This window comes from Cytobacillus sp. QJM3NY_8, from assembly GCF_056173585.1.
Map to the genome: position 1 here is coordinate 3608285 of NZ_CM149681.1, position 57148 is coordinate 3665432.

Sequence of the window (57148 nt, forward strand, 5' to 3'; positions counted from 1 at the left end):
CCTAATGAGCACCCCTTCTCCCGAAGTTACGGGGTCATTTTGCCGAGTTCCTTAACGAGAGTTCTCTCGCTCACCTTAGGATTCTCTCCTCGCCTACCTGTGTCGGTTTGCGGTACGGGCACCTTTTCCCTCGCTAGAGGCTTTTCTTGGCAGTGTGGAATCAGGAACTTCGGTACTAAATTTCCCTCGCCGTCACAGCTCAGCCTGTATGGTAACGGGATTTGCCTCGTTACCGGCCTAACTGCTTGGACGCGCTAATCCAGCAGCGCGCTTACCCTATCCTCCTGCGTCCCCCCATTGCTCAAACGGTAAAGAGGTGGTACAGGAATATCAACCTGTTGTCCATCGCCTACGCTTTTCAGCCTCGGCTTAGGTCCCGACTAACCCTGAGCGGACGAGCCTTCCTCAGGAAACCTTAGGCATTCGGTGGATGGGATTCTCACCCATCTTTCGCTACTCATACCGGCATTCTCACTTCTAAGCGCTCCACGGGTCCTTGCGATCCCGCTTCAACGCCCTTAGAACGCTCTCCTACCACTGACATCGTAAGATGTCAATCCACAGCTTCGGTGATACGTTTAGCCCCGGTACATTTTCGGCGCGGAGTCACTCGACCAGTGAGCTATTACGCACTCTTTAAATGGTGGCTGCTTCTAAGCCAACATCCTGGTTGTCTAAGCAACTCCACATCCTTTTCCACTTAACGTATACTTTGGGACCTTAGCTGGTGGTCTGGGCTGTTTCCCTCTTGACTACGGATCTTATCACTCGCAGTCTGACTCCCATGGATAAGTCTTTGGCATTCGGAGTTTGTCTGAATTCGGTAACCCGATGGGGGCCCCTAGTCCAAACAGTGCTCTACCTCCAAGACTCTTACTACATGAGGCTAGCCCTAAAGCTATTTCGGAGAGAACCAGCTATCTCCAAGTTCGATTGGAATTTCTCCGCTACCCACACCTCATCCCCGCACTTTTCAACGTGCGTGGGTTCGGGCCTCCATCCAGTGTTACCTGGACTTCACCCTGGACATGGGTAGATCACCTGGTTTCGGGTCTACGACCACATACTCATTCGCCCTATTCAGACTCGCTTTCGCTGCGGCTCCGTCTCATCAACTTAACCTCGCATGTAATCGTAACTCGCCGGTTCATTCTACAAAAGGCACGCTATCACCCATTAACGGGCTCTAACTACTTGTAGGCACACGGTTTCAGGATCTCTTTCACTCCCCTTCCGGGGTGCTTTTCACCTTTCCCTCACGGTACTGGTTCACTATCGGTCACTAGGGAGTATTTAGCCTTGGGAGATGGTCCTCCCTGCTTCCGACGGGATTTCTCGTGTCCCGCCGTACTCAGGATCCACTCTGGAGGGAACGAAGTTTCAACTACAGGGCTTTTACCTTCTCTGGCCGGCCTTTCCAGACCTGTTCATTTACCTCGTTCCTTTGTAACTCCGTGTAGAGTGTCCTACAACCCCAAGAGGCAAGCCTCTTGGTTTGGGCTAATCCCGTTTCGCTCGCCGCTACTCAGGGAATCGCGTTTGCTTTCTCTTCCTCCGGGTACTTAGATGTTTCAGTTCCCCGGGTCTGCCTTCTATACCCTATGTATTCAGGTAAAGATCCTATCCCATTACGGATAGGGGGTTTCCCCATTCGGAAATCTCCGGATCAAAGCTTACTTACAGCTCCCCGAAGCATATCGGTGTTAGTACCGTCCTTCATCGGCTCCTAGTGCCAAGGCATTCACCGTGCGCCCTTTCTAACTTAACCTACTTCGGCCGCTGATCGACTGCGGATCTCTGCGTCAGCTCTCTCGCTCCGCTCCTCACGTACTGAAGTACGCTCCGGTGCTCACTCGGTCGCTTCCTTGATCTCCTTGCCGCTCATCGTCCTCATGGTTTGTGCTCTTACTTCGTTTTAAAACAAAAATAAGAGAAAAAAACTAAGATGGCGATTACTCGGTTATTGCTTCTTCATTAACATTATCTAGTTTTCAAAGAACGAATCTTTCATTGAGAGATTGAACTCTCAAAACTGAACGAACAAAACACGTCACGTTTCATGTAAATATCCTTAGAAAGGAGGTGATCCAGCCGCACCTTCCGATACGGCTACCTTGTTACGACTTCACCCCAATCATCTGTCCCACCTTAGGCGGCTGGCTCCAAAAGGTTACCCCACCGACTTCGGGTGTTACAAACTCTCGTGGTGTGACGGGCGGTGTGTACAAGGCCCGGGAACGTATTCACCGCGGCATGCTGATCCGCGATTACTAGCGATTCCGGCTTCATGCAGGCGAGTTGCAGCCTGCAATCCGAACTGAGAATGGTTTTATGGGATTCGCTTAACCTCGCGGTCTCGCAGCCCTTTGTACCATCCATTGTAGCACGTGTGTAGCCCAGGTCATAAGGGGCATGATGATTTGACGTCATCCCCACCTTCCTCCGGTTTGTCACCGGCAGTCACCTTAGAGTGCCCAACTGAATGCTGGCAACTAAGATCAAGGGTTGCGCTCGTTGCGGGACTTAACCCAACATCTCACGACACGAGCTGACGACAACCATGCACCACCTGTCATCCTGTCCCCCGAAGGGGAACGCCCTATCTCTATGGTTGTCAGGAGATGTCAAGACCTGGTAAGGTTCTTCGCGTTGCTTCGAATTAAACCACATGCTCCACCGCTTGTGCGGGCCCCCGTCAATTCCTTTGAGTTTCAGCCTTGCGGCCGTACTCCCCAGGCGGAGTGCTTAATGCGTTTGCTGCAGCACTAAAGGGCGGAAACCCTCTAACACTTAGCACTCATCGTTTACGGCGTGGACTACCAGGGTATCTAATCCTGTTTGCTCCCCACGCTTTCGCGCCTCAGCGTCAGTTACAGACCAAAGAGTCGCCTTCGCCACTGGTGTTCCTCCACATCTCTACGCATTTCACCGCTACACGTGGAATTCCACTCTTCTCTTCTGCACTCAAGTTCCCCAGTTTCCAATGACCCTCCCCGGTTGAGCCGGGGGCTTTCACATCAGACTTAAGGAACCGCCTGCGCGCGCTTTACGCCCAATAATTCCGGACAACGCTTGCCACCTACGTATTACCGCGGCTGCTGGCACGTAGTTAGCCGTGGCTTTCTGGTTAGGTACCGTCAAGGTACCGGCAGTTACTCCGGTACTTGTTCTTCCCTAACAACAGAGTTTTACGATCCGAAAACCTTCATCACTCACGCGGCGTTGCTCCGTCAGACTTTCGTCCATTGCGGAAGATTCCCTACTGCTGCCTCCCGTAGGAGTCTGGGCCGTGTCTCAGTCCCAGTGTGGCCGATCACCCTCTCAGGTCGGCTACGCATCGTTGCCTTGGTGAGCCGTTACCTCACCAACTAGCTAATGCGCCGCGGGCCCATCTGTAAGTGATAGCCGAAACCATCTTTCAGCTTTCCCTCATGTGAGGGAAAGAATTATCCGGTATTAGCCCCGGTTTCCCGGAGTTATCCCAGTCTTACAGGCAGGTTGCCCACGTGTTACTCACCCGTCCGCCGCTGACTTCAGGGAGCAAGCTCCCATCTGTCCGCTCGACTTGCATGTATTAGGCACGCCGCCAGCGTTCGTCCTGAGCCAGGATCAAACTCTCCATATAAGAGTTGATTAAGCTCATAAGTTGTCTTTTCAAAAAAGACTAAAGAATTAACGTTGACGTTTTTGTTCGTTCAGTTTTCAAAGATCAATCTTTCAAGTTGCCATCTCTTAAAGCAACTTTTATATCATATCACTTACAACCTTCATCGTCAACAACATTTTAAAAAAATTTTCAATCAGTTATTTTGTGAAAGCTGTTCTTAAATAATAGCACCGCCAGTGCTTCAGGTCAACGCTTTATTCGTGGTATTTTATTCCAGTTTTTTCTTTGGATCATCAGATAACAATTCTTAAAGTATGGATTTCAGATTGACGGAAACATATAGTTATTTAATTTCCTGATTAGCATCAGCAATAGCATAAGTATCATACTGAAGTAAATAGGATTCCAAAAAGTGCTTATTTCTAGAATGCCCATTTTCACCATAAAGCACTGAAAAGCTAAATCGGCAAAAAATATCAAGGCCAACCATTTAAATCGAAAATATTTTATTATGATAATGGTCAGCAGCAGTGCATAGATAATCCAAACCAGAACACTGAAAGCTATATGGTCCTGATAAGGTGATACAAACCACCCAATGTTATACTGATGGGTTCCCAGGATAGACGTCAAACCAAAAGATATACCCTGAAAAATTGTGGTGATGGCCATATAAACGGTTATAAACTGTATAAAAAAAGTGGGATCTTCAACTCTATTCCTCCACCATTTTATAATAAAAACTGAAGCAAACAAGATAATCGTGGTAAACCAAGATTTCCACCAATTGTGCTGATAGATGCCCAGCCAGAGAAACAGCTCTTCTATTCCGTATATCGCGGCGATTATGAAAGCAATCCATCTGAAGCGAATTCTAAAAGCAGCTATTGCCATTAGTACACTAGGAATAAAAAAAGCCTGAGATATACTGGAGCCAAAAACATCATCATACCACTGGATAGAAAATAATTTCGGGTAATAGGAGTATGCGTCACCTAAAATTAATACAATGTATTCCATTAAAAAAGAAAGTCCCATAACAAAGAAATAAACCGCCAGATTATGCCGAAATTCAGTTCTAATATAAGTTATATAAATAAGACCTATGCTGATAAGCACTAATCCAAGAAACCAAAGCAAATTTGACATTCTTCCACATCCAGTTTAGCGCGTTTCCATTATTTTGTTCATCATGGAAAAACATATACTCAACATTGAACGAAGGATTTATTATAAAGTTAAAGATGAAGAAAAAGGGGAAAGTATGGATTTTGAAATTAGTTATTTGTCATTTTTTGTTGTACAGGTCGAGGGAAAGGGGAAAATGCCGATAGTACTCTAAACACTTTCAGACTCCCGATTCAGAGAAATAGAGAATAGTGCAATAAAGGATTTTTAGGATGGTGAGCTTGCAAAGAGCTCTGCCGGAAATTGTTAAAATTGCAAACGACTCGGTGGTACAAGAACATATAGAAGAGCATTCCAGTCTGATAGCGAAGAAGAGAACAATCGGAAAGCAGCATGGAAATTTGGGCAGCCAGTCCAAAAAGGGAGATTCAACAGACCAGGTAATTGAAGCTTCCGTATAAATTATCGAACATTCTCCATAGATTGAGCTTAAGTTAAAGGATGGACAACGTATCCGTGATCGGGCTCCTTCAGATTTCAGGGAAACGATTCCTATAGCCAAAGTAAATGGACGTTATGTACTGCTTATTGAATCTGGAAGTATTAAGTTTAAAAAAGCTTTCCACTATTGAATTTCTAAGATCTGATGAGCTTGCAATCGTAATAGAAAAAATCAGCAAAAAAATAAAGGGCGATGTCATCGCCCTTACAATTATTTAGAAAAGATGCTGTTATTGTTAACGACTTGCAATTCTTTAGTCGTTTCTGCCATTTCACTTTTGCAAATCGGACAAATAGGTACCTGGCTGCTTTTGAAATTGTCCCTTACCCAGCAGTTGCAAGACTCAGATGTACACTCCCAGATTTTCACTTCTTCAACCTTGATTTCTTCCAAATTTTTTCTGCCAAATCCCATTGCCATAATCAGGCACCTCCCAAAGAGTAAGACCCTTACCCAAAATAAAAATCACTTGCTATATAAAGTGACGAACCACTGGCTCTATATAACAAGTGTTTATGGGCAATATTATATTCTTTTAACTAAAATTAGTATAACATATTTAAAGGGCGCTGTCAAAAAGTTCTAAACTTACACAGCAGCCTTAGAAACACGGCAAAAAATTGATAAATACTATTAAACCAATCTGGGAAAAGTGTATAATGACATGTACAGCAGCGAAAGAAAGGGTGAAGACCATGGATATTACAAGTTATACTGTTGAGTACATACAGGATCCTACCGGCATTTTAACGGGTGACCGCTATGAATACTTTTTAGATATCGATGTAGATGAAGACGATGAATTATATTCAGAGAATGGCATTAAGTTAAGGGTCCTTTATTATAAAAATGGAGAAGATGAGAGGATTCTTAATTATCATTTTGTCGAAAGTCATTCAGGAAACATATTGGATTTCGCTTTGGATGAAGTGGAAGAAAAGAAAGTTTCTGCTTTCTGCAGAGAGAACCTTTCTCAAGCACAAGAGTAAGAGCAGGAGAACCTGCTCTTTTATTTTATCACTGAATTTTTTTACCCTCTTCAATAATGTGATACATTAAATGTGCCAAATGCTGTATCGGTGTATAAGCTTCTTCTTCCCTATCCACATTATTTCCTTCATTAAAATCAAGGTCATTCAGATAAAGAGCGGTGAATTGATAGAAATCTTTTAATTCAAAAGCAAAGCATGCACTGGGTTCTTCCGACTCCCCTTCATATTGAAGAACCAGGTAAGACTCCTTACCTTCCTTATCAATAGCATCAAAAAATATAAAATAGCCAATATTAGAGTTCAATTCAAATAAATGCCTTGTGCCGCCTTCTGTGTATACTTCAAAGTCATTTTCATTTAATTTTTGAACAGCCATCGGCTGTATATTATCTTCCTTATGGAACATCACTGTGAAATTCTTCATTGATTCTCCCCCTTTTTCCATACAATCCTAACATATTGCTATATTTATTTACATAATTTCAATCCAAAGCTAATAGATTGAAATTTAGGACTATTCGCATGAACCGTTTTCTTATAATATTGGTTTATTATTTCTTTTATCTAGGAGGCCGCCTGAGTGCTGACAAAAAAACAATTAAACGATATTCATTCTCTACAGCAAATTTGCGAAGAAACGGGCAATATCAAATTAAAATTAAATTGGGATACCTTGAAGTCAAGGGCCGACGAGGAAAATGACTATTTCCATTATGATAATAGCGGGAATTTATTAGGTTACCTTGCTCTATATAATTTCGGAGGTCCGGTTGAATTATGCGGAATGGTTCATCCTAATCATAGACGAAAAGGCATCTTTTCCAGCTTGTTCAATGAGGCAGTAAAACAATTGGCCCAAGCACGCAAATTACTTATTAATGCTCCAGCCTCTTCCCAATCAGCAGAAGGTTATATTAAATCATTACCCTGCACCTATTCATTCTCCGAGTATCAAATGAAGCGCCATAAAAGCAAAAAAATCGGAACAGCAAATTCTGAAGTAACTATGCGGCAAGCAGTGAGCAGTGACCTTGCATTCATTAATCATCTGGATACTGCATGCTTTGATATCCCCAAAGACGAAGCAGAGGTTTTTAATAAAAAAATCTTTGCCTGCAAAAATGAGAGGACTTTTATCATTGAATACAAAAGCCAAAAAGCCGGCAAAATCAGAATTCAAACAGAAAAAGATGCTGCGTGGATTTACGGCTTTGCTGTCGATCCTTCTTTTCAGGGGAAAGGAATCGGCAGGGGCGCTCTTACAAATGTTGTTAATCTGCAGCACAGCAAGGGAGTTAGCTGGGTGCATCTAGAAGTAGCTGCAGAAAATGACCATGCACTTTCATTGTACAAATCATGCGGCTTTGAACCATACGGCACTCAAGATTATTACGAATATGATCTGAACACACTCAAGGTTTGAAACACGTTTTATTCCTTTGAATCAAAATAAACATGATTGAATGTCATCTCATCTGAAATTTCCAGGGTGCCGAACGAATAGTTCGGCTGCCTGCGCTTATCTGTCGGAGACCCGGGATTAAACAGTATTATTCCATTATGGAGTTCTTTATCGGTATATGTGAATGCCCAAATATAATAGCATCAACATTTTCCTTATCAAATGCTTCTATACTTCTTTTTTCAGTTGTTTTTCCCTTTCCATGTCCATGGACAACCCCAATTTTAAAACCTTCTATTTTAAGCAGTACTCTTTTCTTAAGAATGGAGCAAATTTCATCACTGTCGGTATTTCCATATACCCCCTCAACAGGTGCATATTGTTTTAATTCATAATACAGTTCGACGCTCTGCCAATCACCTGCATGAATAATTAATTCACAGCTGAGAAGTTCATTCAGAAGTATATCAGGGAGCTGTTTTGACTTCTTTGGCATGTGGGTATCAGACAGAATAAGGATTTTAATCACTATCATTCCTTCCTTCTTACTTTTATACCCTATTTTACCCCAAAAATAAAAGAGCCCCTTAATAGGGACCCTCTTATCAATTAATTATAACTTTGTTACATTTACAGCTTGAGGTCCACGCTGGCCCTGCTCTATGTCAAAGTTAACTTCCTGGCCTTCATCAAGGGTTTTGAAACCTTCTGTCTGGATTGCAGAGTAATGAACAAATACATCTTCTCCGCCTTCAACTTCGATAAAACCAAAACCTTTTTCTGAGTTAAACCATTTTACTTTGCCTGTTGCCATGTAAATTTCCTCCTAATATCTATAACTCACAGAGTGATTTTTTACCCTGCATTTACTAATATGGGTAAATTCCTCTAATTTTATAATAAAATGTTCAAAAAGTACCGAAAAAAATCAATATATCCATTTTCTCTTGGATTTTAAATCGTATTATCCCTTATTGCTGCTGCGGTTTTTAGTGCGTCTGTCCCGGCCGCCTTTAAAATCTCTTCTATCACGGCTGCCGCCTCTGGACCTGTCGTTGAATCTTCTTCCGCCGCGATCGCCTTTAGGTTTTCTGACACGGATAGGTTCCACCGCAGTTAATTTAACCGGTGTTACATCAGGACCTTTAGTCAGCAATTTGATGGCTGCAGCAAGCAAAGTAACAGAATCTGTATCTTCAAGAAGGCTTTCCGCCACTCTCTTGAAGTCTGCATGTTCTTCTTTTTCAATAACTTCCATAAGTTTATTAATAGTCGCCTGCTGATTGCCTGCAACAACATCCTTAAAGGAAGGAACAGGCTTTTTCGCCATTTTGCTTTTTGTAACACTTTCAATTATTTTTAGGTGGTCAATTTCTCTTGGAGAAACGAACGTAATTGCCAGCCCTTTATTTCCGGCACGCCCAGTACGTCCAATCCGGTGAACGTAGCTTTCAGGATCCTGCGGGATATCGAAGTTATAAACATGGGAAACACCTGAAATATCCAGACCTCGTGCAGCAACGTCAGTGGCTACCATTATGTCGATTGTCTGCTCTTTAAAACGGCGGATAACCTGATCTCTTTTCGCCTGGGGAATATCACCATGAATTCCTTCAGCCGAATAGCCTCTCTTGATAAGACCTTCCACCACTTCATCTACACGCTTTTTAGTCCTTCCAAACACAATAGCCAGTTCAGGTGACTGAATATCCAACAGATTGCAAAGCACATCAAATTTTTGTTTTTCATGCACTTCCATATAGTACTGCTCAATATTTTTAACAGTCATTTCTTTCGCTTTGACTTTAACCATTTCTGGTTCCTGCATGAATTTTTCAGCAAGAGACTGAATTCTTTTTGGCATTGTTGCTGAGAAAAGAAGGGTTTGGCGCTCACCTTTAATTTCACTTAAAATTCTTTCAATGTCCTCGATGAAGCCCATATTAAGCATTTCATCCGCTTCATCCAGAACTACCATCTTGATGTTGCTTAAACGGATTGTTTTTCTTTCAATGTGATCAATTAACCTTCCCGGTGTAGCAGCAATAATATGCGGGTGCTTTTTAAGCGCACGAATTTGGCGGGTGATATCCTGACCACCGTAAACAGGAAGTGTCCGGACTCCTTTTACCTGTCCTATACGGTTTAATTCTTCTGCCACCTGTACAGCAAGCTCCCGTGTTGGCGCAAGGACTAGACCTTGAATACCTTCGTTTAAATCAATCTGCTCTAACAGCGGCACACCAAAAGCAGTGGTTTTTCCAGTTCCAGTCTGCGCCTGGCCAATCATGTCCTTCCCCTTCATTCCGATTGGAATTGCCTGTGCCTGAATTGGTGTTGGTTCCTCGAAGCCCATATTGGAAAGGGCTTTTACTATTTCATTACTTAAGCCAAAATCTGAAAAAGTTGTCAAAATATAATTTCCTCCTTGAATTGCAAATCTTATTAGGTACTGAAAGATTGTTTTTTGTATAAAGACATGGACACTTTACTAGGCTTTCCAGTTTGTATCTCTTTTTTACATTTCCGTTTGCACTATTTTTAAACTTTTTGTAAGTGAAGTATTTTAATTGGGTGAAATGAAAAATACATATTCCTAAAAGCAGTTATTACAGAAGATCTGTTTTGAGGAATGCTGAAGGCTACAAAGTGGATAAGCAAACATAAAAAGGTGATGCATGATTAGACATGCATCACCTCATTTTAAGCAAAATTATGCTTTTGTTACGTTAGCAGCTTGAGGTCCACGGTTACCTTCAACGATTTCGAAAGTTACGTCTTGACCTTCTTCTAAAGTTTTGAAACCTTCAGTTTGGATAGCGGAGAAGTGTACGAATACATCTTGACCTTCTGAAGATTCGATGAATCCGAAACCTTTTTCTGCATTAAACCATTTAACTTTACCTGTGTTCATTTGTGTTGCCTCCCAATAAATTGTTTTTCACTATAATGTACCATATAAACTTAAACATAAAAAAGTCGCAGCTTGCAGAAATGAGGATGAACGATCGCCTACATTTCTTTGCAGCTACGACTACTTATCCAAAAAGTATATAACGAACTTTACAGCGTTAACCTAATAATAAACGACACCCAGTTATAAGTCAATCCTTTTAAAGATCAATTTTTATTTAGGGATAAATGAACTATTTATGCTTCCCTTGTATTTCAGCGATTTTTTCTGCAGCATGAACAGTATGTTTCAAAAGCATGGAAATCGTAACAGGTCCAACTCCTCCAGGTACGGGGGTAATGGCAAACGCCTTTTCAGCACAGCTTTCATACTCTGCATCCCCAATATTTCCTTCATTATATCCGGCATCAAGGACAATAGCTCCTTCTTTAATCCATTCACCCTTGATAAAGTTAGGTTTCCCTACAGCTGCTACTACAATATCAGCTTGCTTTACAATTTGGGGCAGATTTTTGGTATATGAATGGCACGTAGTGACTGTTGCGTTTCGATTGAGTAAAAGGGCAGAGACCGGCTTGCCAAGGATTGGGCTTCTGCCTACGACTACAGCATGCATACCTTCAGCACTCAATTTATAGAAATCCATAATTTCCAAAATAGCTGCAGGTGTACAGGATGGATATTCACCAAAACCGAATGCGGTCTGTCCATATCCAAGGCTTGTAACACCGTCTACGTCTTTTTCAATAGCAATAGCTTCGAAAGCTTTTCGTTCATCTATATGTCCTGGTACGGGATGCTGTAGAAGGATTCCATGTACAGAAGGATCATTGTTTAATTCTGCAATCTTCTCTAATAGTTCTTGTGTTGTTGTATCCTTTGACATATGAATACGTTTTGATAATATGCCAAGTTTTTCACAAGCATTCCCCTTCATCCGTACATACGTTTCAGAGGAAGGGTCATCTCCCACCAAAATTGTGGCTAAGCAAGGGACGGTATCCTTCCCCTTCAATTCTTCAATTCGATCCTTTAATTGGTCTTTCACATGTTTTGCCACAACAATTCCATCAAGAATAATCTTTTTTTCCATGCATATTCCTCCTATAGGAAAAGCACCTATTCGGCTGACGGGCTTTTCCATTTTGTTATGAAAAAAAGAGACAAGGGTATCCCTTATCTCTGCCCAGACGACCGGCTATACATAGACGCAGCTCCCCAGCGGTTCATTCCGCATTGTCGTCAGTCACTGCGATTTTGAAAAGCTATTCTAATGAATACATCATACCACAAAAACACAAATAATTAAACTGAAACTTATTCAAACGTTCGTGTTTTTTTGCGAGATATATAAAAAAGGACAGCAAATACTGTCCTTATAAATGATATATTTGAGTTAATTAGTTATTACCTAAAACAATGAAAGCCCTGCCTCTCTTCCATCCTTGCGGCTCCTAGACCGCGCCAGTGGGAATCAGGTTGGTCGGAATTCTTTCCGACTTAGATGCTCTCTGAGATTTTAATATTAAATGGTAAGAAACTTACTGAAGTAAAAATACGGAGAAGTGTCTGGTTTATAGAAGATGATTAAGAAGAAAATTCAGCATTAAGCTGTCCACACAAATTATTCTTAATTACAAACACATGCTTACTCTTTCAAAATCCTAAAGAGCATGAAACATAATAAAAAGCCGCAGTTTCACAAAAAAAGAAGGTTCGGCTGCCGAACAATCCAAGTGAATTAACGACTTCAACAATATACCTCAAATACTTCAATCACTATGTTATCTTATTTACGGTAAAGTGTCAAGAAAATAACTTGTCACCCGCTTATTAGCCTTCTCCTTTATACTCTGTTACATCAAAATAATCGGTTGTGTCTTTATAGCCATTAAATCCAATATCCAGATCATGAAAATATCGGTGCAATTTAATTAAAACTTCCTTATCCTTAGTGCCCGACTGCACAGTTTCTGCCAGCCGTGTTATTGTGCCCAGGTCAGTCTGCAAATCCTCATTCTCAGCTGATATTTTTTTAAGCGAATTTACGATTAATTCAGCCTGATCTCTTTGTTTTGGCCAGCTGACTTTACGATCTCTTCCCCATCCAAGTGTTTCATTATAAAAAGTATGATTGGAGGCAATGAAGTCCCCTAAATCATCGTACATTAATCCCTGTTCAGATGTCTCCGCATTTGCCGAGGTTTTTTGAACCTTGGATTCATCCTTATTTAAAAAGACAAGTACACTATATGCTATGGCAATAGCTATGACCATTCCCAGAATTGAAAGAAACCTGTTTAATTTCTTGTTTTTTAGCAATTTGAAAGCCTCCATTTGATTTTGATAATGTATGCTGAAACTAAATGGAATTATTGCCATTCTTCCTTGTCTGAAGAAACCTTCCCTGACTGCAAATGTTTTCCATGTTAATACATTCTATGCCAACTTTCCTTTCCCCTTCAACACCAAATAAAAAAGCTTTTAACACTGAGTGTCAAAAGCTATTTCTGATTTTTCTGGGCAAGGAAAACCTCGATAAAATCAATAACAAAACGTTCCAGATCAAACTCCATCGCTATATTATCAAGTGTTTCGGGCGGATCAACTTCGGGCACCGGCCTAAAGTCAGCTATGCTTTTACCCTTTGCCTTTCCAAACTGTTCTATTCTCACTCTTCGTTTTACATATTTGGCAAGATCAGGATTTGTGAGAACACTTAATACAAGAACATCATGAAGAGGTGCACCCTTAATTCCCGGGACAAGCTTTTGATAAGCCTCATAATAATAATCATAAGCAGGTTTGATTAGATCTTTAAAAGGCGATTGAGTATTATCTGCAATAAAATCAATCGTTTCAGGCCTGATAATCGCTTTATTTGTTACATTTAGGGGAAATATATAGATGTTTTTTGCTTTTTCAAGCACTGAATCCGCTGCAATGGGGTCAGCGTAAAAATTCGCCTCAGCCTCTGGTGTTACATTTCCCGGAACTAAAAACGCACCGCCCATTAAATAGAATGCATTTACATCTTTATATGCATCCTTTCCATACAGAATGAGCGGCAATGCCAAATCTGTCTGCCTTCCAACTCCAACGATCACAAGGTCATTTTTGTATTCATTTACAATTTCTATAATTTTGTTTATGTCATATACCTTTATTTTGCTGATGAAATTCTCCTGAGGCTGAATGGGCCCGAGGCCTTCCTCCCCGTGTATTTCAGGATAAAAGACAGCGGTCTCACCGGATAATGGCCCGCTCGCCCCTGCTATAATGGGAATGTCCTCTCTGCCTGCAAGTTTCAGTAAATATGCAGTATTATTGATGGATTCTTCTTTGGTTATGTTGCCATAAGCGCTGACTACACCTACTAGATTAATCTCGGGATGCTGAAGGGCATACATTAGGGCAAGTGAATCATCAACCCCCGAGTCAACAAACATGAGAACATTGTACATAAGCCACCTCCGCTACCTATCTAGTCTATAATATGCCAATGGAATGTCCCTTTTGTTAAAGAAAATACTCCTAAAAAATGAAAACTCCCCAATTGGGGAGCTTTAGTCCTGATCTGCCGGCTTTACCGCAAAACTGAGTTCCTGGTTCAGCTGGTTTTCAAAATTATTTCCTGCAGCTATATCCCACTTAAATGCATCAGCCATATATGAAATTACTTGCTTTTGATAGTTTCTTACCGTTTCAATATCAAAAAGCAGCGCTCCTGTTCGGCGGTTAAAAAAATCTACAGGGGTGGCAGCCATTTCATGTTCAATTGCATATTTCAGCTTTGCCCATAATACAATCGGCAAGCCATAATTCTCAGCTTCACTCCTTTTCGTCTCAATCATATTAAAAATGATACCGACGTTAGATCCATACATTTTAACAAGGTGCCTGGACTGTTCCGCTGATAAACCAATACTTGTTCCTTTTTCAGTCTGAAACCTGACGAATTCCTGAAATTTGGATGATCCTCCTACATTTCCTCCTGAAATAGGCAATGTTTTTGTAATACTTCCGCTAAATGTTCTATTTGATTCCTGTTTGAATTTTTCAGCAAGCAAATCAACAATGGTTTCGGCCATTTTCCGGTACCCGGTCAGTTTCCCACCTGCAATCGTCAGCAAACCAGTATCCGACTCCCAAATTTCATCTTTGCGTGATATTTCGGAAGGATCTTTTCCTTCTTCCCAAATAAGCGGACGAACACCAGCCCAGCTGGATTCAATGTCATCCTCCACTATCTTCACAGAAGGAAACATAAAGTTAATGGCATTAATGATGTATGTTCTGTCACCTGCAGTCATTTTGGGATTTACAGGATTAGAATTATAGAATGTATCTGTTGTTCCTACATAGGTCTTACCATCTCTCGGTATGGCAAATACCATCCGTTTGTCAGGTGTATCAAAGTATACAGCCTGTTTTAACGGAAACTTGGATTGGTCTATTACCAAATGAACACCTTTAGTCAAACGCAGGGTCTTTCCTTTCTTTGATCCGTCTTTCTCGCGGATGGAATCAACCCAGGGACCTGCTGCGTTGATGACTTTTTTTGCTCTAACTTCATGAACCCCGCCTGTCAGCTGATCTGCAGCTGCAGCTCCGCATACATTTCCTTGTTCATCATATAAAAGTTTTTCGACCTTCAAATAGTTAACAGGCATAGCGCCTTTTTCTGCTGCAGCTTTCATTACCTCTATTGTAAGTCGGGCATCATCTGTGCGGTATTCTACATAATAACCGCCGCCTTTAAGTCCATCTTTTTTTACAAGCGGCTCTTTTGATAATGTTTCCTGGGCATTGAGCATACTTCTGCGTTCAGACTTTCTGACGCCTGCAAGAAAGTCATAAACTCTAAGTCCGATAGAAGTTGAGAACTTTCCAAATGTGCCTCCTTTATGCATCGGAAGCAGCATCCACTCCGGTGTAGTCACATGTGGCCCATTTTCATATACGATTGCCCGCTCCTTGCCGACTTCCGCTACCATCTTAACTTCAAATTGTTTAAGATATCTTAATCCGCCGTGAACCAGTTTTGTTGAACGGCTGGAAGTTCCGGCTGCAAAATCCTGCATTTCGACGAGTGCTGTTTTCATTCCCCGTGCTGCTGCATCCAGAGCTATTCCCGCTCCCGTTATGCCGCCGCCAATAATCAGAACATCAAATTCTTCCTTTGTCAGTGTTTTTATCATTTCAGTACGATTTAAATTAGAAAATATCATTGTTGTCTCCTCCTTGTCGAAAAGGATAGTAGTTATAACTACCCTTTAAAAGCAGGGAATAAAAAAGAGACCACAAAATACATTATCGCTTACCCGATAATGATTTTGTGGTCTCTCCGCATCTCCTGCCGAACTATTAACTTAATCTTATTATAACATAAAAAGATATGATTTGTGTATAAAACTTTCTTCTGACTATTTAAATGCAATTGCTGCCTTGACTGCTTTTTTCCAGCCTTGATAAAGACCTGCACGGACTTTTTCTTCCATCGATGGATGAAATGATTGATCAATTGCCCACTGCTCAGCAATTTCCTCCTGGGATTTCCAGAACCCGACAGCCAATCCAGCAAGGTAAGCTGCACCAAGCGCAGTAGTTTCATTAATTGTCGGTCTTTCTACCGGCACCTCTAAAATATCTGACTGGAACTCCATCAAGAAGTTATTTTTCACGGCACCTCCGTCAACCCTAAGCGTCTTAAGCTTAATGCCTGAGTCCGCTTCCATGGCAGATAGAACATCTTTTGTCTGATACGCAAGTGACTCAAGTGTCGCACGGATAAAATGCTCTTTGGACGTTCCCCTTGTGACTCCGAATACTGCACCCCTTACATCACTGTCCCAATATGGTGTCCCTAGACCTACAAAAGCCGGAACCACATACACTCCATCTGTCGAGTCCACTTTTTTTGCATAGCTTTCGCTGTCCTTTGCATCCTTTAACATCCTCATTCCATCACGGAGCCATTGAATGGCAGAGCCCGCAACAAAAATGCTGCCCTCCAATGCATATTCAATTTTCCCCTCAAGTCCCCAGGCAATGGTAGTTAGAAGTCCATGTTCAGATTGTACCGCTTTTTCACCTGTATTCATTAGCATGAAACAGCCGGTTCCGTAAGTATTCTTAGCCATTCCTTTCTCGAAGCATGCCTGTCCAAATAGCGCTGCCTGCTGATCACCCGCTGCTCCGGCAATGGGTACTTCCTTGCCGAAAAAGTGATAGTCAATTGTCTTAGCATACACTTCGGAAGATGGCTTCACTTCAGGCAGCATCGCTTTCGGGACTCCGAGTATGTTCAGCAGCTCTTCATCCCATTTAAGTTCGTGGATATTAAACATTAGAGTACGGGACGCATTGGAGTAATCGGTCACATGCGCTTTTCCTCCCGATAGCTTCCAGATTAGCCATGTATCGATGGTTCCAAATAATAATTTGCCCTGTTGGGCTTTTTCCCTTGCCCCTTCCACATGATCCAGTATCCACTTAACTTTTGTTCCTGAGAAATAGGCATCTATTAAAAGACCGGTTTTTTCTCTGAATAGATCGTTATAGCCTTTTTCCTTCAATTCATCGCAAATTTCGCTTGTCTGCCTTGACTGCCAGACAATCGCATTATAAATCGGGACTCCCGTTTCTTTATCCCAAACAACAGTTGTTTCCCTCTGATTTGTTATGCCAATGCCGGCAATTTGCTCTGGTTTAATCCCGGATTCCGAAAAAACACCTGCAATCACCGATAAAATTGAACCCCATATTTCATTTGCATTATGTTCAACCCAGCCAGGCTTTGGAAAATGCTGTGTGAACTCTTTTTGCGCCGTGTGCACAATTTCCCCTTTTTTATTAAATAGGATAGCACGCGAACTAGTAGTCCCCTGGTCTAATGATAAAATATATTTGTCCACAAATGACTCCTCCCAATCTTGTTCATTATTTTATTTATGCAGCCACTTTAGAAGAATCAACTTCCCCTGGCTGTTTTTTGCCAAAAATATATGAAAGAATTAATACTATTATATTAACACCGAGCACTGCCCATAACATGCCTGAAGCTTTGTCATCGAACATCACTTGATAGAATGCGGAACCCATTAATCCCCCCAGGATTGGACCAGCTACCGGTATCCATGCATACCCCCAGTTCGATTTCCCTTTTCCTGCAATCGGAAGAAGAAAATGAGCAATTCGCGGTCCCAGGTCTCGAGCCGGATTAATCGCATAGCCAGTTGTCCCTCCGAGCGACATTCCGATTACAACAATCAGAAGGCCTGCAGCTATCGGATTTAAGCCTTCTGTAAATTGATTTGCCCCAATAAACATCAATCCCAGTACAAGAATAAACGTCCCAATCATTTCACTTAATAAATTTGAAAATGTATGGGGAATCGCAGGACTGGTTGAGAAAACAGCAAGTTTAGCACCCTGGTCTTCTGTTTCTTTCCAATGCGGGAGATAGTGAAGGAATACAATAACCCCTCCCAAAAAACCTCCCAGGACTTGAGCCAGAATATAGCCAGGCACGTCTGCCCAAGGGAAATCCCCGCTAAGCGCAAACCCGATTGTTACAGCAGGATTCAAGTGTGCCCCGCTAATCGATCCTACAGCAAAAATCCCCATCGTTACAGCTAGTCCCCAGGCAATGGTGATAACAATCCACCCTCCATTGAAAGAGAAAGTTTTTTTTAAATTCGCTCCGGCAACAACGCCTCCTCCAAAAACAATCAAGATCATCGTTCCAATTATTTCTCCCATAAAAGCAGACATCTGAAAATCCCCTTTCCGTTTTGGGTGATCGGAAACAAAAAAGGAGATTCACGACAGATTAAGCCATTAATGGCTAAACTGTGTGAATCTCCTAATCTCCGACACATAAATTAACTTGTTAAACCGAGTATACAAGTCTATGAAAACGTTGTCAAACTTTCCTTGAACATTTTTATGAAAACCTTTCCCATAATTCTATTTTCGAAGTTGTAATGGCAGCTGCTCCTGCACCAAGCGCATTCTTCACTTCTTCTTCTGATCGGATGAGTCCTCCAGCAAATATGGGGGTGTTCAAACGTTCATTTACTTCTTTTATCATCCATGGCATGGCTCCCGGCAAAACTTCTATGTAGTCCGGCCTGGTTTTCTCGATTAATTTATAACTTTTTTCAAGCGCGTGAGAATCGATGAGGAAAATCCTCTGGACAGCGATCACTCCTTTTTGCTTTGCTTTCAGGATGACGCTGGATTTAGTAGAAATTAACCCGTAAGGCTTAAATTCCTGGCATATATATTCAGCGGCATAATCATCGCTTTTCAAGCCATGAATCAGATCAACATGATAAATCATTTTTTTGTTATGTGCTTTTGCCATCTGCGAAACATTCTTCAGCTGCGAAATGTGCATATCGAGAAATACACCAATGTCATAGGGGCTTTTCAGGAACTTTTCAAATTCTTTCATGTTTGAAGATGCCGGCAAAATTTTTTGATTCATTGTTCCCACTCCTGTATCTGTTATTTCCCTATGTTATAAAGAAACTGCGCATTTCTCAATACCCATTATACATTTTTGCGGTACTCATAATAGCGGAATCCAATTATCATTATTGTCAGCCAGGCACCTCCGGCTGCGAATCCAGCTATTACATCACTGGGAAAATGAACGCCTAAATAGATGCGGCTTAACCCAATCATGATGATAAAACAGCCTAGCATCACTGTCCATGCAGTCTTCCATCGTTTTCTTTTTGCCAAATGGATGATCATATAGGCCAGCGAGCCATAAAAAATAAAAGATCCCATTGAATGGCCACTCGGAAAACTGAATCCCTGCTCCTCAATCAGAGGTCTGATATCCGGTCGTTCTCTTTTGAAAATCCATTTCAGCAGCAAGTTGAAAAGTGATCCAAGACCGGATGAAAGAACCATGAACCATGCAAGTGAACTCTTTTTAAATATAAACAAAAGCACGACCGCCATAATTACAGAAAAAGCCAGCCATTTTACCGACCCCAAAAAAGTAATCACGCTCATATACTCCGTGAGCCGGGGAGAAATAAAGGCCTGTACATATTGAATCACAGCTTCATCGAATCGAATTAGCTCATTTTCCTTCAATTCGTCCACTAATTCAATAAAAAGCAGCACAAATCCGCCAATAATTGCAGCTGCCAACGTTAAGTAGATGATATTTTTTGATGTTAAATTTTTCCTGTTCATTTAAACAAATCCTTTTTATTTATAGGATTACCACTAACTTTGATAAACGGAACATTTTTTGAAGACTTTTCTTCAAAAAAATAGCTCCAGTAAAAAACCGATTTTGCAAAAGCAAAGTCGGTTTTATTTCTATTAAGCCTGCTTTTTTGCTTTTGTTTTTGCAGGAGCACGTTTCTTTTTAGCTGCCGGTTTTTTCTTTGTTTCTGCATCAGCAGGCTTGGTTTTATCAATTGATGCCTGCAGGGCAGCCATAAGGTCGGTTACATTGGCTGCAGGTTCTTTTTCGACCGGTGTGACTATATCTTTGCCAGTACGTTTTGCTTCGATAAGCTCCAAAAGAGCTGTCCGGTAGTCATCATTATATTTCTCGGGTTTAAATTCAGTGGTTAATTGATCAATCAGCATAATGGCAGTATCGATTTCCTTATCTGTCACTTTGTCTTCTGCAGGTACATTTGGCACATCCGCAGCCTTACGCACTTCATCAGGGTAATGAATGGTCTCCATTACAAGAGTGTTTTCATATACCCGGACCACAGCCAGCTGTTCTTTGGATCGAATAATGATTTTTGCCAAACCTACCTTTTCTGACGTCTCCAGCGCTTTTCTTAAAAGGGAATAGGCTTTTCCTCCTCCGTCCCCTGGAGACATATAATATGTGCGATTATAATAAATCGGATCAATCTCCTGTATTTTTACAAAGTCCACAATCTCGACAGCTTTATCCTCATTTTCCTGTTTAAGCTTTTCTAAATCCTCATCCTCTAAAACGACAAACTTTCCTTTTGTGTATTCATAAGCTTTTACAATATCTTCGTTTTTAATTTCTACTTCACAAACAGGACATGTTTTCTCATATTTAATTGGCGAATGACATTCTTTATGAAGATTTCTCAGCTTTATATCCTTATCTTCTGTAGCCGAGTGCAGCTTGATTGGTATATTCACCAGCCCAAAACTGATGCTTCCTTTCCACATTGTGTGCATAGTCAAACTCCCATTCTTATTAGATGTAGTACTCATAACTTGTGTATTAATAAAAAGGGAGATACGCTAAAACATTTGGAAACTGAGTAGTTTTAGCGGCAATGGCCAAAACTATAGTAACGATTGTAAAGGAGGCCAATTTGAATGAGACCAATGCTTCCAACCTTAACTTTTGATGTTCCGGAAGAGAAGGAATGGCTCTTTGAAGCGAAGTATGATGGTTTTAGAGCAATCCTGCACTTGGACAAGGAACCCAGACTGACAAGCAGGAATGATAAGCCTTTATTACATATTTTCCCGGAAATTAAGGATTTTTTGGAGCAAAACAAAGATAAATTCGAACCATACCTTCCACTTACACTAGATGGAGAATTAGTCTTTCTGGAGAATGCCTATAAAGCCCATTTTGGGTCCATCCAGGTCAGGGGCAGGATGAGGTCTGAAAAGAAAATTCAAGAGAAGGCAAAAACTGCGCCCTGCCGTCTTCTTATTTTTGACATTTTGATGGTAAAAGGCAAAAAAATGACCGATAAAGAGTACTTTACCAGAAAAGCAGAACTGGAAGCTTTGTTTAAGGATTGTAATATGCCCTTAAAACCTGATGAGAAGGATCCGAGATTGATACAATTAATCCCTCCATACCGCAGCTTTAATGAACTTTGGGAACAAATTGTCCTGCATGATGGTGAAGGAATCGTGGCAAAGCAGTTGAAGAATAAATGGGAAGAAGGAAAGAGATCATCTTTATGGCTAAAATTCAAGAATTGGAAATACGTTAACTGCTTTATCACCGCATATGAAAAATCAAATGGCTATTTTTATGCTGGTGTATTCCAGGGGGATGCTGTCATAGCAATCGGACAGTTTCTTTTTGGGTTGAAGCCCGATGAAAAACAAGCCTTATTCCAAATCATCAAAGATAATAAAACAGATGAAAACAGCCAATTCATTTATGTAGAACCAGCAATATGTGTGGAAGTTAAATATCTGGAGATTTATGAGGATCAAATGCGCGAACCGCATTTTCACCAGTTTCGTTTCGATTTGAAGCCTGATGCCTGCACTTATGAGAAATTTATACAACAGCAGAAAAACCTGCCTCCCGAAATAGAAATCACCCATCCAGATAAGCCATTATGGGAAACACCAGCTATTCAAAAGATTGATTACATTCACTTTTTAAGAGAGATTGCTCCATATATGCTGCCATTTTTAAAGAAAAGGCTTTTAACTGTAATCCGCTACCCGCATGGGATCTTTGCTGAGCCTTTCTACCAGAAAAATTGCCCGGATTACGCACCGGATTTTGTAGAAACTGAAATGTCTGAAGGCATCAATTATATTGTCTGCAATAATCTTCAAACACTGCTCTGGCTTGGCAACCAGCTTGCATTTGAATATCATATCCCATTTAAGACCATTTACAGCAATGGTCCCAGCGAAATAGTGTTTGATTTAGATCCTCCTTCGAGGGACGCTTTTCATCTTGCCATTAAAGCTGCAATATTGATTAAAGAGGTGCTTGATCAGCTGAAATTAATCAGCTTTGTCAAAACATCCGGGAATAAAGGTCTGCAAATCTATATCCCGCTGCAGGAAAATACCTATAGCTTTGATGATACTCGGCTGTTCACCGAATTTATTGCCCAGTATCTAATTTCCAAAGATCCCGATTCTTTTACAATAGAAAGATTAAAGAAAAATCGCGGAGGCCGGCTTTATGTGGATTATATCCAGCATGCAGAAGGCAAGACGATCATTGCCCCTTATTCAGCAAGAGGAAATAAAGCAGCAACTGTTGCTGCTCCTCTGTTTTGGGAGGAAGTCAATGAGAAACTCACAATGGAGCGGTTTCAGATAACCAATCTTATAAAAAGGGTAAACAGCGATGGCGATCCATTCAGTTCTTATTTTCAGACAAAGGAAAATCAGCCCTTTTCTCCAGTGCTCGATTTTTTAAAACAGGAAAACAAAAAAGGATAAGGCCAATGCCTTATCCTACATCCATTCTTTAAGTACCGCTTGGGCATATTCCTGAAGTTTAGCATATTGCTTAATTTCTCCAGTATGTTCTTCTTTCTGGGATAGGGTGAACTCTTGCGGTTTTTCCATATTGATTTCCGCTTCACAGCGGTAAACATAGCTGGCATTCCCAATTAAATCAATGGACTGCCTGCCATTCTTCTCATGAACTACACAGCGCACTTTTCCGCCATTATTGTATACTTCAACAGGCTCTTCGATTTTATTCAGCCCATTCATGCAAGTGACAAGTGTTGAAGCGGACATGGCTGTACCGCAGGCATTGGTGAATCCTACTCCCCGCTCAAATGTCCTTACATAAATATGCCCTTTTTTTAGCGGCTTTACAAAGCTGACATTTACTCCATCAGGAAAGAAATCATTCGGCCCGTTCAAATATTCACTGATCTTTTTTTGCAGGTCAGATGTAATTTGCTCTTTCTCCACAATGGAAACAAAATGGGGATTAGGGACTGCTAAGGCCGTAAAAGCTAATTCCTCTGAGATCCCGCTGACTTTTTCATTAATTATAGTATCTTTATCGAGAACTAAAGGAAGATCCTTCAAATCGAATGAAACAGGTGATATTTCAACAAGATAAGTTGGAATGTCCTCAAAGATGTCCTCTTGCTTTTTTACCTGCAAATCCGCTTTCATGGTTTCAATGATGGCTTCTTTTAGACCAAGAAGTTCACATACATAACGGGCAACGCATCTTAATCCATTTCCGCACATTGATGCTTCTGATCCATCCGGATTAAAAACACGCATCCTTGCATCTGCTTTTTCGCTTTTTAATACGAAAAGAATTCCATCTGCACCAAGTTCAGTGCTGCGGTCACATATTGCTTTGGCAAGCTCAGCACGATTCTCTTCTGTAAAATTATACGTATGGGAAATTTCATCTATTATAAAGAAATCATTTCCTGATCCATGACATTTCAGCAATTCAATGTTCATAGTAATACCTCCAAACCATTTGTAGCCTAACTTATAAATAAGAGTGCCATAAAAGCATTTATTATTCAATAATTGTTTTCCCTATTATATTATTAACTAATTAGAAAATTGATAAATTCCGTCATTTAGGGAAGTGGCCGATATTAATACTGATCTTTATACATTTAAATTTTTCATCCAGCGGATCGAAGAGTTTGGCAGCGTTATTAATGAAAAAAATGCCTTTGTAGAAACAACGGCATTTTTTAATAATACAATTGTATATGAAGGGATTATCCGGGTCCGTTTTAATGACTATGGGATTTTTCCCTTCCCCGAGGACCTTTCCCAGGCAGACATTCCGGTATCTGCTAAAAGGAATATGGCCGCAGAAATGAAAAGATATATTAAGCCGCAGAAAAAATATCTATAATAGCACAGCGGCTAACATATTAGCCCGGTTTGCCGGTATATTTTTTAGGAGAAAATCGGCTGCCTTTCTACAAACACTTCCATTGACATACCTCCGAAAACCCCATATTACTATAGACCTATATTAACTCGTGTATCGAAACTTGTTGAACAAAAAGAATTTTTATATTTTTATACAAAATTCACCAGTTTTCTTTGTTAAGAAAAAAGAAAAAGGATGCCCCAAATAGGGCATCCCAATATATCTATATTAACTAATGACATGAAAAACAAAGTTGAATAAAAATAAAGCAGCTATGACATACAATGCAAATGAAACTTCCTTTGCTTTGCCAATCGAAATCTTTAAGATTGGATAAAGAATAAATCCAATGGCAATGCCGTCCGCAATACTATACGTGAACGGGATCATGGCAATGATAAAGATAGCTGGAAAGCTTTCGCTCATATCCTTTAAGTCAAGATTACGGATGTTTTGAAGCATCAGTCCGCCAATAATGATAAGAATAGGCGCAATTGCACTGTTGGGAATCAATTTAATAACAGGGATAAAGAATGCGGATAGCATAAACAGGAATCCAGTTGTGACTGCTGTCAATCCTGTACGTCCGCCGGCAGCCATACTCGCTGCACTTTCAACCGTTGCTACAGTCGGGCTTGTCCCAAAAATTCCTGACAATAATGCAGAAACCGAAGTTGCCTGAAAAGCACGCTTAAACTGTTCCGGCCTATTAATAAAACCAACATGACCGTGAACTAATCCGATATTTTCAAAGACAAGAACCATTGTCAATGAAAAAATGGCAATCCAAAAAGTGACGGAAAGTAAGTTATCGAATGACATCGATCCAAATACTTCCATATAATCGGAAAGAGCAAACGGCTTTTCCTCGGTACTTTGCACATTAATCAGCCCAAAAGCCCATGCTATCAATGTTCCTGCTACAACAGTAATCAAAAAGTTGCCAGGCACATTGCGCATAAATAAAATAATGGCAAGCAGGAACGTTAAGATGGTTGCAAGCACTTGCGGGTCTCCAAGCTCACCCATAGCAATAATGGAGTTTGTCCCTTTTTCAACGATTCCGCCCTTTTCAAGTCCGATCAGCATCAAGAAAAGTCCGAGTCCCACTGTTATTGCTTCTTTAAGTGAATGTGGAATCGATTCGCTTAATGTCTTTGCGAATCGCGAAAAAGCCACGAATACAAAGATCAGACCAGATATAAAGACAACAGCCAATGCTTCCTGCCAGGATAAGCCCATCGATTGGACCATTGTATAGGAAAACAAAGCGTTAATTCCCATTCCAGGCACAAGGAGAATCGGTACATTTGCCCAAAACCCCATAATCAAACAGCCGACAACCGATGTTATAATGGTTGCAAAAATGGCTGCCTCCAGCGGAATTCCTGCTTCAGAGAGAATTAGAGAGTTAACTGCGATAATATAAACAATCGTAAAAAAGCCGATTGCCCCAGCCATAACCTCCCTTTTTACAGTTGTTCCATTTGAATCAAGCTGAAAAAGCTGGTTAAACCACTTATTCATATATACTACCTATCTATTCAATTAGCCCTCTCCCTACCCGCTCTCCCCGTATACATCTCCCTCAGTTAAGAGTGATCACTAAAAAGTACGGGTGAGCCACAAGCAGTATTTTATCAAAAAAAACTCATTCTGCCAATAGAAAGGTCAGACGTCTGCCCATAAATTTTAAAAAAAACCGGCGGAAATCCCCCGCCGATTTTGGTAGATATTGCAACCGGGCAAGACAATTGCACCTGGAAGCACACTCTTATTCTCATGCCGGCAAAAAATCCGGAACATTATTCACCTTCGGATAATTGTCTGTAAAGGTTGCCCATTTCAATAGCTCCGACAGCCGCTTCCCATCCTTTGTTTCCAGCTTTGGTGCCTGCCCGCTCAATTGCCTGTTCAATCGTGTCAGTTGTAAGAACACCGAAGATAACAGGAACACCGCTTTGCAATGCTGTGCTTGAGACCCCTTTAGCCACTTCGCCGCTGACATAATCAAAATGCGGAGTTGCTCCGCGGATCACTGTGCCAAGGGTGATGACTGCATCATATTTTCCGGATTGGGACAGCTTTTTAGCTGCCAGAGGGATTTCGAATGCTCCAGGAACCCACACAACTGTCACATCTTCTTCGCTTACTCCGTGGCGCTTGAGTGCATCTTCCGCTCCGCTTAAAAGCTTGCCCGTAATGAATTCATTAAAACGCGATACTACAATGGCCATTTTTAATCCTGTTCCTACTAAATGTCCTTCGATTACCTTTTTCATCTCTAATCGCTCCCTTAAAATTGTAATAAATGCCCAAGTTTTGTTTTCTTTGTTTTTAAGTAATTTTCATTTTCAGGTTTTGCAGGCATTTGAAGAGGAACCCGTTCGGATACCTCCAGCCCGTAACCGCCCAATCCAGCAATTTTGCGGGGATTATTGGTTAGCAGACGCATTTTTTTTACTCCCAGATCCCTAAGGATTTGTGCACCTACCCCATAGTCGCGTAGATCGTCCTTAAATCCGAGCTTATGATTTGCTTCAACTGTATCGTAGCCCTCTTCCTGCAGCTTATAGGCTTTCATTTTATTGATCAGTCCGATGCCGCGCCCTTCCTGTCTCATATATAAAAGGATTCCCCGGCCTGCCTCTTCAATCTGTGCCAGCGCTGCTTCAAGCTGCGGCCCGCAGTCACAGCGGTTGGATCCAAATACATCTCCAGTCAGACACTCCGAATGCACACGAAGCAATACTGGTTCACGTTCATCGATTTCTCCCTTTACAAGAGCTACATGGTCTTTTCCATCGACAGTGTTTGTATAGCCTACTGCTTTAAAGTCTCCAAATTCTGTTGGAAGCTGTATCTCCACTTCCCTTTTGACAATGGAGTCATGCTTCAATCGATACTCTATCAATTGCTGAATAGTAATCATTTTTAAATCAAACTTTTCAGCCACTTTTTCCAGATCATCCACTCGAGCCATCGTTCCATCGTCTTTCATTATTTCACAGATTATCCCGGCTGGTTCAGCACCTGCAAGACGTGCCAGATCGACCGCGGCCTCAGTATGGCCTGCACGCCTTAAGACTCCTCCTTTTTTGGCCACTAGCGGAAAAACATGTCCCGGCCGTGAAAAGTCTGCAGGTTTAGCGTCGTCCTCAAGCATTTCTTTTATCGTGAATGCACGCTCAAATGCACTGATGCCTGTAGTGGTTTTTACATGGTCAACACTGATTGTGAAAGCTGTTCCATGACTGTCAGTATTCACTTCTGCCATTGGATTCAGTTCCAATTTTTCAGCCAGTTCCTCAGTGATAGGTGTACAAATCAGGCCTCTGCCTTCTTTGGCCATAAAGTTGATCGTGTCCGGTTTCGCATATTCCGCGATTGCAAGGAAATCCCCTTCATTTTCCCTGTCTTCATCATCACAGACAATGATGACTTTTCCTGCTTTTAAATCTTCTAATGCCTCATTTATATCACTGAACATGTTTGATTGACCCTCCTTTTGCTAATTATAAGAAGCCGTTCTCCTTAAGGAATCGCTCTGAAACTCCTTCTTTAGGCGATGAGGTTTCCTGCTGCCTGTTCATGAAGGAATATAGATATTTAGCCAGCATATCGAACTCGAGGTTAACAATGTCTCCCGCTGCTTTGAAGCCGAGTACCGTTTCACTTGCTGTGTGGGGAATGATCGAGACAGTAACAGTATTGTCTTCATTGCCGAAAACAGTCAGGGAAATCCCATCCACGGCAATTGATCCCTTCATGATAAGCAAATGGCTTAATGCAGGAGGCACAGATATTTGTATATAAATGGCGTTTTCACTCGCTGTTTTTTTTAGAATCTGACCAGTTCCATCAATATGCCCTGTCACAAAATGTCCTCCAAAGCGGCCATTTGCCGACATCGCCCTCTCCAGATTGACTTTTGTTCGTTCTTTAATGGCAGAAAGCGAAGTACTTTTGAATGTTTCGGGCATGACATCTGCTGAAAATTCATTTTTCGCAAATTCCGTAACTGTAAGGCACACGCCGTTTACCGAAATGCTGTCCCCCAGTTGAACATCTGTTAAAACTGTGGATGCCTGAATTGTCAGTTTCATGGCCTTGCCTTGCTGAACTACTTTTTTTACTGTTCCCAGTTCCTCAATAATTCCAGTAAACATTACTCCTTGGCCTCCCTCAGCGGTTTTGCGGTAATTCTAAGGTCTCCGCCAATCTTTTCAATTTCTGTGAATTCCAGTGCAGGGGCATCTTTTACATAGCTGGCACCATCCCCGCCAATAAATGGAATCGCCTTATTGCCCCCGATAATTTTAGGAGCCATATAAAGGATTATCTGCTGAAAGAAACCGCTATTTATAAATGAAGCATGGATCTCTGATCCGCCTTCAACAAATAAAGTCATGATGTTTCTTTCACCTAAATTTCTTAATACTTCTTTAATCGGCACCTCATTAGCAGAAAAAGAAAAAACTTCAGTATTATACTTCTTTAGCTCTTCTGCCTTTGACCGATCTATTTCGCAGCCGGTAAAGATTATGGTCTTTACAGACTGATCCCGGATGACATTTGCGTCAGCGGGAATTCTCAGATTTGTATCTAATACAACTCGAATGGGATTTTTTCCGCCTTGGGGCAGCCTGGCGGTTAAAAGGGGATTATCGTGAATGATCGTATTTACACCTGTAAGTATTGCGTCATGTTCATGCCGTAGCCGATGCACATCCTGCCTGGATTCTGGAGAAGTAATCCATTTGCTGTCACCGGTTTTTGCAGCTGTTTTTCCATCAAACGATGAAGCTGCTTTAATGGTTACATATGGTGTCTTTGTTTTTATAAAATGGAAAAATGGTTCGTTTAGGGCATCTGCTTCCTCCTTCAATAAGCCGGTCACCACTTCAATCCCGGCATCCTGCATTCTTTCAATTCCTTTGCCGGAAACTAAAGGATTCGGATCGGCAGAAGCAATAAAAACCCTATTAATTCCTGAATTAATTATTAAGTCTGCGCATGGCGGAGTCCTGCCAAAATGGCTGCATGGCTCAAGCGTGACATAAATATCAGCACCTTTAGCCTTATCGCCAGCTGCAGCAATCGCATGGACTTCAGCATGGGGAGTTCCTGCTTTCAGGTGAGCACCCATCCCCAGAATTTCACCATTTTTAACAACAACCGCACCCACCTGCGGGTTAGGACTGGTTTGGCCTTTAGTGGCCGCTGCCAGGCTGATGGCTAACTTCATATATTCCTGATGGTTCAAATTATCTGGTTCCTCCTTCCCTTACAGTTTCTCCAAATTAAGTTTGAAACGGCAAAACCCCGTACACCAGCAAGGTGAAACGGGGCAAAATCACATGACGAAATAAGCGTTTAAAAAAGATTTTTTTGAACGCAGCACTATAATCATTCCTTCTCCCATCCAGACTTTCACTGTCGGCTTTGGAGTTTCACCAAATCCACCGTTTTCATTAGAAAAGCGCAAGCGCCTTGTTCACCCCCGACAAGCACAAGACGAGCCTCGCAGAAAAGGCGTCTTTTGCCTTTTTGGGAGGATTGGCTTGTGACCTCGAGGGGGTAGGCGCTGGAGCTAGACAATCATTAGAAAAGCGCATGTTCCTGCATCTCTGCTAATAAAACCGGGTCACGGACTAAGAGGGCGTACCCTCATCACCGCCGGTTGGGAATTTCACCCTGCCCCGAAGGAAATCCTATTCTATTATAAGAATCTTACCATGAATAGTCGGAATATACAAAGAGAATTGTTTATAAAGAATTGAAACTTTTGCTTTAAACTGACGTATAGGTAATTATAGAAGAAGGAGAGGAATTTAAATATGATTGAACCGAGGGAACTTCTTATAAATGAACTAAAAAAATGTGAAGAATGGGAAAAAGACCAAGGTGATTTATGGTTTTGGGAGAAGCTGGGAAGACTCCCTTTTAAGTTAATTGATAGATTCACACCGGAGTTCATACAAAAAAAGGTTGGAGTGATTCTTGATGAGCTTGGCACATATATTCAATCAGGAGGAAGATATTTAAGTTCAGCTTCGGCGTTAAAGAACTATTATCCTGAACAAAATATTCATACCTTAGAGGATGTAGAAAGCCTGCCCATATCAAAGATGGATGAAGCCGCTGGAAAGCTAAGCTCAAACCGTAAAAGAACCGCTGCATTGCAAGGTGCCAGTACTGGGGTTGGAGGGATTTTCACCCTGACGATTGATATCCCTCTTCTACTTGGCATTCAGCTAAAAACCCTTCAGGATATCGCGATTTGCTATGGCTTTGATCCAGCTGATAAGAATGAAAGAATGTTCATCGTAAAAATTCTGCAATTTGTTTCCAGTGACATTGTAGGAAAAAAAGCCATTCTGCAGCAGCTTTCCATGTTTGGTTCTAAAGAAGCAGGAGCAAAAAGGGAAGTCGTTTCCGAGCTTCAGGGGTGGAGAGAAGTTGTGTTTTCTTACAGGGACCAAATTGGCTGGAAAAAACTTTTTCAAATGATCCCGATAGCCGGACTGCTGTTTGGGGCTTTCATAAATCGCTCAGCCGTAAATGATATTGCCGAAGCAGGCATTATGCTATACCGAAAAAGAGTAATCGTTAATCGTCTGCACCAGAATATGATTACAGAAATAAAACCGGAGAGCTGACAATGGCTCTCCGGTTTTATTTATGGAAGCTTTTTGATTTCCTTCTCCATATACTCTTCATTTAAAGCTCCCAAAACTTTCTCTCTAATAACACCATCGGAATCAATAAAATAGCTTGTAGGATAGGCCATTATATTATAGTCAGAACCTGCCTCGCCTTTTACATCCATAGGAATTGTAAAAGTCAGCCCCAGCTCTTTTACGAATTTCTCTGCGTCACCGCTATTTTTTTCAGTGTTTGTAAGATTGACTGCAAGAATATCGAAATTTTCATCTTTATACTTATTATACAGCTTCTCCATATGCGGCATTTCTGCACGGCAAGGAGGACACCAGCTTGCCCAGAAATTTAACAAAACTGCCTTGCCTCTATAATCGGAGAGTTTTACTGGGTTTCCTTCCATATCTGTCAGTTCAAAATCAGGAGCAAGGTTTCCTTTCTCCAAACCAACAGGCAAATCTTCAGGGTCTTCCATTTTATCGTATTTCTGCATTTGTCCGGCTTGCTCTACTACCCCTTTTTCCTTGAGAATTGTTTTGTCAACAATAAACAGCAAAACGACAATAACTGCGGCTGCGATTAGAAACTTTTTCATTCCAACACCTCTATACTGATATCCCTATATTTAAACTGAACTTATCATACTATATGGGGAATATAGAATCTATAAATGTGCACTCTGTTTTAGTGATTGCGGTAAAGAAAAAGCGTCGCAAGAATGGCATATATTCTAAGCTTTTCTTTTGCTGTCAGACCCTCCTCAAAAGAAAGTACAGGTGTATTGGGATCCCTGAACTGCTGCCCCCATTCTAGCGGCATCCATCCTTTGCGAAGGCGCGCTATCCTATTTGATTTCTCATCAAGAACTTGAAAATCCGTATGGAAAAAGGTTTTAGGAATGGAATATCGATCACAGCCATTCTCATATACCAGTTTGGATCCATCTTTTTTATTTATGATTGTTTCTTTGCAGGAGTCTTTCACAAACGAAATATCAACGCCGTTTCTATCGATTAGGATTGATGCCTCCAGATTATTGTTATAATCATAGATACCCAGCCTTCTTGGAAAAAGACGGTCCAAAAAATAAGGCAAGAACCATCTAAACTTCCACATTTTCATATCCCTGATTTCACCAACCCGCCTTCCTTCCGGATCAAAAAGCACCATTCTAAGGGAAGGAGCCGGCATAAAAGCGATCATCAAATTTGACTGGCATAACAATGAGAGAAGGGCTTGTCTGCTATTATTGGAATTTCTCTCCACTATCTCGGCCGCCCTTTGCTTATTCAGCAAGTGAATTTGATGGCACAGAAAACTATATATGATGAAAGGGATTAGAAAAAGGATTAAATTCGTCCGTTGAGATTCTTTTATGAAAATCAATAGAAAGAAAAATGGAGGTACAAGTGCGGCCAGGCTCGCATTTATTGAGATGTCAGCTGTTTTCCGGTAATATTGCTGGATATTCATCAGTATGTCTCCCCCGCTATATGTATTTCTCTATATTCTATTAAATAGTTCCAAAAAAAATGAATTTTTGGGAGGATTTTTGGAGGGTACATATTGCCGCATCTGCAAATAGTCTGTTTGAGTTATTCGTTACCATCTTTATTCGCTGATTTTCCTTCAAATAAAAAAGCTGACGGAAACTTTCCGCCAGCTCGTTTGATGGAATTACTTTAAAGCATTAACCGCATTAATTAGCCCATGGCCAGATTGTTCGTCGTATCCAGGCTTGAAGATATCTTCTGATGAAGATTGAATGATCTGCTTTACTTGTGCAGGAGAGATTTGGTCTTTCCCATGTTTTGCGATAATAACACCAGCCAGTGCCGCAACTTTCGGAGCGGCCATAGAAGTACCGCCTTTATACCCATATCCGCCGCCAGGGATTGTTGCTAATGCCAAATAAGAATTGTCTCTGCCAGCTCCAGTATTTGGATCATAGTTTGGTCCCAAGTCTCCGCCAGGCGCCATGACATCAATTTTGCCGACACCGTAATTGGAATAGAAAGCAAGATTCTTTAAAGCTCCTCCAGCAGATACACGAATCATCAATTGACTGCTTGGGCTTCTGTGTGTTGCACCGTTATCAGAACCTGACAGCTGTCCCGGGCTCTTTAAATCAACAGCGTTATTGCCTGCAGAACCAACTACAGTAACACCTTTTTGAATCGCATATTTGATGGCTCTGTTAAACATCTGCACGTCCGCTACGGTTTCTTTCGTTGTATACTCGGGATTCTGGAACCAGTCATACCCGCCAAGAGACATGTTGACAACATCCACATTGTCGTCCGCAGCTGTTATTAAGGCTTCGGCGATATGGGAAGTCGCTGCACCGCCATCAGGGCCGAATACACGGTATGCTGCTACCTTCAAGTCAGGTCCGACACCCATGGTTCTTCCTTTTGCTGCAATGGATCCTGCAACATGGGTTCCATGGCTGTTTTCATCCATTGGATCCGGGTAGCCTGGAACAAAGGATTTACCGTATGCATAATTTTCTTTTAAATCTGGATGAGTATAGTCAATCCCTGTGTCAATTACACCAACAACGATATCTTTACCGTCAGCTGTCTTTCCAGTTCCTCCTGGAAGATTCCATGATGCACCATTATTTGTTACTTGTTTGATATCCCACTGCAGATTGTTATATAAATCAGCATTATCTAATGGAAGATCTGCATCTACTGCAGGAGCTTCGGGATAAATAACATTTTCAGCGCCAGCAGACAATACCAAGGAAGATTTCCTGATTTCATTAAGAAAATTAGGATTTGCTGATGAAACCTCAACAGCTCCTAATTTTTCGAGCTTATTCTCTATTTGTCCTCCAAATTTTTTCAATAGGTCTGTATAGCCTGCAGGAAGCTTTCCTTCATCTTTAAAAACGACTAAGTAACTCTTTTCAACCGTTTGGGCTTGTCCAGTGCTGACAGAACCCGCAAAAACGGCTGAGGCACATAATGCCAAACTTAATGTACCCGTTACGATACCCTTCTTGATATTCATTTTTTATTGAGACCCCCCTTATATTTTCTAATTTTCATTATATTCGAAATAAAGATATCAACAATCTTTGTATTTCGACATGCCTCTCCGTCATTTCGCAAAAAATACTACTTAAAACCCATTACTCCTTTATATATTTTAAGTTTTTCCGGGTCTATTCGCTTGATTCTCAATCAAAAACTTTGCTTGCTCCCTGTCAGCCCTGTCGAAAAGATAAGACTATTTCCTTAAGAAAAAAACGCATCTTATTAGATACGGTTTGACTAAAATTGATTGATTCTCTCAATGGATTTTCTTGCATCTTCATATCCTTGCAGATATAACTTTTCCAGTTTTTGAGGATTCCGCTCCATCCGGCCCACTGTTAATGGCCTGAGGCTGGATGACAAGAACTGTCCCATTCTTCTCTTCCTGTTCTACATAGCGGAGGGTCTCATTATAGGTCCGGCAGCGTTCCGTCAATGCTTTCTGAAGCCCAGTGTAATGCGGATATTTTCTTTTGACCATAAAAGTAAATTTAGATGGCTTTTTGGTATATCCCCTGTTTCTTGTCAAGATTACTATATTTTTTTTCAATCCATCCTGCTGAGCTTTTTTGATTGGTATAGGGTCGCTGATTCCGCCATCGAGGAGGACCCGGCTATTAAATTCTACCTCCGGAGCAATAAAAGGCAAGGAACTGGATGCTTTTAAAACCTTAAGCATATCTTTGCCATAATCTTTTTTACCGTAATACACCGGTTTACCTGTATGGCAATCAGTTGTTCCAATAACAAATTCAGACTCATTTTTATAAAACTCATCATAGTGATATGGGACAAGCTTATTCGGTATTTCATCAAAAATAAAATCCATCCCGAAAAACTGGCGGGATTTAAAGTAATTCCGCCATGAGATATATCGGGGATCTGTAACATAATCCACATTCACAATTCTATTCCTGCCCCTTTGCTTGGATAAGTAAGAAGCTGCATTGCAAGCCCCTGCAGAAACCCCAATGACATAAGGAAAGCAGAGGTCCTGTTCAAGAAAATATTCGAGAACCCCCGCTGTGTATACTCCTCGCATCCCTCCGCCTTCAAGTACCAGACCCGCTTCACTGATCACCGCTCATCTTCCTTTCAGTCTTTTAAAGCTATACTACCAAAATATTAACCTCCCATATACATATATGCCCACAAAGATAGACCATGCCATGAATTCAGGCAAGTTCCCTTCTTTTAAAGATAGCAATTGATGCAAGCAGGGAAAGCGTGATCATGACTACAGAAACAATGATGCTCGGCAGCAATTCATCCGGGAGATTACTGCCCATGATAAAAGCATTCGAATAAGCAGACAGCAGCGCCGGACTCCATTCCAGCAAATGAGGGAGTGAACTGCTCAATAGGCTTAATATGACAATGATGCCAATAGAGATAAATCCGACTGCTCCAGGCGATTTCATAAACGTATTGAACAGTATTACTACAGTTACTATAAGAGTAAGCCAGATGCCGTTAACAAAGAAGGACTGGAGAAAATCCGCAAAAGAAATAAATTCAAACAATACGCCTACATAGTACCAGGAGAGGAAATAACTCAAAAAATATGAAAACCAAATGAGAATCATAGAGCTAGCCCACTTCGCCGTTACAAACCAGGCATAAGAAACAGGTTTTACCAGTATAAGCCCCGCCACACCGCTTTTCCTTTCTCCAGCAATAGTCCCCATTGTAATTAATACAATAATAAGCACACCAAACGTATTGAACTGGCTAAGACTTGCAGCAAGCGCTTCACCTGCAGATGGGACAGGAAGCTCGATGACTGCTCCTTCCGGCAGCCCGCCAAGAGAATCAATAATCTGAGGCATATAATATAATGTCAGCGGCTCTTTTACAGCTATCATAATAAAAGTAAGCGGCACCCATATCCATTTGAAATTTCTGGACATTTCAAGCATTTCCTTTTTAAATAAAGTCATCCATTGATTCATTTTTGCACCACCTTCATGAAGACATCCTCCAGCCTGATTCTGCTGATTTCAAACTTAACCAGCGGCAGGTTCCGTTTCATAATCTCAGTTAAGAATAGTTCTCTAGCATATTCTATATCCTCTACCAAAAAGCTCGCATACTCTCCATCCAATTTCATTGAAGAAACAGGCTGAAGCAGAGATAATTCTTCTGCATATTGCAGTGTATTCTCTTTAAAAGCCAAGTCAATTTTTGCCTGCTGATGTTTAGTTCTCAGGCCTGCCAATGTCCCTGATTCAACTAGTTCACCATTATGGAGAAATAATATTTCATCACAAATCTCTTCTGCATCATTTAGTATATGAGTTGAAAATAGGATAGCTGATTCTTTTTTCAGCTTATCCATCAGCTCCAGCACTTCTCTGCGTCCAAATGGGTCGAGTGCAGAAACCGGCTCATCAAGCATGACGAGCTTCGGACGATGGATTATAGCCTGTGCAATGCCAAGCCGCTGCTTCATGCCTCCTGAATATTTTCCAATCCGCCGATTCTTAGCTTCAGCTATACCGGTAAGTTCAAGAAGTTCTTTTGCTCTGTCTTTGGCTTCTGATTTAGAAAGACCTGCAAGCTGGCCAGCATATTCGAGAAACTCGTTGCCTGTCATCCATTCATAAAAAACAGGAAATTGAGGAAGATAGCCTATTAATCTTCGGAAATCCGCTTTTTCTGCCCCTTCAAACACGATCGCTCCTGAATCTGGCTTCACCAGGCCGGCAAGCATTTTTAATGTAGTTGTTTTTCCTGCCCCATTTGCTCCCAGAAGGGCAATACATTTTCTTTCAGATAATTGGAAGTCCAGACCTTTTATTACTTCCAGGTCCTGGAACCGCTTTTTTAGGTTTATTATGTTTACAACTGGCATTATCAGCTTCTCCTTCCAAAAATAAAGTAAATAATTGGCCCCAGCAGGTTTATAAATAAAATAATAAGAGCCCATACCCATTTAGGCCCATTTGCTTTTTCTATTTTTACCAGATCAATAATGGCAATGGCGATTAATATAAGCTGAATGATGACTATAGGTGCAAGAATTGCCCAGTTAATGCTTTCTAAAAATTCCATTATGTTGTCCTCCCTTATTTGTTATGTCATTCATATGACGTGCAAGTTCCTAAAACGTTCACTGGTAATTCAATTGTTTTTAAACAAAAAAAACGCCCCAATCCTGGAGCGCTTCAAAGTTTAATAGATAAAGAAGGGTTAATCCGTTTCTTTTTCATAAACAGACATCATATTGCGGATTTCGTTTGTTACTTGATCAATGAGTGAGGACGGCGAGAGTACCTTCGCCTGGTTACCCCAGTTGAGGAGCCATTTGACAAGACCATCACTTACAATGGCTTTTGCTGTTAAAACGAAATAGTTTTCATCAAGCTTTCTTATGTCTGCATCCCGCCCGAATTTATCAATTATCACGTTGATCAGATCGTTATGGAACCGGATTTTTATCCACTCTTCAGAGCCGGCATACATATGAAAGGTTGAGCTCACATACCTGGATACATCAAAGGGTTCATATGCAAACTGTTCTTCCGTTATATTCACATTGCGCAGACGGTCGATCCGATAATGGCGGATTTCTTCTTTAGCAAAGTAATAGGCTATTAAATAATAAAAATCATTTACCCAGGTGAGCGCCAGCGGCTTGACCCTGTATTTATTGCCCTCCATTGTGGCTTAAAACAAATTCCTTGTTAAGATTATATCTTCCATATTGAAATGTGACGATTCTCCGCTCGGAAATGGCTTCATGCAAATCATTGATAGCCAGCCGAACCAGTTTGCTTTCACTTTTTACAGAGGAATCGATCAAAATTTCATTATGCAGCTTTTTGGCATGATGAAGGCTTGTCAGCTTCTTAATTTTCCGGATCAGCTGTTTCGTCTCATCTTTCGTAATAAAGCGTGCAGAAGCAACAGCATCAATCAGCATACGCAATTCATAAAGCTCGAATAGACGGTATTGATGGCTGTAGAACTTCGGCATCCCCTCTTTTTCCTGGTTGATGGTAATATCGAATTTCGCTTCAATCAGATGCTCAATATCGTCCCTCAGTGAGTTTTTGTTTAATTTCACATCAGGTCCATATTCCTTTTTAAAGCATTCAGTTATATCGTCCAGTGTATATTCATTTTCTTCATCAGTTTGCTCTCTTAGAATCTCCATAAGCTTGAGCATCCTTTGTTTGTTATCGAGTCTATTCATTACATCACCCCGTGTACTTTATAACTAAAAGCTCTGCAGAATTAATTATCCATTAAAAAAAGCCCAGTGGCAACGGCCCTGGACTCTGTTTAATTACTTTAAAATCCTGAAAACTAAAGGTATTCTGTACTCCTTGCCTTCATACGCTTTGACAGCAGCTACTATTGTGAAGACGAAAGCAAGGATTCCCACGATCCAAATAGTAATCACCCCAATTAAGATGATCATAAGCACTACGCTGATGACGCTGTAAATCGTATAGGAAATTAAAAAATTTAAATATTCCTTGCCATGATAATCTACAAACTCCGAGTCATTCTTTTTTAAGAGCCAAATGATCAGCGGTCCAATAAAAGTTGTAAAAAAACTGGTTACATAGATGGCTGCTGCTAAGAGCCTTTCATCATTGGAAGGCATTTTATAATCATTCATTCTGTTTCCTCCTAATAATCCTCAATCTATATTATGATTTCTTCTATATTATTTACGTTATTCATTTTAAAAGGTTTCATGTATTTTTTAATTTTTGCACCCATCCATAAAATCCGTAAAACCTTAATTTCAAGTTCTTGATTAGGACAACTTGAATACAAATGTTAAAGACAGGCATTGCGTCATGACTTTGCCAAATTTTTTACCTGCTTAGGAAGGTGATTTATAGATGATGTCAAAGCTGGAGGCTTTCATTCTGGGAATCATACAGGGGCTCACAGAGTTCCTGCCTATATCCAGTACAGGACATTTATATTTGGGGAGACATCTATTTGGGCTTGATGAGGCAGGCCTCTTCCTTGATACAATGCTGCATATAGGAACTTTACTGGCAGTCCTTGTCGTATACAAAAATGAATTGCTTCAAATCGTAAAGAAGCCATTCGGCAAGCTATCTATCCTTCTGATTGTCGGTACGATTCCAGCCGTAATCGTTGGGCTGCTGCTGAGTGACATGTTTGATTCAATTTCAAAATCCGGGGTTACAATCGGCTGGGAATTTCTATTTACGGGGTTCATACTCTGGATTGCTGATGGTGTTAAGAAAGGTGCCAAAAAGATGGACAGCATCACATATGGAGATGCCCTGTTTATCGGCACCTTTCAGGCTGCCGCCATCTTTCCGGCAGTCTCCAGATCCGGATTAACCATTGCAGCAGGCCTCTTTAGAAAGCTCGACAGGGAAACAGCGGCTTATTTTTCATTTCTGCTATCCATTCCTGCCATCGCAGGCGGCATTGTTATGCAATTTGGGGAATTGATGTCCGGTCACACAGAAGCCATAACCCTTGGAAGTATGTTGATGGCAACTTTGTCTTCAGCACTCTTTGGCTATGCAGCAGTCGTTTGGATGATTAATTTTCTAAAACGAAAATCCTTGAAGATATTTGCTGTATACGTTTGGATATTAGGGTTCACCATTATACTCCTGCAAATGACCGGGATTTTTTAAATTTCTAATGGGGAGGTATCAGAATGGAAGAAATTATTGCCAGCATTTTTGAAATACTTTCCCAGCTGGGTTATGCCGGCATTGCACTTGGATTAATGGTTGAGGTGATACCAAGCGAAATTGTCCTGAGCTATGGCGGCTTTTTAGTCAGCACCGGAGACATCCATTTTACAGGTGCCCTGCTTGCGGGGATTGCAGGCGGAACATTAGCTCAGCTGTTTCTTTACTGGCTTGGCGCGTATGGAGGAAGGCCTGTTCTTGATAAGTATGGAAAATATTTACTGATTCAAAAAAAACATTTGGATGCTTCAGAGAAATGGTTTGAAAAGTATGGAACTGGAGTGATCTTTACGGCCAGATTTATTCCTGTAATACGGCATGCCATATCCATCCCTGCCGGAATTGCCAAAATGCCATTATCGGTCTTTACAATATATACAATAGCAGCCATGGTGCCATGGACGGTTCTCTTTTTATTATTGGGAATGGAACTTGGTGACCATTGGAGAGACATTAAAGAATACGCAAAACCATTTATATTGCCTATCATAGTCATCGCGTTGGGTTCGGGGGTATTCTATTTTTTTTACAAAACGCGAAAAAGTTAACATAACCTAAATCAGCTTATTACTCAAAAGTGTAGAATTGATTATTTTACACTTTTTTATTTGTTCAATCAGAAAATGTTCACCCTTTCTTTTCATTTTTGTAAAATAAAGCAAATACTACAGGATCAAAGGACGAGACCATGTGATGAAAATTTTATTAAAAAACGCATTCATTTACCCTGTTGCTTCCCCTGCTTTTCATGGGGATGTCTTAGTAGAAAACGGAAAGATATTAAAGACAGGCAAGAACCTAAAGTCTGATTCAAATGTAAAAATTATTGACTGCCATAGACACCACTTGCTTCCGGGCTTCATAGATGTTCATACTCATTTGGGCCTGTATGATGAAGGCACGGGATGGGCAGGCAATGATGCCAACGAAACAATTGAACCGCTAAGCCCGCACATTCGAGCGATGGATGGAGTATATCCTCTTGATCCGGCTTTTGCGGATGCTGTGAAATATGGCATCACAACTGCCCATATCATGCCAGGCAGCGCCAATGTAATTGGGGGAACTACTTCTGTTATTAAGACTGCAGGAAAAAATATCAGCAAAATGATTATCCAGGAAACAGCCGGACTTAAGATTGCCCTTGGAGAGAATCCAAAACGGATTCACAGCCATGGGAACAAGGATTCCATTACAAGAATGGGGATAATGGGCATGCTGAGGGAAGCCTTTTATGAGGCCTTACAGTGCGATAACCCTGACTCTTTAAGGTTCGCACCGCTTGTAAAAGCACTTAAAAGAGAAATTCCCGTCAGAATCCACGCGCATAGGGCAGATGATATTATTTCTGCTATCCGCTTTGCAGAAGAATTCAATCTGGATCTTCGGATCGAACATTGTACAGAAGGCCATTTAATTGCGGACGAATTGGAAGGGCTGAATTTAAAGGTATCAGTCGGGCCCACTTTAACAAGAAGGTCTAAAGTGGAGCTGAAAAACAAAACCTGGAAAACGTATCAGCAGCTGACAGAGCATGGTGTTGAAGTTTCCATCACTACAGATCATCCCTACACACCTGTACAGTATTTAAATATGTGTGCAGCTATTGCAGTCCGGGAAGGCCTTTCCGAACAAAAGGCCTTAGAAGGAATCACCATTCTGCCGGCAAAAAACCTCAGGATCGATAACCGGCTAGGGAGCATCGAGGAAGGAAAAGATGCCGATTTAGTTTTGTGGAACCATCACCCATTTCACTTTCTTTCCAAGCCGAAATGGACAATGATAGGCGGAAATTTTGTGTACAGGGAATCGTGAAAACGTGTCGAATATCGCTGGTGTAATTTGACATAAAATCGCAAAAAAAATAATCAAAAAACCTATTTCCTTTTTGATTTTTTTTTAGTATTATACCTAAAGTGAAGTGAAAATTTTGCTTCTTTATGACAGACAATCTAATATCGGAAACGATAGTAATAGGGAAGGCAAATGGTGCGCCACCAGTTATCTGGTTCTAGTGGGTTCGATTCCCACCCCGAAATTTTTTAGCAGCATAATAAAAAATTTCGAGGGTGGACCGATGGCTCTATTTGGCATGGAGTAGGACTGCCCTCAATTGGAGGGATATCCTATGCTCAAGAAACGTGATCTTCACGACTGCCATGCTTTATTCGATTTAATGACGCACCCTGATGTCTTCCCTTTTGTTCGCCAAAAAGCCAATTGTTATGATGAGTTTATGTTTATTACAAAGCAGACAATCGAAGCAGAAGAACGCGGTGAATTGATTTCACGCACAATTCTTGATGAATGGGGCACTCCGATTGGGACAATCAATTTGTATGACATCCAGGAAAATGCCGGCTTCCTAGGCACATGGCTTGGCAAGCCCTACCATGGCAAAGGCTATAACAAATTAGCAAAAGATGCTTTCTTTGAGGAACTCTTTTTTGAAACCGGCATTGAAACAATCTTTATGCGGATCCGCAAGGAAAATATCCGCTCGCAAAAAGCTGCAGAAAAGCTTCCTTATGTCATTCTTGCAAATGAAACGAGAAAGTCTGTTTATGATCAGCTGAATGCCAATGAAGATATTTACAATTTATATGAGATCCCAAAAGATCTATATACTCTTCATGTAATGCGTCATGGAGCAGCAGTCCAAGAATCGTCCCAATTACTGGAGGCTTAATTGAAAAGCGGAAGAAAGCACTTGCATACAGGCAAGTGCTTTTTATTATTCTTTCAATTGATAATATTGGATTCCGGTTCATCTGTTTTTTCTCTTATTCCGTACTGGGTCAGCAATTCTTCCAGCTCTTCATTTGTAAGTGTCTCAAAACGCCCGTCCACGAATGAAACTTGAGTCTGATTTGGATTAATCCTATTTATATTGAAGCTCATCATTCTGCCTCCTTCAAGTCGAGTTTTGGAAATGGCTGCTTTTAATATTTATACTCGCCGTTGGAAGGATTTTTATTCTCGTTATTCAAAAGTTCACATAATTGAAACTCTTCTTTTAATCGATTTGTTCAGATTACGATAGCTGTTTTTCCCAGAATAAAGGCCTGCTTTGCACCGTCCTCTGTTTAGTATGATATAATTCTCTAGTCACTTTAAAGAAAGAGGAAAGAATCATGAATCAGACATACAGCAAAAAACAAAAGCTGCATCAGCTGCTGGTGATTTTAGTTCCAATACTAGTAACCCAGCTGGCGATGTACTCCATGACATTTATTGATACCTTAATGACCGGCCGCTATAATTCTCAGGACCTGGCAGGTGTAGCGATTGGATCCTCACTTTGGGTTCCAGTGTTCACCGGTCTAAGCGGCATACTCCTTGCTGTTACACCGATCGTGTCCCACTTGGTGGGAGCAAAGAAACAGAGTGAGGAAGTTGCCTTTTCTGTCATTCAGGGTGTTTATCTATCCGTCATTATGGCCGTCCTTGTATTTGCCGGAGGAGCACTCTCCTTAAATCCAATCTTAAGTGGAATGAATCTCGAAAACAGGGTCCATGACACAGCTTTCAACTACCTTGCAGCCTTAAGCACAGGATTGATTCCCCTTTTTGTCTACAATGTATTAAGGTCGTTTATTGACGCTCTTGGCAAGACTAGGGTGAGTATGATTATTACACTTCTTTCACTGCCGATCAATGCTGTGTTTAACTATATGCTTATATATGGCAAATGGGGATTTCCGGAACTCGGAGGAGCAGGTGCAGGTTATGCTTCTTCTATTACTTACTGGCTGATCATGCTTATTTCATTTTTTATTATTCATAAAAATTCCCCATTCTCGAATTATGGAGTTTTCAGGAATTTGCATGCTGTTTCAATCGGCAAATGGAAAGAAATTCTTATGATCGGCATCCCAATTGGCTTATCGATTTTTTTCGAAACAAGCATTTTCTCAGCAGTTACTTTATTAATGAGCACATTCGAAACAGCCGTTATCGCCGCTCATCAGATTGCCCTCAATTTTGCATCACTTCTTTATATGATACCGCTCAGCATCTCAATGGCATTAACAATAGTGGTAGGATTTGAAGCAGGGGCTTCACGATTTAAGGATGCTAAAGAGTACAGCTGGATCGGGGTAGGCATTGCCGTAATTATGGCATTAATTTGTGCAGCCATCCTTTTGGCTTTTCCAAGAGAAGTTGCATCTATTTATACAAAAGACAGCGATGTATTAAAATTAACGGCCAATTTTTTAATCTATGCCATGTTCTTTCAGCTTTCAGATGCCATTCAGGCACCTGTCCAGGGAGCGTTAAGGGGGTATAAGGACGTAAACGTCACCTTTATTATGTCACTTATTTCTTATTGGATTATCGGACTGCCCTTTGGCTATTATCTTGCCAATCATACAAACTGGGGGGCATATGGTTATTGGATAGGCTTAATTACAGGACTTGCAGCTGGCGCCATTACTTTAACAGGCAGGCTGATTTATCTTCAGAACAAAAAATACCCAGCATCCATGAAAGTTTAAAAAAAGGTAGAAGAATTCCGTTCTTCTGCCTTTTTTATAAGTTTATTCCTGATAAATTTTTCCAAGGACATCTTTGCCCCCTGTAACCGGGATAATGCTGCCTGTAATAAAATCGGATTTTTCATCGGTCAGAAAGCTAATTACTCGGGCTATATCCTCACCTGTTCCCGGTCTTCCGACTGGTGAGGCATTTTCCTGAACCTCTGCGGCTTCTTCAATTTTTTTTTCCTTCCATTCACCGACGATATCTCCCGGACAAACCATATTTGCGGTAATTCCATTCCCGGCCTCTTCAAGTGCGATGGATTTCGTCAAAGACGCAGCACCCGTTTTCGCAGCCGCAAAAGCGGAACGGTATATCCAGCCGGAAGCTGACTCTACACGATCAAAGCCTATCGTAATAATCCTTCCCCATCCAGCTTCACGCATTTTCGGGATAAACAGCTTGGATAAATAAAATACCGCATTTAAATTACCATTAATCAGATAATTCCATTGTTCGAAGGTATATTCCATCATCTCTTTTCTTTCATGCACGTAAGGGCCTGCATTATGAATGACTATATCGATGACTGGGAATTCATTAAAAGCAGATTCTGACATCTTTACACATTCTGCCGGTATTGAAATATCTCCCTGCAAAGCAATATTTTTAGTTCCATATTCTTTGGTCAGTTCCCGGCATAATGAGACAGCTTCCTTTTGACTGCTACGGTAATTGATCACCAGATCGATGCCTTTTGCGGCAAGCACATACGCCGTTCTTTTCCCGATCCCTGTTGCTCCTCCCGTTATTAAAGCTGCTTTATTTCTCACAAAATTACCCCTCAGTATTTAAAAATTTTATATACATCAATACCAATATACTAGTAATTACAGTGTATTAATGCAAATAATAAGAAATTTTTTTCACCTTGGCTGCAGGGGCTGTGCAAATCTTATTGATCCATTATTAACGGATAGGCATTTTTCCGCATAGAATATATGACATAGTGAAGAATCATTAGCCTTGCCGGCAGTTTAGCATGGAAAGGATGAGAAGGATGTTTCCATGGAACCTTTTTCCATTTAATAAAGATATGAAAAATCCTCCCCATCAAATGAAACCGGAGGATATTGATAAATATGTCCGAAATATCATGGGGCAAATGTTTCCTCAAAATATGCAGGAAATGAGCGGAACACCAGATTTTATGAAAGGCTTTAATACAGCAGCCCCTGGAACTAATCACCAGCCATATTCTGCACCGCTGAATGCATCCGTCTTTGAAACACATGATTATGTTTTTGTGAGATTCCCTATTAAAAACGAGGACTGGTTAAAAGAAATGAAACTTTACCACACATCCAACCAAATGATTATTGAACATATTCCTGAGAAAGACGATAAGCATATCCTAACCCTCCCTGCTATTGTCAGAAAAAAAGGATCATCAGCAAGCTGCAAAGAGGGGTATATGGAGATAAAAATACCTAAAAACGTCGATATGCAATTTTCTGAAATTGATGTAACGGAAATATTATAAAGGGGGCATCTTTATGGAACTGAAAAAATGGAAAGATTTAATAAAAATGTCCGCTCAATATCAGAACCAGGATTTTTGGGACACCTTATCGCCTGAGAATTCCAGTCACAATAAAAAACATTCCTTTTCAGGACTGGAAGAGGATAAAATCAATCGTTTCCTATCTAATCAGAATATTTATCCTCGATGTGACATGTATGAGTGCAATGGGGATATCAAAATTGAAGCAGAGCTCCCCGGAATTTGCAAAAATGACATTAAAGTATCTCTCGTAGGAAATGAACTAATTATTAAAGGAAAATGTTCTTCATTTCATCAGCACTTGCGCTATTTTCTGAAAGAAAGACATAGCAGATCCTTTGAAAAAGTGCTTACTCTCCCCATGCCTGTTGATAAATATTCAATAGAATCGTCATTCGAACATGGGATACTTTCCATTTCTCTCCCCATCTTAATCCAAGAGGAAGAAGCAATACCCATTTTTGTAAAGGGTGAAGAAACCCTTTAATCAAGCAGTTTATCATAACAATAAAAAGGGTTGACCCGATCCATGAAGATTGTACCTGCAATGACATATCCGTTTTTTTCAAATAATCTTTGAGCCTTTGTATTCAGCGAGTATGTATCGGTTCTCATGTACGGTATCCCTTTACTGACTGCATGTTCTTCAGCAAATAGAATTAACTTGCTCGCAATTCCCTCACCTCTGATCTCTGGATCTACTGCCAGACGGTGAAATACAAAACACGGCTCATCTTTTCTCCACGAGGCATTTTTATATTCCTCAGCCTGAGTTTGATCGACAGTAATGGAACCTGCAACTTTTCCATCAAAGATGGCCGTGTACAAATTGCCCGCTTCAATATCAGCTAAAAAGTCCTGATCCTGGGGATAAGTCCGGTTCCATTGGTCATTTCCCTCGGATTCCATAATGCTAACAGTCTGCTGGACGATGTCCATAATTTTTTTCAAATCTTCTTTTGTTCCTTTTCTAATATCCATTCAAATCACCTGTTGCTTCTGATTTTAGTGTCTTTTACTAATGTTCCTATGAAGGCTTGAATACATACATAGAGTCCAAGTAAATACTACTCATAACGTAAACGACAGTATTCAGGTGACAGTGCAACAAAAAAAGGCAGCCTAAAGAGGCTGCCTTTCACTCGATCACATATTATTTGCCAATGAACATTTGAGTCCAGTAGTTACCGTCAGCAACATGGCCTACACCAAGATGCGTGAAGTTTGCATTCATGATGTTTTTACGGTGGCCTTCACTATTCATCCAAGCTTGTACAACTTCTTCAGGAGACTGTTGGCCCATAGCAATGTTTTCGCCTGCTGTAGTGTATGAGATGCCGAATTGCTTCATCATATCAAATGGTGAACCGTAAGTTGGGCTGTTATGGTCAAAATATCCTTTAGACTGCATATCACGTGATTTTTCACGAGCAACTTTGCTTAATTCTACATCCAATTTAAGCGCAGGCACTCCTGCTTTTGCACGTTCCTGGTTAGTTAATTCAAGTACTTTTTTCTCATAAGCACTTACTTCAGAAGTTGCAGGTGCCGCTTCTTTTGTCTGCTCAGCAGGTGCTTGCTGCTGTGCAGGAGCCTTTGCTGTTTCCTGTGCTTTTGCAGGCTGCGCTGCTGGAGCTTTTGCTGTTTCTTGTGCTTTTGCAGGCTGCGCTGCTGGAGCTGCCGGCTTTTGAGCTTCCTGTTTATTTACTTGAACATTTCCCCAATTAATATTGTAGTTTTTAAGGTATTTTTGAAGAATGCTATTGATCTGTTCCTGGCTTAGGTTACCAGATTGAGAAACTACCATTTTTTTAGCTTGTTCAGGAGTAGGACAATTTGAAGCTGCGTCCGCTTGGTTAGCTCCTGGTGCTGATACTAGTAATGCTGCTGCCGCTGCTACTGAGTAAATAACTTTCTTATTCATGTATTTAAATCCTCCCTGTGTTTGTTTTCTTTGTTGTATGGTGCTGTGTGACTTGCACAATCATCATATCACAGGGTTTTTCGTAATATTTTTGGACAGATTTTACAACTCCCTGATTTCAGGACACCTCAGAGACTTTTAAACTAGTAAAATCAGGGCTGCACCTTTTCATAAATCCTTATATTAATAGGTTTAGGGTTATTCATAAATGGGTAATTGAATGATTGGATTTTTTTCTCTTTAGTGGAAGCCGCTCTGAACAAATACCATTTATATACTAAAACATCACTATTGACAGGTTTTTAGGCTGACAATATTCTTTACTTTTATTACACCATTGTAACAAATGTTATAGGTATATGTACCCGAATTTGGGTATCTATGCCCCTAAAGGAAAAGTTTTTGGAGAATTACCCGGATCCAAAACAAAAAGCAGCCATCGCTGCTTTTTAATGGCCGCTATCATCATTCTCTTCCATATTTTCTATTTCCGGGCTGGCTGATTCTTTTTCAGGTTCACTAGGCTGGCCGATCACAAATTCTTTTTTAGGCATATTATGCATCCTTCGTGCCGTTACGTGTGAATATATATAGTAGGTTCCTTCTTCTTCGAATGTTTTGTCGAGGCGATAAATCCCGTTTTCAGCATGTTCAACAAGAATTTTTTCGTGTTCTTCCGCATTTGCTCTCCAGATTTCAAACTTTACTTCATCTGCATCCGTGACCTCTTCTTCCCCATATGTAACTTTTGCTTCAAAAACTACCGGCTCATTTGCTTTTGCTTTTTCAGGATTAATCGATAATTCGACTTCCAGGAATTGCGGTTCTTCCTCAGCTGCATTGTGATTGCTGCAGGCTGTCAGGCTTACCATGAACATTACCGGGAGCCAAATATTTAGTAGCTTCTTCATCATAAATCTCCTTAATCTTACCTTATTTCGAACAGCGGCAGCACGATTCTAACCGTCGTACCTTTATTTAATTCACTTAAAACAGTCAGCTCACCTTGATGGAGCTTAACTAGCTTTTCTGCAATCGCAAGACCAAGACCTGTACCGCCATCTGATCTCGTTCTGCCTTTATTCACTCTATAAAACCTTTGTTTAATTTTGCTTAAATGTTCTTCAGAAATCCCAATCCCTGTATCCTCTATTTCAATCATGCATTTATCTTTCTCTTGAGATAAACGGATGCTGATTCTGCCTTCTGCTGTATACCGAATTGAATTATCCATAATATTTTGGATGATCTGCTCAATCCTGCCTTCATCCCCGTTGATGATTACTTCAGGATCCAGGCGGTATTGTAAATCCAAATTTTTTTCACGGAGGATAGGCTTGTATTTTTCAATAGCATCCTCTATAAGCTGTCCCAAAGGCAGCGGCATTTTTTCGAGTTTGTATTCATCTGATTCAAGTTTAGATAAATCAAGCAGGTCTCCCACCAAACGTTCCATCCTTTTTGACTCTCTAAGTATCAGCTGCAAATATTTTTGCCTGTCCTCCTCAGATTCTGCCATCTCGGAAATGAGTGCTTCACTGTAGCCTTTTACATAGCTGATGGGAGTTCTTAATTCATGCGATACGTTTGCCAGAAAATCCTTTTTCTTTTCGTCTTCTTTCTGTATAGATGAGGACATATGATTAAATGCATTTGCCAGCTGGCCAATTTCGTCCTTCGAATCAATGTTTAAATGAATATCATAGTACCCCTTTGAAACATGGTCAGCTGCATCCTTCATATCCAATAGAGGCTTTGTCAGTTTTTTAACCAGCATGGTACCTAAAATGATGCTGATAACTGTAAAAATCATCGCGGCAGCAAACCAAAGATACGCAAAATCCTGGGTAATCTCTGAAATTTTCGCCAGGGGAACATATAAATATATTATGCCCTGCAGCCGATTATCATCGAGAAGCGGAATAATGACACCCATAATCTTTCGGTCAAACCTTTTTTCATATCCCATTTTTTCAACTGCGCTGCCTTTTAGCAGCTCTTCACGTTCTTCTTCACCAATTAGTGTCTGATAGTCAATTTCAAAAGGCAGACAGGCACTAAGCTCTCTAGGGTTACTGACGATAAAAACCTCTGTTTCTGATTTTGAATTATACCAATCGATTTTTTCCCTGAGATCCTCTGTCAAAGGCCCCCCCATGTATTCTGAAGAAAGGCTCCTCCCTTCAGTAAGCAGAGATTCCCTTACATTTTCCACATAAATTTTTTCATAAAATAAATAAGATAGAAAGTAGGAATATAAGATCGTAATGATAATCGCCGCAGTCACGGTCAGCCACATTTTTTTCGCCAGGCTATTGGTCAGGAATTTCATTCACTTGGCACCTCGAATTTATAGCCTACTCCCCAGACTGTTTGGATATAGTCACCAACCCCCAGCTTCATTCTCAGCGTTTTTATATGAGTATCCACGGTTCTTAAACTTCCTGTATAATCAATGCCCCATATATATTCAAGCAGCTGTTCCCTGCTTAATGCCTGGTTTTTATGTTCGATAAAAAATAGAAGCAATTCATATTCTTTAAGAGTAAGCGTGACCTGTATCCCCGCAACCGTGACCTTCCTTGCTTTTTTGTCAATTGTGATTTTTCCAATTTGAATAGAATCCATGTCACTTTTTAATCCGCCCGTTCTTCGGAGAACTGCATTCATTCTGGCAATAAGTTCTCCAGGACTAAAGGGTTTGACAATATAGTCATCCCCTCCTAACTGCAGGGCTTTCACTTTATCCCATTCCTCTCCCTTGGCAGAGAGAAATATAATTGGTACATTTGATTTTCCCCTGATTCGAGAACATACTTCAAATCCATCTTCACCCGGCATCATAATATCCAGAATAACTAAGTCCATCACATTATTTTCAAGTATGCCATATGCTTCAAAGCCGCTTTCTGCTGAAAAGCATGTAAATCCTGAATTCCCCAGGTACATTTCAATCAAATGCCTCATATCTGCTTCATCATCTATAATCAGGATATTCAGCATGTCATTTCACACTCTCCCTAATGACTATTTTAAAAGGGCCCTCTCCAACCTTAATATTTTTAAGCGTTTTTAAATTTTTTGGCTCTAGTATATGTAAATCATTGCTGTCATAACCGGCGACCAAAAGTATATCTTTTGCAAAAGCCATTTCAAAGGGATTTGCTGCAACCGATACAGAGGCAGTTTCTTCCCCTGATTCATTAATTTTATATAACATATTTGATCCATGGCTTAAGACATATACATGATTTTCTTGTCCAAGAAAATTAATCGGCATCGAAGCAGCCTTAATCCTCTTTTTTAACTCCCCTGTTTCGGTATTATACACATGGATATTCTGTTCAATCTCAACACCTTCTCCATGTCCGCCAATCCAGATTTCACCGCTTTTCTCATTAAGCCAGGCACCGGCTGCTGAAGGATGAATTGTAAATTCCCCGCTTTTTGCTTTTGACTCAAGATCGATAATTCCCAATTTCTCATGGTTGAAGCTTAGGACAAATAGCTTTTTCTCTGCAGAGGATTCAAGGAGGGTAAGCGGATCTCTCTCTGTCTCGACCTGTTTTTCCTCCTCTCCATTTAAATTAAAGAACCTTATTTTGTTCAAGTTTTGATCTGCAAAAGCTATTTCATTAGTATCAAGCAGGATGCCGTTGACAATTCCTTCTCCTGTCTCCCAGCTATCAATCAGTTTTCCTTCCTTTAAGGAATATTGATCAGCCGTCTCCAGCTGTTTTCCATAAAGAAGTATGGAGTCATTGTCCGGGAGAATCAAAGCCCCTGTATAAGGTTTCTCCATAATCCACTCTGCCGCCATCTCCTTCTTAGCCAAGTCTACATAAGATATGGTCATATCCTTGATATTGACTGTAGCAGCAAAAGTTATATCTTCTGGAATTGCAGGCTGTCTCTTTTCTGAGCAGGAAGTAAGAAAGGCTGCTATTATCAATAATAAGAAAAACCAATATTTATTTTTTGACATACCATTTCTCCTTATGACTATCTTACCTTCATCTTACCTTAATATTGTGAGATAAATGTGAAAGGATCTTGAAACCTAAAGAAAACCTGCTGAATTCAAAAAAAATAGGAAGCTTAACCCTTCCTATTTCAAACATTCACATTCATTGATATGCATTTGGATAAGTGCGTTTTTTGATGTTTCATCCAAGTCTGACTGTGTAATTCTCTTAACCGCAAGGTAGAATTTTTCATAGATAGTCTTACGGACTCTAGGATGGGAATTTTCATCCTTTAGCTCCCTGGAGATTGCTTCCTTCAATATCATTTCAGCATTATGATCCTCTTCGAGTTTCCGGTTATTCCAAAGCTTCCGGTATTCATTCAGAAGCTTTTCATAGTCTGGACTCATTACTGCCACATCCCTTCCAAAACAGGGACCATTATATATCCCTAAATGTATTTTTACATAAATAATTTTATAAATGCAAAAAATATAGCTAATATGCCAGAAAGGAGAATGATTAATGAATTCACCTTATCGGTGCCCAAACTGTAAAACCAACAGAAGCCGATTCAATATTATTCAGCAGGTGCCTCAATCCATTAAAATGGATCCACAGACAGGGAATGTATTGGAAGAGTACAGCAGTGAACAGCTGTCCCCTTTTCATATGCCTTATAAAGGCCCTGATAAGAGAGTGCAGTGTGCTGCTTGCGGACTAGTGGAAGACGAACGCACATTCATCAAATTTGGCGAAAAACAGTAGTATTGCTGAAAACGAATAAAAGCTTGAGATTTTATTCTCAAGCTTTTATTCGTTCACTAACTTATTTTCCTTAAAGAATCTTTTATTGTCCACTTTCCATGCGTCGGCTTGTGAATAGCGCACAAGATAGATGCTGCCTCTAAAATGCATTCTGCCGCGGTTCTTTATAAACCAGTCAACTTCCACCGGCACTTCCAGGCTCAGCTCGCCTGTCAAATCCTCAGCAGGAAGCACAGGCATCGCACTCAGCCTTACATTTTCTATGATGGGCAGGATTTTATTCCATGGCAAAGGCTGCAGGGAAATGGGCTGTACGATCTTGGAATCCTGCTGTTTTAATCCAGCCATGAATGCACTGATTACTTCATATGGATTTGCTTTATAGAGATATCCATCAAGTTTTCCTGCTGCTTTTAATATCATCAGCTTGTGCGATAAATCCATGTAATTGGTACGGTGGGTGGTACTGCCATAAAAATGAATACAGAAGTGGCCGGGAAAGTTGTTTTTCAGTGCACCGCCTCCATGGGGCATTCCATGCATGGAAGCGGCAATCCACTGATTTCCATTAATAATAATGATTGCTCGCCTCTTCCAGCTCCATTTTCCTCCATAAATGCTTTTCATTATTTTTGTTTCTTCTGCGTCTAATGGCTGTACATCTGCATGATGGCTGCCGGCTCGTCTTTGAACTTTAAACTTCTTGCCTGTTTCAACATCCAGAACAGTAAATTTACTGTATTTAGGCAAGATCCCATTCACTTTTTCCCAAGGGATCATCTCAATTTTCCAGCTTATCCCCTCTTCCGCTGCAGTAGTGTGTGTGGCTCCTGCAGCAAAAAGAACAATGAAGATAACGATTGCGTGTATTGTTTTCATAAGTTCCACTCATTTTTTATGTTTTTTCGGTTCAGCATTATATATTGAGTTTCCCAAAAACAGGTTTTTTTCATTCATATGAAGGAATAAAAAAATCGCACAAGTTGAGTGCGATTTTTCTTTTCTTTAATGAATACCTTCAAGGGTTTTTAATCTTTTCTCCATTTCTCCCCAGTCAAGATTTTCTCCTATAAAAACCATATTCAAGGGCAAATTCATGTTTTCCTGCATATACAGCGGCATTCCATAAGAATACTGAAACAGCAACGGATACTGTGATGAATGCAGTTTCAAATATCCTTTTATTCTGTAAACAGTATCAGGGAGGCCTCTTAGAAACTCCTCAAATTCAGTCTGGTTAACAGGTTTTTGAAACTGATAAACAAAAGTGCTCAAGCTTAGATCAGAAAAAACATGTGAACTGGAAGCCGGGCTCTTTTTCCCGGAAGTCATACCTCTTACCTGCTTCACAGCAATCTTTGAGTACGATGTTAAGATGCTGAAAGCCTGGCTGTTTAGACCCTGTACCTCCATTGTAAGCCTGGCCTGTTCCGCTTCAGTAAGGTCATCTGCTTTATTTAAAATAATTAAATCCGCATGCCTCACCTGCTCAATTAATAGCTGCTGAATCTGAGGGCTTAACAGCTTTCGACTAAGCCATCTTGGACCATCAACAACTGAAAGAATCCCTTTTACCAGCATTCGATCTGCAAAGAGGGGGGAAAGGATACTATCCAGAACTTCAATGGGATGAGCTGCGCCTGTTGTTTCAATATAGATCGCTTCCGGCTTATCAACCATCAATAATTCCTGAAGCTGAGCTTCCAGCTTATCTGAGATTGTACAGCATATGCATCCATCAAGCAGCTCCTTTAATGGTACATCCTCATCGACCACGTCCGAGTCAATTGATACTTTTCCAAGCTCGTTCATCATGACTGCCACTTTCCTGCCTTGCTTTTTTTCCTCCTGGAGCAGCTGCTTAAGAAGTGTAGTCTTCCCGCTCCCAAGAAAGCCTGATAATATATATATTTCTGTTTTATTCATATTTTTCCCCTTCTTCACGGTCTGCAAGCATTTCTTCAATCATAATCATCATTTTCTTCTCTATTGAATCAATATCCAGATTTGTTAAGTAACCAACGGAATGAAACATTTCCTGTTTGCATTTCCAGATGGGAATATATGCATTTGGATAAAAATCATCTTCCGTTTCAATTCCCAATTCCAAAATGGACTCATAGTCAACTTTAAATACATCATTTTCTGAAGCACTGCGGCCTTTAATGGTTCTGATCAGGTCTACTACCAGATTTTCCCCGCCGGTTTGAAAGTCTGTTTTATAGTTATTAAGAAGTTTTTCTGCAAGCTTTTCGCATTTTTGTTCTATAGCTGATATTTGATTACGGGTCTGCTCATTAAGTTCCACTATCTGCTTCAAAGGATCACCTCTTTATAGCTATCCTGTCTAATGACACATTGTATATGATTTTCTCAGTCCATACAAACCTTAAGTCATATTTGCTATAATCTCTAATAAGGATGGTGGAGTTAATATGCTCGAAAATACCGGGGAAAGAATCATACCGGAGGAAATGCCGATTACAAACGGAATGCTTCTGGAACATTTGGCGCGTTACTATTTTGCCCTTTATTATGCAAGAGGAAGAGTCCTCGATATTGCCTGCGGAACGGGGTACGGCTCAAAAATCATGGCAAAAGCCAAGAAAAAAGAAATCAATGAAATAATCGCAGTAGACGTTGATGGAGATACACTGAAATATGCCAGGCAGCACCATTATCATCCTCTTGTGCAATATGTACAGGCCAATGCAGAAGATGAAATCCTCCCAGATCAATTGGGATTCTTTGATGTGATAACGAGCTTTGAAACGCTTGAACACCTGGAATCAGAAGAAATATTTCTTAACAGCCTTTATAAAATGCTAAAGCCTGGAGGGACTCTCATTTTATCCACTCCATTCGGCGCTGGAAGGGGAAAACCAACAAGAGAGCCATTCCATTATCATCAGCTGACTGAAAATGAATTCATTGATCTGTTTAAGGCATACGGAGAGACGGAATTTTATTATCAGAGAAGTGTTCTTATTGAACCGAAAAGAGAAGGCAAACACTACCCTTTTGGGATTGCGGTCTGCAGAAAAAAGTAAATGAGGAGCCCCACTGGCTCCTCATTTACTTTTTTAGAGCTCTTCGGCTCTTTTTTCGGAACTATTCTTTTTCAGCCTTCAGAAACTGCTTCAGTGCTTCTGAGTTTTCTTCAAAATCCAGCTGGAGAACCGATCCGGCATGCTCATAGGTTTTATTTTCAAAACTGTCTGTAATCGGCACCCTCAGTGTTTCAATATCAGTAACAGGATCCATTAAAAATGAAACACCTAAGGCTATTGCTTCCTCAATCTTTAAGTCAGTTTCAACGTATTTCAATGCCTGGCTGATCACTTCCGGAAATCTTGCCAAACCAGCAGGTGAAGAGAATTGATTCATCACTTCATCTTTAAGCTCTATCAAAATCTCCTGCTGCCTGTCCACTCTCCCAAAATCACTTTGTCCATCATGGCGAAATCTGACATACGATAATAGGTCGCTCCCCTTAAGTTTTTGCTTGCCAGGATCCAATTCCAATCCCATATCGTCAATCATTGCAGAACTGACTTCCACTTCAATTCCATCCGGAGCAATGGCATCAAGCATTTTTGTAAATCCCTTAAAATCGATAATTGCTGTATGATCGATTTGGACTCCGAAGTTTTGCTCTATTGTATCCTTTAATAAGTCCTTGCCGCCTATATAATAAGCATGATTCAGTTTGCTGTACATATATTCATAATCAGGAATTTTTACATAGCTGTCCCTCATTAAAGAGACCAATTTAATCGATTCTCCAGAAGGTATATAACTGGCCAGAAGAATAGCATCTGAACGTGAATCCTCTTCTCCCCTGCTGTCAACACCAATGAGCAAAAAGTTTTTCGTTTCATTTCCAATAGCGGATGGCTTTTTACCTTCCTTTTCAACCCCATCAGCTCCAGAATCCTGCCTTACCTCATTTGGATCTTCTTTTTGCTGATAGGAAGTACAGCCGGACAGGATGGCTGCAGCCAATAAAAAGACAATTATTATATTCTTCAAGCGAATCACCCCTGCACTGCTTATAGTAAAGTTTACTATCATTGTGGGAAAGATGAATGCTTTATATACCCATTTTCTATAACAGGAATACATGTATCAACAGAAAAAAGCTCTCCAAAAATGGAGAGCTTTTGCCTTAAGATTCTATTTGTTCTTTCAGCACTTCGGCTGCTTTTTGAATTTGCGTATCATTTTGATCAATTTTTTCACGGAGTTTTTCCATCAGTCTAAGGGTAGACTGCCCTGATAATACTCCATTTTGCTCAAGCTTTTCGGCGGCCTGAAATTCTTTGACAGCCTGTTCTGTTTTTTCATCAAAGAAACCGTCTTCTCTTCCAGGATCATATCCAAGTGCTTTTAGCATTTGCTGTCCTGCTTTAACCTGAGCTGAAGAAACAGAAAGCTTTAATTCAGTGTCAGGATTAATAAATGGCAGTGTAGCATAATCCGGCAAGGCCACTTTGTGATCCGGTGTTATTCCCTTTTTATGAATCCAATTCCCATCCGGTGTGAGCCATTTTTCAGTAGTGAATTTCATGTTTGATCCATCGGAGAAGTCCTGTGCACGCTGGACTGTGCCCTTTCCAAACGACTTTTCACCGACAAGCGGCACATCTGCAGACTCGTGTACTGCGGCGGCCAAAATTTCTGATGCACTTGCGCTTCCTTTATCAATTACAACTACTAAAGGAATATTCGGGTTTTCCTCTTTCGTTGATTTAACTTCTTCCCTGTTTCCATTGCGGTCTTCAATTTGGAATAAAATCTCGCCATCCGGGACAAACAGGCTGGAAATTTCCACCGCCTGATCCAAAAGACCCCCAGGATTCTGGCGAAG

At 40.7% G+C, this 57148-nt stretch carries 60 protein-coding genes, 2 rRNA genes, 2 pseudogenes and 1 riboswitch (2 of these 65 cut by a window edge); of the genes and pseudogenes, 16 read left to right on the top strand and 48 right to left on the bottom strand.

The genetic code is table 11. From position 1 onward, the window contains the following. The 3 genes from AC0VZ9_RS18550 to AC0VZ9_RS18560 form a co-directional block, all read right to left on the bottom strand. Positions 1–1768: ribosomal RNA gene (locus tag AC0VZ9_RS18550) — 23S ribosomal RNA — on the bottom strand (it extends 1168 nt beyond the left edge of the window). 307 nt (positions 1769–2075) lie between these two features. Further along, positions 2076–3625, bottom strand: a 16S ribosomal RNA gene (locus tag AC0VZ9_RS18555). The 16S and 23S rRNA genes sit together here, the layout of an rRNA operon. 303 nt (positions 3626–3928) lie before the next feature. After that, the gene (locus AC0VZ9_RS18560) at positions 3929–4756 is read right to left on the bottom strand and encodes a hypothetical protein (RefSeq protein WP_475396607.1); all 828 of its coding nucleotides are present in this window, start codon (positions 4754–4756) and stop codon (positions 3929–3931) included. 251 nt (positions 4757–5007) lie between these two features. Between AC0VZ9_RS18560 and AC0VZ9_RS18565 the strand changes: the two genes are divergently transcribed. Beyond that, positions 5008–5196, top strand: a complete 189-nt coding sequence (locus AC0VZ9_RS18565) for a hypothetical protein (protein ID WP_251264306.1) — start codon at positions 5008–5010, stop codon at positions 5194–5196. A gap of 51 nt (positions 5197–5247) precedes the next feature. Beyond that, positions 5248–5367: a DUF3898 domain-containing protein gene (locus tag AC0VZ9_RS18570; protein WP_353057316.1), complete on the top strand. Its 120-nt coding sequence runs from the start codon at positions 5248–5250 to the stop codon at positions 5365–5367. 80 nt (positions 5368–5447) lie between these two features. On the opposite strand, the gene AC0VZ9_RS18575 is transcribed toward AC0VZ9_RS18570, so the two are convergent. After that, positions 5448–5657, bottom strand: a complete 210-nt coding sequence (locus AC0VZ9_RS18575; protein ID WP_009332501.1) for a cold-shock protein — start codon at positions 5655–5657, stop codon at positions 5448–5450. Positions 5658–5932: 275 nt separating this feature from the next. Between AC0VZ9_RS18575 and AC0VZ9_RS18580 the strand changes: the two genes are divergently transcribed. Further along, positions 5933–6226, top strand: coding sequence for a DUF6509 family protein (locus tag AC0VZ9_RS18580; protein ID WP_026041546.1), 294 nt, complete (start codon positions 5933–5935; stop codon positions 6224–6226). A gap of 28 nt (positions 6227–6254) precedes the next feature. Here the strand turns inward: AC0VZ9_RS18580 and AC0VZ9_RS18585 are convergent, their stop codons facing one another. After that, positions 6255–6653, bottom strand: a complete 399-nt coding sequence (locus tag AC0VZ9_RS18585; RefSeq protein ID WP_034296422.1) for a hypothetical protein — start codon at positions 6651–6653, stop codon at positions 6255–6257. A 156-nt stretch (positions 6654–6809) separates the two neighbouring features. On the opposite strand from AC0VZ9_RS18585, the gene AC0VZ9_RS18590 reads away from it, so the two are divergent. Next, on the top strand, positions 6810–7652 hold the full coding sequence (locus tag AC0VZ9_RS18590) for a GNAT family N-acetyltransferase (protein ID WP_252245203.1): 843 nt from the start codon (positions 6810–6812) through the stop codon (positions 7650–7652). Positions 7653–7660: 8 nt separating this feature from the next. Here the strand turns inward: AC0VZ9_RS18590 and AC0VZ9_RS18595 are convergent. The 13 genes and pseudogenes from AC0VZ9_RS18595 to ku form a co-directional block, all read right to left on the bottom strand. Further along, positions 7661–8166 (bottom strand): annotated as a pseudogene (locus tag AC0VZ9_RS18595) (metallophosphoesterase family protein). Between the two features lie 78 nt (positions 8167–8244). Continuing rightward, on the bottom strand, positions 8245–8445 hold the full coding sequence (locus AC0VZ9_RS18600) for a cold-shock protein (protein ID WP_009332506.1): 201 nt from the start codon (positions 8443–8445) through the stop codon (positions 8245–8247). Positions 8446–8595: 150 nt separating this feature from the next. After that, a complete protein-coding gene (gene cshA, locus AC0VZ9_RS18605; protein ID WP_019379653.1) occupies positions 8596–10044 on the bottom strand; it encodes a degradosome RNA helicase CshA in 1449 nt (482 codons plus the stop codon). 300 nt (positions 10045–10344) lie between these two features. Further along, complete coding sequence (locus tag AC0VZ9_RS18610; RefSeq protein ID WP_009332508.1) at positions 10345–10545, bottom strand: cold-shock protein; 201 nt, start codon at positions 10543–10545, stop codon at positions 10345–10347. Positions 10546–10777: 232 nt separating this feature from the next. Continuing rightward, the gene (locus AC0VZ9_RS18615; RefSeq protein ID WP_251156195.1) at positions 10778–11638 is read right to left on the bottom strand and encodes a bifunctional 5,10-methylenetetrahydrofolate dehydrogenase/5,10-methenyltetrahydrofolate cyclohydrolase; all 861 of its coding nucleotides are present in this window, start codon (positions 11636–11638) and stop codon (positions 10778–10780) included. A gap of 84 nt (positions 11639–11722) precedes the next feature. Next, positions 11723–11805, bottom strand: a riboswitch (ZMP/ZTP riboswitch). Between the two features lie 573 nt (positions 11806–12378). Next, positions 12379–12867: a hypothetical protein gene (locus AC0VZ9_RS18620; RefSeq protein WP_009332510.1), complete on the bottom strand. Its 489-nt coding sequence runs from the start codon at positions 12865–12867 to the stop codon at positions 12379–12381. Between the two features lie 182 nt (positions 12868–13049). Continuing rightward, positions 13050–14009, bottom strand: coding sequence for a nucleoside hydrolase (locus AC0VZ9_RS18625; protein WP_019379655.1), 960 nt, complete (start codon positions 14007–14009; stop codon positions 13050–13052). Positions 14010–14111: 102 nt separating this feature from the next. Further along, positions 14112–15776 (bottom strand): glycerol-3-phosphate dehydrogenase/oxidase, encoded by a 1665-nt coding sequence (locus tag AC0VZ9_RS18630; RefSeq protein WP_386850365.1) that lies wholly within the window; start codon positions 15774–15776, stop codon positions 14112–14114. Positions 15777–15971: 195 nt separating this feature from the next. Beyond that, a complete protein-coding gene (gene glpK, locus AC0VZ9_RS18635; RefSeq protein WP_009332513.1) occupies positions 15972–17462 on the bottom strand; it encodes a glycerol kinase GlpK in 1491 nt (496 codons plus the stop codon). A gap of 34 nt (positions 17463–17496) precedes the next feature. After that, complete coding sequence (locus tag AC0VZ9_RS18640) at positions 17497–18321, bottom strand: MIP/aquaporin family protein (RefSeq protein ID WP_019379658.1); 825 nt, start codon at positions 18319–18321, stop codon at positions 17497–17499. Positions 18322–18493: 172 nt separating this feature from the next. Next, positions 18494–19039 carry a glycerol-3-phosphate responsive antiterminator gene (locus tag AC0VZ9_RS18645; RefSeq protein ID WP_019379659.1) on the bottom strand — a complete coding sequence of 182 codons (546 nt, stop codon included), beginning with the start codon at positions 19037–19039 and terminating at the stop codon, positions 18494–18496. A gap of 65 nt (positions 19040–19104) precedes the next feature. Beyond that, on the bottom strand, positions 19105–19764 hold the full coding sequence (locus AC0VZ9_RS18650) for a phosphatase PAP2 family protein (RefSeq protein ID WP_475396608.1): 660 nt from the start codon (positions 19762–19764) through the stop codon (positions 19105–19107). A 132-nt stretch (positions 19765–19896) separates the two neighbouring features. Further along, positions 19897–20751 (bottom strand): non-homologous end joining protein Ku, encoded by an 855-nt coding sequence (gene ku / locus AC0VZ9_RS18655; protein WP_009332517.1) that lies wholly within the window; start codon positions 20749–20751, stop codon positions 19897–19899. 144 nt (positions 20752–20895) lie between these two features. Between ku and AC0VZ9_RS18660 the strand changes: the two genes are divergently transcribed. Then, complete coding sequence (locus AC0VZ9_RS18660; protein WP_009332518.1) at positions 20896–22734, top strand: DNA ligase D; 1839 nt, start codon at positions 20896–20898, stop codon at positions 22732–22734. A 15-nt stretch (positions 22735–22749) separates the two neighbouring features. Here AC0VZ9_RS18660 and dapF read toward each other — a convergent pair whose 3' ends face one another. Next, the gene (gene dapF, locus AC0VZ9_RS18665) at positions 22750–23733 is read right to left on the bottom strand and encodes a diaminopimelate epimerase (RefSeq protein WP_009332519.1); all 984 of its coding nucleotides are present in this window, start codon (positions 23731–23733) and stop codon (positions 22750–22752) included. 133 nt (positions 23734–23866) lie between these two features. Between dapF and AC0VZ9_RS18670 the strand changes: the two genes are divergently transcribed. Continuing rightward, a complete protein-coding gene (locus AC0VZ9_RS18670) occupies positions 23867–24145 on the top strand; it encodes a hypothetical protein (RefSeq protein ID WP_251175700.1) in 279 nt (92 codons plus the stop codon). Positions 24146–24394: 249 nt separating this feature from the next. Here the strand turns inward: AC0VZ9_RS18670 and AC0VZ9_RS18675 are convergent, their stop codons facing one another. The 5 genes from AC0VZ9_RS18675 to ribD form a co-directional block, all read right to left on the bottom strand. Next, positions 24395–25693 (bottom strand): NCS2 family permease, encoded by a 1299-nt coding sequence (locus AC0VZ9_RS18675; RefSeq protein ID WP_009332521.1) that lies wholly within the window; start codon positions 25691–25693, stop codon positions 24395–24397. A gap of 278 nt (positions 25694–25971) precedes the next feature. Continuing rightward, complete coding sequence (ribH, locus tag AC0VZ9_RS18680) at positions 25972–26448, bottom strand: 6,7-dimethyl-8-ribityllumazine synthase (RefSeq protein ID WP_019379663.1); 477 nt, start codon at positions 26446–26448, stop codon at positions 25972–25974. Between the two features lie 14 nt (positions 26449–26462). Continuing rightward, the gene (locus tag AC0VZ9_RS18685; protein WP_475396609.1) at positions 26463–27656 is read right to left on the bottom strand and encodes a bifunctional 3,4-dihydroxy-2-butanone-4-phosphate synthase/GTP cyclohydrolase II; all 1194 of its coding nucleotides are present in this window, start codon (positions 27654–27656) and stop codon (positions 26463–26465) included. A 25-nt stretch (positions 27657–27681) separates the two neighbouring features. Then, positions 27682–28335: a riboflavin synthase gene (gene ribE / locus AC0VZ9_RS18690; RefSeq protein ID WP_009332524.1), complete on the bottom strand. Its 654-nt coding sequence runs from the start codon at positions 28333–28335 to the stop codon at positions 27682–27684. Continuing rightward, positions 28335–29432 carry a bifunctional diaminohydroxyphosphoribosylaminopyrimidine deaminase/5-amino-6-(5-phosphoribosylamino)uracil reductase RibD gene (gene ribD / locus AC0VZ9_RS18695; RefSeq protein WP_019379664.1) on the bottom strand — a complete coding sequence of 366 codons (1098 nt, stop codon included), beginning with the start codon at positions 29430–29432 and terminating at the stop codon, positions 28335–28337. Before ribD ends, ribE begins: the two co-directional genes overlap by 1 nt. A gap of 574 nt (positions 29433–30006) precedes the next feature. Here ribD and AC0VZ9_RS18700 point away from each other — a divergent pair. Further along, positions 30007–30828 (top strand): EcsC family protein, encoded by an 822-nt coding sequence (locus AC0VZ9_RS18700; protein ID WP_019379666.1) that lies wholly within the window; start codon positions 30007–30009, stop codon positions 30826–30828. A 20-nt stretch (positions 30829–30848) separates the two neighbouring features. On the opposite strand, the gene AC0VZ9_RS18705 is transcribed toward AC0VZ9_RS18700, so the two are convergent. The 10 genes and pseudogenes from AC0VZ9_RS18705 to AC0VZ9_RS18750 form a co-directional block, all read right to left on the bottom strand. Next, positions 30849–31424 (bottom strand): TlpA disulfide reductase family protein, encoded by a 576-nt coding sequence (locus AC0VZ9_RS18705; protein ID WP_475396610.1) that lies wholly within the window; start codon positions 31422–31424, stop codon positions 30849–30851. A gap of 89 nt (positions 31425–31513) precedes the next feature. After that, on the bottom strand, positions 31514–32302 hold the full coding sequence (locus tag AC0VZ9_RS18710; RefSeq protein WP_475396611.1) for a hypothetical protein: 789 nt from the start codon (positions 32300–32302) through the stop codon (positions 31514–31516). 204 nt (positions 32303–32506) lie between these two features. Further along, entirely contained in the window at positions 32507–33847 is a 1341-nt protein-coding gene (locus tag AC0VZ9_RS18715; protein ID WP_217026252.1) for a S8 family peptidase, read from the bottom strand. Positions 33848–34110: 263 nt separating this feature from the next. Beyond that, a pseudogene (locus AC0VZ9_RS18720) lies at positions 34111–34954 on the bottom strand (patatin-like phospholipase family protein). A 94-nt stretch (positions 34955–35048) separates the two neighbouring features. Continuing rightward, the gene (locus tag AC0VZ9_RS18725; protein WP_019379670.1) at positions 35049–35825 is read right to left on the bottom strand and encodes an ABC transporter permease; all 777 of its coding nucleotides are present in this window, start codon (positions 35823–35825) and stop codon (positions 35049–35051) included. Next, positions 35822–36727, bottom strand: a complete 906-nt coding sequence (locus AC0VZ9_RS18730; protein WP_341001254.1) for an ABC transporter ATP-binding protein — start codon at positions 36725–36727, stop codon at positions 35822–35824. The genes AC0VZ9_RS18725 and AC0VZ9_RS18730 overlap by 4 nt, the downstream gene beginning before the upstream one ends. A 2-nt stretch (positions 36728–36729) precedes the next feature. Beyond that, positions 36730–36927, bottom strand: coding sequence for a PLD nuclease N-terminal domain-containing protein (locus tag AC0VZ9_RS18735; protein WP_009332533.1), 198 nt, complete (start codon positions 36925–36927; stop codon positions 36730–36732). 138 nt (positions 36928–37065) lie between these two features. After that, positions 37066–37536: a WYL domain-containing protein gene (locus AC0VZ9_RS18740; protein WP_475396612.1), complete on the bottom strand. Its 471-nt coding sequence runs from the start codon at positions 37534–37536 to the stop codon at positions 37066–37068. Further along, entirely contained in the window at positions 37523–38071 is a 549-nt protein-coding gene (locus AC0VZ9_RS18745; protein WP_475396613.1) for a WYL domain-containing transcriptional factor, read from the bottom strand. The genes AC0VZ9_RS18740 and AC0VZ9_RS18745 overlap by 14 nt, the downstream gene beginning before the upstream one ends. A gap of 93 nt (positions 38072–38164) precedes the next feature. Continuing rightward, the gene (locus AC0VZ9_RS18750) at positions 38165–38503 is read right to left on the bottom strand and encodes a DUF4870 domain-containing protein (RefSeq protein WP_009332537.1); all 339 of its coding nucleotides are present in this window, start codon (positions 38501–38503) and stop codon (positions 38165–38167) included. Between the two features lie 232 nt (positions 38504–38735). On the opposite strand from AC0VZ9_RS18750, the gene AC0VZ9_RS18755 reads away from it, so the two are divergent. From AC0VZ9_RS18755 to AC0VZ9_RS18770, 4 genes are all read left to right on the top strand, one after another. Next, positions 38736–39515, top strand: a complete 780-nt coding sequence (locus AC0VZ9_RS18755) for an undecaprenyl-diphosphate phosphatase (protein ID WP_034296678.1) — start codon at positions 38736–38738, stop codon at positions 39513–39515. Positions 39516–39538: 23 nt separating this feature from the next. Beyond that, the gene (gene uptA, locus AC0VZ9_RS18760) at positions 39539–40123 is read left to right on the top strand and encodes an undecaprenyl phosphate transporter UptA (protein WP_341001252.1); all 585 of its coding nucleotides are present in this window, start codon (positions 39539–39541) and stop codon (positions 40121–40123) included. Positions 40124–40265: 142 nt separating this feature from the next. Further along, positions 40266–41390, top strand: coding sequence for an amidohydrolase (locus AC0VZ9_RS18765; RefSeq protein WP_026041550.1), 1125 nt, complete (start codon positions 40266–40268; stop codon positions 41388–41390). A 313-nt stretch (positions 41391–41703) separates the two neighbouring features. Next, the gene (locus AC0VZ9_RS18770) at positions 41704–42264 is read left to right on the top strand and encodes a GNAT family N-acetyltransferase (RefSeq protein WP_217026251.1); all 561 of its coding nucleotides are present in this window, start codon (positions 41704–41706) and stop codon (positions 42262–42264) included. Positions 42265–42317: 53 nt separating this feature from the next. Here the strand turns inward: AC0VZ9_RS18770 and AC0VZ9_RS18775 are convergent, their stop codons facing one another. Then, positions 42318–42479 (bottom strand): hypothetical protein, encoded by a 162-nt coding sequence (locus AC0VZ9_RS18775; RefSeq protein ID WP_009332549.1) that lies wholly within the window; start codon positions 42477–42479, stop codon positions 42318–42320. Between the two features lie 230 nt (positions 42480–42709). Here AC0VZ9_RS18775 and AC0VZ9_RS18780 point away from each other — a divergent pair, with 230 nt between their 5' ends. After that, positions 42710–44074 (top strand): MATE family efflux transporter, encoded by a 1365-nt coding sequence (locus AC0VZ9_RS18780; RefSeq protein WP_217034135.1) that lies wholly within the window; start codon positions 42710–42712, stop codon positions 44072–44074. Between the two features lie 42 nt (positions 44075–44116). Here AC0VZ9_RS18780 and AC0VZ9_RS18785 read toward each other — a convergent pair whose 3' ends face one another. After that, positions 44117–44890 (bottom strand): SDR family oxidoreductase, encoded by a 774-nt coding sequence (locus tag AC0VZ9_RS18785; RefSeq protein WP_341001241.1) that lies wholly within the window; start codon positions 44888–44890, stop codon positions 44117–44119. A gap of 227 nt (positions 44891–45117) precedes the next feature. Here AC0VZ9_RS18785 and AC0VZ9_RS18790 point away from each other — a divergent pair, with 227 nt between their 5' ends. Next, on the top strand, positions 45118–45600 hold the full coding sequence (locus tag AC0VZ9_RS18790; protein WP_341001239.1) for an Hsp20/alpha crystallin family protein: 483 nt from the start codon (positions 45118–45120) through the stop codon (positions 45598–45600). A gap of 13 nt (positions 45601–45613) precedes the next feature. After that, positions 45614–46108, top strand: coding sequence for an Hsp20/alpha crystallin family protein (locus tag AC0VZ9_RS18795; RefSeq protein ID WP_019379678.1), 495 nt, complete (start codon positions 45614–45616; stop codon positions 46106–46108). On the opposite strand, the gene AC0VZ9_RS18800 is transcribed toward AC0VZ9_RS18795, so the two are convergent. The 7 genes from AC0VZ9_RS18800 to AC0VZ9_RS18830 form a co-directional block, all read right to left on the bottom strand. Further along, positions 46105–46602 carry a GNAT family N-acetyltransferase gene (locus AC0VZ9_RS18800; protein ID WP_009332558.1) on the bottom strand — a complete coding sequence of 166 codons (498 nt, stop codon included), beginning with the start codon at positions 46600–46602 and terminating at the stop codon, positions 46105–46107. The genes AC0VZ9_RS18795 and AC0VZ9_RS18800 overlap by 4 nt on opposite strands. 172 nt (positions 46603–46774) lie before the next feature. Further along, positions 46775–47545, bottom strand: a complete 771-nt coding sequence (locus AC0VZ9_RS18805; protein WP_009332559.1) for a CAP domain-containing protein — start codon at positions 47543–47545, stop codon at positions 46775–46777. A gap of 449 nt (positions 47546–47994) precedes the next feature. Beyond that, positions 47995–48456: a FixH family protein gene (locus AC0VZ9_RS18810; protein WP_019379681.1), complete on the bottom strand. Its 462-nt coding sequence runs from the start codon at positions 48454–48456 to the stop codon at positions 47995–47997. Between the two features lie 17 nt (positions 48457–48473). Then, on the bottom strand, positions 48474–49877 hold the full coding sequence (locus AC0VZ9_RS18815; protein ID WP_475396614.1) for a sensor histidine kinase: 1404 nt from the start codon (positions 49875–49877) through the stop codon (positions 48474–48476). Beyond that, on the bottom strand, positions 49874–50548 hold the full coding sequence (locus AC0VZ9_RS18820) for a response regulator transcription factor (protein ID WP_009332562.1): 675 nt from the start codon (positions 50546–50548) through the stop codon (positions 49874–49876). Before AC0VZ9_RS18820 ends, AC0VZ9_RS18815 begins: the two co-directional genes overlap by 4 nt. Before the next feature lies 1 nt (position 50549). Next, a complete protein-coding gene (locus AC0VZ9_RS18825; RefSeq protein WP_009332563.1) occupies positions 50550–51530 on the bottom strand; it encodes a YncE family protein in 981 nt (326 codons plus the stop codon). Between the two features lie 123 nt (positions 51531–51653). Beyond that, on the bottom strand, positions 51654–51920 hold the full coding sequence (locus tag AC0VZ9_RS18830; protein ID WP_009332564.1) for a hypothetical protein: 267 nt from the start codon (positions 51918–51920) through the stop codon (positions 51654–51656). A 115-nt stretch (positions 51921–52035) separates the two neighbouring features. On the opposite strand from AC0VZ9_RS18830, the gene AC0VZ9_RS18835 reads away from it, so the two are divergent. Then, positions 52036–52278, top strand: a complete 243-nt coding sequence (locus AC0VZ9_RS18835; protein ID WP_009332565.1) for a hypothetical protein — start codon at positions 52036–52038, stop codon at positions 52276–52278. 45 nt (positions 52279–52323) lie between these two features. On the opposite strand, the gene AC0VZ9_RS18840 is transcribed toward AC0VZ9_RS18835, so the two are convergent. From AC0VZ9_RS18840 to AC0VZ9_RS18850, 3 genes are all read right to left on the bottom strand, one after another. Next, complete coding sequence (locus tag AC0VZ9_RS18840) at positions 52324–53157, bottom strand: hypothetical protein (protein ID WP_009332566.1); 834 nt, start codon at positions 53155–53157, stop codon at positions 52324–52326. Between the two features lie 126 nt (positions 53158–53283). Beyond that, positions 53284–54204 (bottom strand): CobW family GTP-binding protein, encoded by a 921-nt coding sequence (locus AC0VZ9_RS18845; RefSeq protein ID WP_009332567.1) that lies wholly within the window; start codon positions 54202–54204, stop codon positions 53284–53286. Continuing rightward, on the bottom strand, positions 54197–54598 hold the full coding sequence (locus tag AC0VZ9_RS18850) for a hypothetical protein (RefSeq protein ID WP_217026248.1): 402 nt from the start codon (positions 54596–54598) through the stop codon (positions 54197–54199). Before AC0VZ9_RS18850 ends, AC0VZ9_RS18845 begins: the two co-directional genes overlap by 8 nt. Positions 54599–54713: 115 nt before the next feature. Here AC0VZ9_RS18850 and AC0VZ9_RS18855 point away from each other — a divergent pair, with 115 nt between their 5' ends. Beyond that, a complete protein-coding gene (locus AC0VZ9_RS18855) occupies positions 54714–55328 on the top strand; it encodes a class I SAM-dependent methyltransferase (RefSeq protein WP_475396615.1) in 615 nt (204 codons plus the stop codon). 61 nt (positions 55329–55389) lie between these two features. Here the strand turns inward: AC0VZ9_RS18855 and AC0VZ9_RS18860 are convergent, their stop codons facing one another. Together AC0VZ9_RS18860 and AC0VZ9_RS18865 are read right to left on the bottom strand one after the other, a co-directional pair. Further along, positions 55390–56319: an LCP family protein gene (locus tag AC0VZ9_RS18860; protein WP_254786579.1), complete on the bottom strand. Its 930-nt coding sequence runs from the start codon at positions 56317–56319 to the stop codon at positions 55390–55392. 127 nt (positions 56320–56446) lie between these two features. Beyond that, positions 56447–57148 carry the 3' portion of a lmo1851 family serine protease gene (locus tag AC0VZ9_RS18865; RefSeq protein WP_157380195.1) on the bottom strand. Its footprint extends 777 nt past the window's final position, so only the last 702 of its 1479 coding nucleotides appear in the window; its start codon lies off the right edge, out of view; its stop codon occupies positions 56447–56449.

What these genes read in the sequence shown, in the direction of transcription:
- AC0VZ9_RS18660 (WP_009332518.1), top strand. Translation starts at nt 20,896, where the DNA reads ATGAGACCAATGCTTCCAACCTTAACTTTTGATGTTCCGGAAGAGAAG.
- AC0VZ9_RS18745 (WP_475396613.1), bottom strand. Translation starts at nt 38,071, where the DNA reads ATGAATAGACTCGATAACAAACAAAGGATGCTCAAGCTTATGGAGATT.
- uptA (WP_341001252.1), top strand. Translation starts at nt 39,539, where the DNA reads ATGGAAGAAATTATTGCCAGCATTTTTGAAATACTTTCCCAGCTGGGT.
- AC0VZ9_RS18575 (WP_009332501.1), bottom strand. Translation starts at nt 5,657, where the DNA reads ATGGCAATGGGATTTGGCAGAAAAAATTTGGAAGAAATCAAGGTTGAA.
- AC0VZ9_RS18610 (WP_009332508.1), bottom strand. Translation starts at nt 10,545, where the DNA reads ATGAACACAGGTAAAGTTAAATGGTTTAATGCAGAAAAAGGTTTCGGA.
- AC0VZ9_RS18645 (WP_019379659.1), bottom strand. Translation starts at nt 19,039, where the DNA reads ATGAATCAAAAAATTTTGCCGGCATCTTCAAACATGAAAGAATTTGAA.
- AC0VZ9_RS18585 (WP_034296422.1), bottom strand. Translation starts at nt 6,653, where the DNA reads ATGAAGAATTTCACAGTGATGTTCCATAAGGAAGATAATATACAGCCG.
- AC0VZ9_RS18625 (WP_019379655.1), bottom strand. Translation starts at nt 14,009, where the DNA reads ATGTACAATGTTCTCATGTTTGTTGACTCGGGGGTTGATGATTCACTT.
- AC0VZ9_RS18675 (WP_009332521.1), bottom strand. Translation starts at nt 25,693, where the DNA reads ATGAATAAGTGGTTTAACCAGCTTTTTCAGCTTGATTCAAATGGAACA.
- ribE (WP_009332524.1), bottom strand. Translation starts at nt 28,335, where the DNA reads ATGTTTACTGGAATTATTGAGGAACTGGGAACAGTAAAAAAAGTAGTT.
- AC0VZ9_RS18820 (WP_009332562.1), bottom strand. Translation starts at nt 50,548, where the DNA reads ATGCTGAATATCCTGATTATAGATGATGAAGCAGATATGAGGCATTTG.
- AC0VZ9_RS18770 (WP_217026251.1), top strand. Translation starts at nt 41,704, where the DNA reads ATGCTCAAGAAACGTGATCTTCACGACTGCCATGCTTTATTCGATTTA.
- AC0VZ9_RS18790 (WP_341001239.1), top strand. Translation starts at nt 45,118, where the DNA reads ATGTTTCCATGGAACCTTTTTCCATTTAATAAAGATATGAAAAATCCT.
- AC0VZ9_RS18825 (WP_009332563.1), bottom strand. Translation starts at nt 51,530, where the DNA reads ATGTCAAAAAATAAATATTGGTTTTTCTTATTATTGATAATAGCAGCC.
- ku (WP_009332517.1), bottom strand. Translation starts at nt 20,751, where the DNA reads ATGCACACAATGTGGAAAGGAAGCATCAGTTTTGGGCTGGTGAATATA.
- AC0VZ9_RS18780 (WP_217034135.1), top strand. Translation starts at nt 42,710, where the DNA reads ATGAATCAGACATACAGCAAAAAACAAAAGCTGCATCAGCTGCTGGTG.
- AC0VZ9_RS18805 (WP_009332559.1), bottom strand. Translation starts at nt 47,545, where the DNA reads ATGAATAAGAAAGTTATTTACTCAGTAGCAGCGGCAGCAGCATTACTA.
- AC0VZ9_RS18800 (WP_009332558.1), bottom strand. Translation starts at nt 46,602, where the DNA reads ATGGATATTAGAAAAGGAACAAAAGAAGATTTGAAAAAAATTATGGAC.
- AC0VZ9_RS18845 (WP_009332567.1), bottom strand. Translation starts at nt 54,204, where the DNA reads ATGAATAAAACAGAAATATATATATTATCAGGCTTTCTTGGGAGCGGG.
- AC0VZ9_RS18755 (WP_034296678.1), top strand. Translation starts at nt 38,736, where the DNA reads ATGTCAAAGCTGGAGGCTTTCATTCTGGGAATCATACAGGGGCTCACA.
- AC0VZ9_RS18730 (WP_341001254.1), bottom strand. Translation starts at nt 36,727, where the DNA reads ATGCCAGTTGTAAACATAATAAACCTAAAAAAGCGGTTCCAGGACCTG.
- ribH (WP_019379663.1), bottom strand. Translation starts at nt 26,448, where the DNA reads ATGAAAAAGGTAATCGAAGGACATTTAGTAGGAACAGGATTAAAAATG.
- AC0VZ9_RS18830 (WP_009332564.1), bottom strand. Translation starts at nt 51,920, where the DNA reads ATGAGTCCAGACTATGAAAAGCTTCTGAATGAATACCGGAAGCTTTGG.
- AC0VZ9_RS18835 (WP_009332565.1), top strand. Translation starts at nt 52,036, where the DNA reads ATGAATTCACCTTATCGGTGCCCAAACTGTAAAACCAACAGAAGCCGA.
- AC0VZ9_RS18615 (WP_251156195.1), bottom strand. Translation starts at nt 11,638, where the DNA reads ATGGAAAAAAAGATTATTCTTGATGGAATTGTTGTGGCAAAACATGTG.
- AC0VZ9_RS18580 (WP_026041546.1), top strand. Translation starts at nt 5,933, where the DNA reads ATGGATATTACAAGTTATACTGTTGAGTACATACAGGATCCTACCGGC.
- AC0VZ9_RS18815 (WP_475396614.1), bottom strand. Translation starts at nt 49,877, where the DNA reads ATGAAATTCCTGACCAATAGCCTGGCGAAAAAAATGTGGCTGACCGTG.
- AC0VZ9_RS18740 (WP_475396612.1), bottom strand. Translation starts at nt 37,536, where the DNA reads ATGGAGGGCAATAAATACAGGGTCAAGCCGCTGGCGCTCACCTGGGTA.
- AC0VZ9_RS18715 (WP_217026252.1), bottom strand. Translation starts at nt 33,847, where the DNA reads ATGAATATCAAGAAGGGTATCGTAACGGGTACATTAAGTTTGGCATTA.
- AC0VZ9_RS18810 (WP_019379681.1), bottom strand. Translation starts at nt 48,456, where the DNA reads ATGAAGAAGCTACTAAATATTTGGCTCCCGGTAATGTTCATGGTAAGC.
- AC0VZ9_RS18775 (WP_009332549.1), bottom strand. Translation starts at nt 42,479, where the DNA reads ATGATGAGCTTCAATATAAATAGGATTAATCCAAATCAGACTCAAGTT.
- AC0VZ9_RS18710 (WP_475396611.1), bottom strand. Translation starts at nt 32,302, where the DNA reads ATGAATATCCAGCAATATTACCGGAAAACAGCTGACATCTCAATAAAT.
- AC0VZ9_RS18650 (WP_475396608.1), bottom strand. Translation starts at nt 19,764, where the DNA reads ATGAACAGGAAAAATTTAACATCAAAAAATATCATCTACTTAACGTTG.
- AC0VZ9_RS18840 (WP_009332566.1), bottom strand. Translation starts at nt 53,157, where the DNA reads ATGAAAACAATACACGCAATCGTTATCTTCATTGTTCTTTTTGCTGCA.
- AC0VZ9_RS18560 (WP_475396607.1), bottom strand. Translation starts at nt 4,756, where the DNA reads ATGTCAAATTTGCTTTGGTTTCTTGGATTAGTGCTTATCAGCATAGGT.
- AC0VZ9_RS18565 (WP_251264306.1), top strand. Translation starts at nt 5,008, where the DNA reads ATGGTGAGCTTGCAAAGAGCTCTGCCGGAAATTGTTAAAATTGCAAAC.
- AC0VZ9_RS18685 (WP_475396609.1), bottom strand. Translation starts at nt 27,656, where the DNA reads ATGTTCAGTGATATAAATGAGGCATTAGAAGATTTAAAAGCAGGAAAA.
- AC0VZ9_RS18855 (WP_475396615.1), top strand. Translation starts at nt 54,714, where the DNA reads ATGCTCGAAAATACCGGGGAAAGAATCATACCGGAGGAAATGCCGATT.
- AC0VZ9_RS18735 (WP_009332533.1), bottom strand. Translation starts at nt 36,927, where the DNA reads ATGGAATTTTTAGAAAGCATTAACTGGGCAATTCTTGCACCTATAGTC.
- AC0VZ9_RS18640 (WP_019379658.1), bottom strand. Translation starts at nt 18,321, where the DNA reads ATGTCTGCTTTTATGGGAGAAATAATTGGAACGATGATCTTGATTGTT.
- AC0VZ9_RS18705 (WP_475396610.1), bottom strand. Translation starts at nt 31,424, where the DNA reads ATGAAAAAGTTTCTAATCGCAGCCGCAGTTATTGTCGTTTTGCTGTTT.
- AC0VZ9_RS18700 (WP_019379666.1), top strand. Translation starts at nt 30,007, where the DNA reads ATGATTGAACCGAGGGAACTTCTTATAAATGAACTAAAAAAATGTGAA.
- AC0VZ9_RS18630 (WP_386850365.1), bottom strand. Translation starts at nt 15,776, where the DNA reads ATGATATTTTCTAATTTAAATCGTACTGAAATGATAAAAACACTGACA.
- AC0VZ9_RS18725 (WP_019379670.1), bottom strand. Translation starts at nt 35,825, where the DNA reads ATGAATCAATGGATGACTTTATTTAAAAAGGAAATGCTTGAAATGTCC.
- AC0VZ9_RS18795 (WP_019379678.1), top strand. Translation starts at nt 45,614, where the DNA reads ATGGAACTGAAAAAATGGAAAGATTTAATAAAAATGTCCGCTCAATAT.
- AC0VZ9_RS18750 (WP_009332537.1), bottom strand. Translation starts at nt 38,503, where the DNA reads ATGAATGATTATAAAATGCCTTCCAATGATGAAAGGCTCTTAGCAGCA.
- dapF (WP_009332519.1), bottom strand. Translation starts at nt 23,733, where the DNA reads ATGAACATTGAATTGCTGAAATGTCATGGATCAGGAAATGATTTCTTT.
- AC0VZ9_RS18600 (WP_009332506.1), bottom strand. Translation starts at nt 8,445, where the DNA reads ATGGCAACAGGCAAAGTAAAATGGTTTAACTCAGAAAAAGGTTTTGGT.